We start from the raw sequence: 56976 nt of genomic DNA on the forward strand, positions 1-56976 counted from the left end.
CGCTCCGGGCCGCGGTCGCGGCCCGCGGCGGGCAAGCCGCCGGAGTGATCTTCCACGCGGACCGCGGATCGATACGTCCGCCGCGTTCGCCCAGGCCTGCGACCGGTACGGCATCCGCAGGAGCATGAGAAGGGTCGGCTCGAGCTACGACAATGCCCTCGCGGAGAGTTTCTGACAGGGTCTGAAGCGAGAGACGATGCACGGGAAGCTGTTCTCGACGATGCAACAGGCGAAACTGGAAATCTACCGGTGGCTCACCTACTACAACGCCCGCCGACGCCACAGCGCGCTCGACTACCTCTCCCCTATCGAGTTCGAACAGCAGCACCACACGACAGCTAGACTCCAACTCGCAGCATGAACCCCTGTGTCCACACTCCGGGGGTCACCTCACTCGCCGCCGTCCCCCATCCCGTAGACATCCCCAGGTGCTGAGGGTGGACGATCCGGCACGCCGGAGCAGACCGGTCGTCCACTCCCCGGCATCACGGCTGGTCAGCCTCCGAACAGCCCCGGACGAAAAGAGACCGTGCCGGGCGCGCAGCCAGCAGCGTGTACCGCACCGGTCCGGCTGCCGCCCGCAGGTCCGAGGTCGTCCTTCGACGTCCGCGCCCGCCACGCCGTCACCAGCTTCTCCGACACGTCCCCGAACAACTTCTGCGCCAGCTCCTGCGCACGCGCCCGCTGCAGCTTGTTCACCTCCGTCAGCAGACTGTCCAGGCGCAGCGCCCGGGCTCCGCCTTCAGCTCGGAGAAGAACGTCACCCCGCCGCCCGCCGAGTCCTCGACACCGCCGTCCTCAGCGACCAGGTTGTCCAGCCGGGACCGAGTCGCCGCCGAGAGCCGATCCACGGTGGCCGCGCAGAACCGTTCGTGGAAGGTAGTGACCGCCGAACTGAACAGGCGGGCGATGCGTCCCGGTGTCGGCGGCTCAGCGACCTGCCGGATCCTCGCCTCGGGCCGCGACTCGTACAGCGCGACCGCATCCGCCGTGAACTGCGGCGGACAGTTCATCACGACCGAGATGTCCGTTCCCAGATCCTCAGGATCCAGTGTCTCGTGTGTCCATGATCCGAGCTCAAGGCCGTGCCCGGTTCTGCCAGCCCTGCCCTACGACCGAGTGCCCAGCAGTACAGGAACGTCGAGCCGGCCATTGAGCATGAGGGAGGGGAAGGTCTGGAGGGCGGCGGCGGGTACGGCGATACGGATGCCCGGGAATCGTTCGAACAGTGCAGGCAGCGCTGTGGTGGCTTCGAGCCGGGCCAGCGGCGCACCGATGCACACATGGGGTCCGTGACCGAAGCCGGTGTGTCCGCCTTGCGGGCGTCGGGTGATGTCGAAGGTGGACGCCTCAGGACCGTAGCGTTCAGGGTCGCGGCCCATGGCCAGATAGTTGACCAGCAGAGGGTCTCCGCGCCGCACATCCGCGTCGCCGATCCGCACAGTCTGCGTGGCGTAGCGAGCGAAGAAAGAGGCGAGGGGAGCGTCGTAGCGCAGGATTTCCTCGACAGCACCGGCCCACAGTGCCGGGTCTCCCGTCGCCCGGCGCAGTTGCTCGGGGTGGGCGAGCAGCGCACGAAGACCATTGACCAGGACGTGCACGGTGGTTTCGTGGCCCGCCCCGATCACCACCAGGAGGGTGCCGATCAACTCCTCGTCGGAGTAGGGCTCGTCGACGCAAGCGGCCAGCAAACCGCTGACGAGATCATCCCCGGCCTCCATCCGGCGACGAGTAATCAGCTCGGTGATGAGCTCACGGATTCCCCGGACAGCAGCACTCTTCCGCTCGGCGGTCACGGCTTCACTGAAGAAGTCCTCGAACAGCACGCGCAACGTCTCATGCCAGCCCTCTGGGATCCCTAATAATGCGCCAATTACCTTCATCGGAACCTGGAACGCGAAAAGGGTGCGGTAGTCCACGATCCCTCCGTCGCTGGCCGCGGATGCCTCGGCAAGTCGGTCCAGTTGCTCCTCGACGATGGCGCTCACCCGCCCACGCAGAGCCTCCACTCGTGTCGGCGTGAGTGTCCGGGCGAGCGGGGCCCTCAGTCGGCGATGCTCCATGCCGTCCACGGTGATCATGATACGTGGCGTGTCCACGACAGCCCGCAAGGGCCAATCCGCCGGGACCTCTCCACGCTGCCAGGCGTGCCATACAGCGATGTCCTTCACGAAACGGGGGTCGACCAGCAGTGCCCGCCCCAACGCGTCGGACGTCACCACCCAGGCAGCCAAGCCGCCTGGGAGCTCGACGGGGACAAGCGGTCCGAAGTGCCGGAGACGAGCCGCTTGACGGTGCAGATCACCGTCGGAGGGGGCGATCCGGAGAGCGGGGCGGGACAAGGCCAGATCCACGGGCGGTACTCCGTTTACCTTGAGGGGCAGGAAGGGGTAGGACCCTGCTGTTTCCTCGCACCAGCATGACGGAAATCACACTCACGACGAAAGTTTCTCGGCTGAACTGCCGAGGCCAGCCTCAAGAAGATCAGGGAACCCTCGGGCGACAGAGCTCGGCACGTCGTGTTCTGAGCCCACACGGCATGTCTCGTGCTCAGAGATGGGTGTCAAGGCCCACGGTGCCCAGTGCCCGAAGCTGGTCAGGGCTGCGCCGGCGGTGGCGGCACCCGCACGAGACTGTCTCCCGCTCTCCTGGGTATGGGGCCATGGATGGCTCCGCTCGCAGGTGAGCTCAAGGCGCGTTCTCCGATTCTCCGTCGACAGCGGACGACCGACCCCGGCTCATGTCGGCACTGCACAGAGGGACCCCGGGCACCACTTCCGTTCTAGTGGTCGTCGCAACACCCCAGCTCAGGGGACGCGATGGACCATCAGATCCGTAAGGACCGGAGGCCGCAGGGGCGCAAGAAGCTGGTCGCCGAGAGGGCGGCATACTTCGAGCTCATGCGGCAGGGGTACAGCAACACAGAGGCATGCCGTCTGGTGGGGATCAACCGCCGGACCGGCAAGGCGTGGCGCTACGGGCGCAACGCTGGCAAGGGCCGACCGAAGGCGACGGTCAGGTGGGTGTTGTGCGGTGTCACCGCCACCTCCTCTACCGGTGCAAGGAAGGTCAGTGCCGGTCCTGTCTGCCGGTGGGTGGTCGGGTCCCATACGCGTACTGTTCCGTCGTCGCTGCCGGTGACCGCTATGGGACAGCCGTCCACCACCCCGTCGCCACCGACAGCACCCAGCTGGTATGGCCGGTGAGGCGTTCGCCGAACTGCTGTCCGGTGGTCAGGTCCCACACCCGCGCCGACTTGTCCAGCTGGCGGTGACGGTGATGGTGCGGCCGTCCACCACCCCCGTCGCCACCGCTGACACCTCGCGGTCGTGACCGGTGAACGCACGCCGGAACGGGGCATCGACATCGCTACCGGTCGCCCAGTCCACCCCCACCGGGCCGCGTCCAACGCCAGCAACTGCCGCCGCACCCCCGGTGCCGCTCCCCGATGCACATGCGCCGACGCCCGATACACCGCCGCCGCCAGCCGCGCCCCCGGACCCACCCCCGAATCCAGCAACCCCCACACAAGATCCGGATCACCGTTCACCAGCAACCCCGGATCCGACCACCACGCACCCGCCCCGGACAGAACCGCTGCCGAACCACCCTCACGCACACCATCACTCATGACCGGCACGTAGACGCCCCCACCGACACCCAACCCGAACCCGAAACCCGCTGCGTACATCTACTGACAACCACGACCCGACCAGGCCCCCCCAGCCCGGCCTGCCCCCGCAGGCTCCTGCCCTCCCGACCGTGCCGCATCCCACGGTGTGGAACTGTGTGGAACCGCCCGGGGCCATACGGACCCCGGCGCCGTCGATTCGCACGCAGGGCCACGAGCAGGACCAGGACGAACCGCCCCGGGCCAGCCCTACGGGTGCGGGGAAGGTCAGTGCCGGTCCTGTCCGCTGGTGGCCCGTGGCGGGGGCCGGTCAGCCGCAGCCACCGGCCCACCGAGACCACGATCACCTGCCACCGTTGGTGTGCAGTCATGGGCGGCGGTGCGGTCGTCCGTCCCAGCGGCGGGTCATCCACGCCCGGCGGATCACGCTGCGGACGGTGATGACGGTGCCGGCGAGGTCGAAGAACGCGTCGATGACGACGGCCCGGCGCTCATAACAGCGGGCGAGGCGCTGGAAGGCGTTCGGCCAGGCGTGGGTGCGCTCCACATGCCACCTCTGACATGCCTGGATGGGCGCCTTCTCGCCCTTGCGCGCGATCCGGCCGTGCAGGCCGCGTTCGGCAAGCAGGGCTCGGGTCCTGTCGGATTCGTAGCCTGCGTCCAGGTGCACGGTGATGTCGTCGGGCAGAGGTCCGAGGTCGTCCAGCAGGTCCAGGGTCGGGGCGAGCAGCGGGGAGTCGTGGCGATTGGCTCCGGCCAGGACGCGGCCCAGCGGAATTCGGAACGTTTCAGGCCGTCAGCTTCGTCGCGGAGGCGTTCGCGCAGGTTGAGGAGAAGGTGCAGGCCGACGGAGTCCATGTACGTGACGCCGGTCAGGTCGAGGTGCAGGGTGTAGCCGCGCTGGGTTAGGGCGTCGACGGCCTGGGTGAGGTCAGGCCGGGTGTCGAGGCGCAGCCGCCCAGTGCAGCTGGTGCCGATGAGACCTTCGGCGGATGGTGGGCAGAGGTGGCGTCGACCCGGGCGCGCCTGAGACCGGGGCGCCCACCTGGCACGAGCTGGCCGAGGACAGTCGACCAGGCACGCACGGCGGTTATGGGCAACGCGCCCGACGGGCAGACGAAAGACGCCCCGGTATTCCGCACAGGTGCGGAACAGCAGTCGGAGGCCGTATCGACGGCGAGGAAAGCGAAGGAACTAGTGCCACGAGTACGTGGAGAAGGAAGCCCCTTCATGGCCTCGCCACGGCCACGTTAACAGTCAGGCGGGGATCAGGTCACGCAGGTTTACCAGGGTGACGACCTTCGACTCCGGGTGCAGCCCGGCGGGCCGCTGCAAGCCGATGTAGGTGACGGGGCCGGCCGGAACTGTCGTGCCGTCCCAGAAAGTGATGGTCGTCGACGCACTGGTCATGAGCCCGGTGAGATGGCGCACGGTGAGCTGCTCGCGTTCGACGAAGGCGCGCAGCAGCGTTGCGAGCGTCACACGGTGGTACTCGACCCTGTTCGACGCCGGAGTTCCCTTCAGGTGGAGGTGCAGCCACTTGGCGCGCCATCGGCCGCCGGGGCCGCGCAGGAAGACCAGCGGAAGGGCGACCCGGCCGGGGCCTCGCAGTTCGGACTTCATGCGTACCGTGCGCGGCTCGAAGGGGCGTCCCTTCTGCTCGCCCTTGCGCAGCATGAAGCCGAAGAACGACTCCTCGACCTCGTCGAATCCCTCCCCGGAGAAGATGTTGACCTGCGGCACGATGTACGCCGCCCGCACCGCGCCCAGGCGGAGGTTGATGAACTCCGACGCACCGTCCGGGGCGTCTGTGATGTCGCCGGAGTGCTCGCCCCCGACACCGCGCAGGTTGGTGTACGACAGCCAGGAGGACGTGGAGTAGTCGGCGTTCAGGAGCGCCGCCGACAGGTCGTAGTCGGTTTTGTCCGTGCTCTGCTTCCAGTACACGAAGAAGCGCAGCAGCTTGCCGTTGACCGGGGAGACCGAGCCGCGCGGCAGCACGCCGAGACCGGACGCGGTGGCCTTGCCGCTGAGCGGCAGCGCCACGTCCAGGACCTCCGGGTCGATCAGCAGGTGGTCCGCGGCGGGCAGTCGTCGGCGCAGCTCGGCGTCGAGCGCGGCGTCGAGCCGCTGGCGCTCGGGCGCGGGCACCGGCCGACGGTTGTCGCCGGTGGCCCAGGCCCGGCCGAACCGGTTGACGAACACGCGTCGTCGGCCGGTCTCCCGCTGTCGGTTGTGCAGATGCTCGCGGACCGACAGCAGCACCCGGCCGGAGACCTCCGGGAGGGCCCGCTCGGCGGCGGCGACCACGGTGTCGCGCTCGCCCTGTGTGCAGGAGTCGCGCAGCAGCAGGTCGAGCGCACGCAGGAGCCGGCCCGGCGCGGCATTCAGCAGCTTGACGGCGGCGGTGATGTCGCCGCGGTCGAGGAGCTCCCCGACACGGCTGTCCAGCGAGCGTGCCGTCTTCTCGCCTCGGGCGACGGCGAACACGTCGGCGGCGTGCGGCCACTGCGGGTACTCGTGCGGGTGCAGCCGCTCGCCGAGCCGCTTCCACATCTCGCGGTGGGCGGCGACGTCCGCGAGTTTGGCGGGCGCCGCGGCAATGACCTTGTCGAGGCCCGCGAGGAGCGCCCGGCGGACCGGCCGGGGCAGGGTGCGCAGCCGCGTCGGTTCCTGCAGGGTGACATCGCCGCCGGCGAACGCGCAGGCAAGGCGGAGCACGTCGGTGACCGTGTCCAGCTGCAGGCCGGACCCGGCTGCCAGCCGGGCCTGGTTGACCACGGCCCGGTTCTCCCGTACCGGGATCTCCGCGGGCTGCGGGCCGTCCGTGCAGAGCACGGCGAGGTCCTGCAGATCGCGCAGGCCGTCCTCGCTGAGCGGCGTGGTGCTCCCGGCCAGCGCCAGGTAGAGGGCGCCGATCTCTTCGTCGAGGTCGTCGCCCAGGTGCAGGACCGTCACACGGTCTCCTGCCGAGGCGATCAGTTCGTCGTGGTGGGCGAGCATCTCGGCATACGCGTGGCGGTAGTTGCCGTAGGCGGGGAGCATGAGCAGATTCACGACGTCGGCGCTCAGCTGCTCCAGCGTGCCCGTGCGCACCTCGTCGTCGGCGAGCGCGCCAGCTATGCACTGCATCCAGAAGTCCAAGGTGTCTGGGACGTTCGCGGGGAAGTCGATGAAGTACACGTTGTGCCGGACGTGGTCGCCGACCATCTCCCGGACGGTTTCCAGCGTCTCCGTGGCGGTTTCGAGGACCGTGTCCCGGGAGAGGCCCGACAGATGCGCGAGGAGCTCGGCGGAGAGCTTGAAGCCCACGGACATCAGGGCGGCGTCGAGCTGCTGTGCCGTAGCGGTGCCCTCCCCGACGGGCCCTATGGGGCGGGGGACGCGGTGGGTGTGCCGGGTGACCAGGGAGCCGAGTCGGTGGACCATCCCGGGATGATCCCAGGACGGGTACGGCCGGCGCACCCGGATTTAGCGGTGCGCAAGGGCGGGGGCGGGCAGGCGGCAGGAATGGTCTGGCCACGGTCGGCAACCGTGGCCAGACCGGGCGCGTCCCGCATTCCGCGATGGCGTCGCCGAGGTCATCGTGGCCTCGAAGGGCACCAGCGAAACCGGACCGTGGACCAGGATTCGGCCGGACGGATCGATCGTGCGCGGATAGCGATTGGTTCATGGGCGGCGGTGCGGGCGTCCATCCCAGCGGTGAGTGGTCCATTCCTGGCGGATCGGGCTGCGGACGGTGATGACGGTGTCGGCGAGATCGAAGAACGCGTTGATCACGGTGGTCCGCCGCTCGTAGCGGCGGGCGAGGCGCTGGAAGGTGTTCTGCCAGGCGTGGGTACGCTCCACGTGCCACCTCTGACCTGCCTGGATCGGAGCCTTCTCGCCTTTGTGCGCGATTTTGCCGTGCAGGCCGCGTTCGGCGAGCAGGGCGCGGGTCTTGTCGGAGTCGTAGCCGGCGTCCGGGTGCACGGTGATGTCGTCGGGCAGAGGTCCGAGGTCGTCCAGCAGGTCCAGGGTCGAGGCGAGCAGCGGGGAGTCGTGGCGGTTGGCTCCGGCCAGGACGCGGCTCAACGGAATGCCGTAACCATCCGTCATGCCGGAGCGTTTCAGGCCCTGTTCGCCGCGGTCGACCGGCGAACGCCCGGCTGCTTCGCCGCCGCCGGGAGCCTTGGTGATGGCGCCGTCGACGGCGATCCGGTCGTAGGACTCCAGGGCGATCCTCTTGAACTCGGCGAAAACGCCCAGCCGTATCCACTCGTCGCGGCGGCTGCGGATCGTGGTGGCCGAGCAGGTCGGGTCGGCTATCGCCTCGTAAGAACAGCCGAAGCGCAGCAGTTGCAGCATCTTGTCGAAGACGATCCGGTCACTGATACGCCTGCGGTGGCAGCCCAGCGGATGGTCCGGCTGGTACTCCGGCCGCGCGGGCAGCAGGACCGCGAACTGGTCCCAGAGCGGTTCGGTCAGCCATGACGGCAGCGCGGGCACAGGTCTCCTCAGTGATCACAGAGCGTTGCAACTCCATGATCACCGGGACTGTTGCCCGATCTGCCGCCGGTATCCCCAACCGCGCCTATCCGCGTGACCTCTAAGTTCGACTCGTGGACGACGCTGAGATCACCATCAAGCTCACCCCCGACGAAGCCCTCGTCCTCTCGGACTGGCTGGAGCGAGTTCAGATGACGAACCTCAGCCGTCTGGTCGACGACCCAGCCGCGTGGGCCCCGATCCACAAGCTCGCGGGGACATTGGACAAGGCGCTTCCCGGGATCTTCGCTGCTGACTACGCGGAGCGGCTGGATGCGGCACGGCGCCGTCTGCGGGAGACCATGGGCAGCTTCTCCGAAGAGCAAGACGGCTGAGTCAGCTGTCCCGTCCGTCAGCGCGATTCCGTGAGAGCCATGTCAGTTGAGAACACTGAGGGCCAGCGTTCTCAATCAACATCGCACCCAACCAGGTCAACGGCTCGCCACCTGACAGACGCACTGCGACAGGACAGGCGCGATCGCGTGGTCGATCACCGCGACAGCGGAAGAGGCGCACGGCCTCGTCTCTCGCCTACTTCCTGCTGGGCGGTGCGTGTCTGCTGGTCGCCGTGGTGATGGCGACGGGCTTGGCGTCGAAGTGGGCCCGCGTGGGGGTGGAACATCTGGAATACCTGATTCCGGTCCTGATCCTCGGCGTGCCGGGTGTGGTGCTGACGTTCCGTGCGCCGGTGTTCGGCGTCTCCTACGGGTCGGCAGGGGTGAAGTACTCCGGGCTGCTCGGGGCGCACTCCTACGTCTGGGCCGACATCCGAAAGGTGCGGGTGGCCGTTCTGGAGGGCAAGGTCCACTCGTCCGACGTCCCGGAGGCCTCTTCCGCTCCGGCGAGCTTCCTACGCCTGGGCCATCACCCAACGCGGCATCACACGCCGACTCATGGGCCTCGGACGAGACCACGCTAACCTGGCGAGGAACCTACTAGGGCATAAGCGGCAATCCACCCACGCTAAATGCCCCCTGAGAGATGCCAGCCGCTCAAGGAATGTGCCCAGCGTCGGATCCGGAGGCGATTGATTGCGCCCTGCCGAAGTCAATCATTGATGACGAGAATGTCAATGGAGGTCGGCAGCGAAGTGGGCCAGTCGACGAAGACTCGTGTGAGAACGCCATTCTGCCGCGGCGCGAGGTTCAAGATGCTGATCTTTGCAGCACCTAGAAATTTCGGCCCGCCTCCCGGCGGAATTTCCGCGATGGACGCGAATGCTCGCGAATTTGGTCCTACAGGCGCCAATGGTCCTCCGAGCAGGTCAAGGTCAACAAGACCCTGGAGGCCGCCCAAAGGCAGTCGTATGGCGTAGGAACTCGGGCCGATCGCTGTGATCTGCGCCTCTTCCAGCGAGAACCTAAGGGTCGGAATTTCGTCCGGGACGTCTTGCATGGTCGCTCCCTGTCGCGATGGGTAAGACGCAACAACCTGTCACGTCCTGATTTCCAGCGTGCTTCCCCGCGCAGGAGAGCGCAACTTTCGTCACCTTCTCGAACATGTACTGAACTTGTCATTTAACCCTTGAGCTGCCCTTGCGTCGCCTCGTGGGCAGCGAGTTCCTCCGGAGTGCCGAGGAAGGCCGGCCCGCAGTCGGCGGGAAGGCGCTCCGAAACCATGGCGATGGCTTCCCCGACCGTCTCCGCAGGCCCCACGGTCTGCGAACGAAGAGGACCTGACACCCAGTAGCTGCCTCTGGCCGCGGGCTGGATGTAGGGGATGTCCCACGTCCACCGTTGTTCGGTGCACCGGCTGAAGTGCAGCTCGCCCATGCCGGTCCAAGGGAACAACTGCCGCAGGCGCGGTTCGGCATAAGCGGCTTCCAGCAGCTCAGGGCGCACGCGTCCGTCAGCGCGCACCTTCTGCCAGCCTGCTTCGACAGCGTCACCGCTCGATGTCCTCAGTGTCATTGGGACATCATGACCGGCACCACTCAGGCCCGCTGGGTGGGGGCGGCGCTTGCTCGTCGAGGTTTGGTCCCTGTCTTGTGGTGGGTCGGTCGCTGGTAGGACGTGCCGGTGGCGAGGATGCGTCCCACGTCGTGGAGGGTTGCGGGCCGCCGGTTCTTCGAGCCGGGTGGGCGGCAAGGATGAGCCAGGTCCAGCGGTCGGCGGCGGCCGAGTCGTGCATGCGGGGCCGCGTCCAGCCGAGGGTCTGCTTGAGCCTCCGGAAGGTGTGCTCGATGTCGAACCTTCGCAGGAACGCCTGCCAGCACCGGTCGACATCGGCCCGGGTGGCGCCGGTGCGTGACCACCACAGCCAGACCGGCTTGTTCACCCCGCCGGACGGCAGGTGCTCGACCGTCAGGCGGATGACCGTTCCCTCGATGACGGGCAGCGGCCCTTTGTGCTCCAGCCACGCGGCCCGCTGGGTCAACCGAGGGTGCAGCCGGTCCCACGCCTGGGCGGTGGCCTTGCCGTAAAGGCGGGTGTCGGTGACCGTGACGGCCTGCTCGGCGCCCCAGGTGGCGGGGTCGCCGAAGACGAACTCCCCGCCGTGCTTGGGCGGCCGTCCGCCCTTCGGGTGGGCCAGGAGAAACTCCTCCTGCGAGGGCGCCGGGCGGCGCATCACCCGGTCTGACCGGGTCCGGCCCAGTACCTCGACGGGCAGCCCGGACAGCAGATGGGCGATGCGCGGGGCGTCGTAGCCGGCGTCCAGCACGACAAGAATCTCCGGGTCTCCGTCGGCCCACTGGCCTGCGGCGACGAGCCGTTCGACCACCTCGCGGACCTGGTCGGCGGTGACAGCGGCCAGGTCCGTGCCAGGGGCCAGGCGAACCGCGTCCAGGAACGCGGAGCAAGAGGTGCGGCCGCTCTCCAGGGCGACGACGACCGAGTACGGCCAGCCGGGCATCATCTGATGCTTCGCGTTGCCGTGACCATAGGTGTGGCAGAACGAGCGGTCCGGCAGGGTCCCCGCGTCCGGGCGAAGCCACGGTGAGACGTCCACCGCCAACACCAACCGACCGTCCGCGGCCCTCGGCAGCGGCACTCCGGCCAGGGCCCGCCGCAGCCGGGCGACATCGACTCGCCCGCGGTTGAGACCGGCATAGAGCGCGCCGTGACCCCGGTGGTGCTCGGGCGCCAGCGCGAGATCGACCAGCGACCGCACCGGCCCGTCGGTGCACAGCACCGCGTCCGTCAGCTCGAACAACGCGTCCGCGCGGGCGGTCAAGCAGTCGTAGAACTCGGTCCGGAACCGGGACACCACGGTCAGCGACTCGACTCGGACAGCGTCGTGCAGCAGACTCACCCTCGCGGCCTTGGCATGATCAACAGCGTCTCGACAACGCACATGATCACACCAAGGCCGCACCGCTGTCACATCGCCCACCGGTGGCCAACTCACCTTTCAGCAGCGGACGTTAAAAAACAAGCTCAGCGAAACGGCCCGTCGTCGGCGAAGGCGTGCGCGGCGAAGCGTTTTCCCATCCGGCGGTAGGCGGCGGCGGTGGGGTGCAGGCCGTCGGCAAGGTCATCCACCTCGTGCGGGCCGAGCAGTTCGCGTCCGTCGAGATAGTGCAGGTGGGGATCGCGTGCTCGCCGGTCCGCCACGATTCGGGCCAGTTCGTCACGGACCACCGTCAGCGACAACGCCCCGCGGGCCACATCGGCCGGGTCGCCCAGGGCTGTGATCTTCCCGTCAGGACCCATCGCGGTCGGGCCAGGGGTCGTGTCGAGTGCCGGACAGCTCACCGGGGACATCAGCAGCAGCGGGGTGTCCGGGTGGCCGTCCCGGATCGTGTCCAGGAATCCGTGCACCGCCGGGCCGAACGTCCGCAGCCGGAATGTGGCCAGGCCCACGATGTTGACGCCCACCTTGAGGCTGATCAGGTCGGCGGGCATGTCGCGGATCGTCCGGGCGACATAGGGGTCCAGCATGGCGTTGCCAGCCTGGCTGAGGTTGATCACCTCCACTCCCCCGAGCGAAGCCGCCACCACCGGCCAGGTACCGGTCGGGCCATCGGCTTCGAGGCAGTGGCTGATGGAACTGCCGTGGTGCACCCAGCGGCGCCGACCGTCCGGCAACGGTGCCAGCACCTCGCCATCAGCACGCAGTGCCACCAGTTCCGTGGGGGTCTGCTGGGGCAGCCACAACTCGACGTTCTTCATACCCATCGGCAGCCCGGCGAACCGCACGGTCCCCGGCTCCCCTGGGACCAGTCGCTGCGCGGTCCCAGGGCCCGCCATCCGCACCACATTGCCCATCGGTGCTTGTCGGCGCCCGGCAGGGGCACCGTCCACCAGCAGTTCCAGCATCCCGGTCGGGCGAGGTCGGGGGTCGGTGTAGAGCTGTCCTGTGGAGGTGAGTACCTCGAACTCAAGCTCACGCGCATCGGTACGGAACACCAGCCGTACCCCTGAAGGCATCACCGTCACTCCGTAGACCGACGGGTCCTGGTACTGCTCCTTGGTCCACGCGGGCAACCGGCGAGGCATCACCCCCGCCTGCGTCCGCTCCAAGTCCAGCGCACCTCGTAACTCCACCGGCCCGCCCACCAGCGGAAATGCCCGCATTGCCACCGTCACGACTCCCCAACGTTCTCAGGTCCGGATGTGAGTACGCACCCGCGAGTTCTCTACCGCCACCCTGGCACACAAGCCGACACGCTCAACTGGCCAAGCACAACGCTCACTGGCCAGCTGAAACGCTCAGTCGCATCCGGGCTCGCGGGCTGTTCGGGGCGCGGCTGCTACAGGTCGAACTCGAGGTGTTCGACGTCGGTGAACCGGACCTCATCCAGGGAGCCGGCGCGGTGGCCGCCGTCCTGGAAGTAGACCTCTTTGAGGGCTTCGGCCGCGATCTCCTGGAGTTCGGTGTCGCTGGCGTCGGCCGCCTGCACGTCGAAGAGGCGGGCGGCGTAGCGGGGCGGCAGGGCGACGGTCAGGTGCCGGATGCGGTCCTGGTCGGAGGAGTGTGGCGCAATCTTTCGAACGTTCTTGCATGTCAGAGCCTTCCAGTTCGTTGAACGAGTGAAAGACCAGGGTTACTGAGATTGAACTCGTGGTGTCGTAGAGGCTGACGGCTGGCCGTCCGTGCGGTATCACCGGGGCATGCGGTATCCACAAGGGGGCGGGCTGACCGCCGAACGGCAGCAGTTCCGCGAGGAGTTACGGCTGAAGGCGGCCGAGCGGTTCGCCCGGGGCGAGGCGAGCTCGGTGATCGCCAAGGACCTGCGGGTCAGCGTGCGTTCGGTGCAGCGATGGCGGCAGATGTGGGACAAGGACGGTCCGCGGGCCCTGCGGTCGCAGGGCCCGGCGTCGCTGCCGAGATTGAGCGAGAAGCAGTTCGCCCAGCTGGAGGCGGAGCTGGCCAAGGGCCCGGCCGCGCACGGCTGGGAAGACCAACGCTGGACCCTGAGCCGCGTGAAGACGGTGATCGGCCGGCGCTTCCACCTGACCTACACGGTCCAGGGCGTGCGCAAGCTGCTGGTTCGTAACGGCTGGTCCTGCCGGGTCCCGGCCCGGCGCGCGATGGAGCGGGACGACGATGAGGTGGCCGGGTGGGTCAAGGAGGTGTGGCCCTGCGCGGAAGGCTCGCGGCGGCCCGTGGAGCCTGGCTGGTCTTCGAGGACGAAGCCGGCTTCGCCATGACGCCGCCGCACGCGAAGACGTGGTCCCGGCGCGGCCGGACCCCGGTGGTGAGGGTCCGCGGACGCTCCCGCAGACGAATATCGATCGCGGCGCTGACCTGCTACAGGCCCGGCCACCGGTCCCGCCTGATCTACCGGCCGCGCAGGGACGACGGCCAACGTGACGGCCGCAAGAGCTTCTCCTGGCGCGACTACCGGGACCTGCTGATCGCCGCCCACCAACAGCTCGGCGGCCCGATCGTGCTCGTCTGGGACAACCTCAACGTCCACAAGGCCGCCGGCCCGCGGGAGTTCGCCACCTCTCGGGACTGGCTGACCATCTACCACCTGCCGCCCTACGCACCTGACCCCAACCCCGTCGAAGGGATCTGGTCACCCCTGCGGCGCGGCTGGCTCTCCAACGTCGCCTTCAGCACCCCCGACCACCTCGTCCAGCGCATCCGACGCGGTCTACGCCACATCCAGTACCGCAGCGACCTCATAGACGGCTGCCTCACCGAGACCGGCCTGACCATCAAACCCACCTGAGTAACCCAGCGACATCACGAGTTCAACCTCAGTAGTTGGTAATCTGAGGAACATTTTCTGTCCACTGTCCTCCACTTCGTGTCCGCGCAGGTCAACAGCACTGAGAAACGACCGGAAGGTTCTGGACACGACGGACGGATCGACCGAAAGGCAGCATCAGTGCACGATGAAGACCGGCCTACCCACAGGCTGTCCGGCAACCTGCACGGAACCTACGAGACCAAAGCCCTTGCTCAATGGCTGCGTAAGCTTGTTGGCGACCGGAGCACGCACATGCTGCACGACGCCTTCCCCTACAGCCCCGGGGAAAGCCAGTGGAGCGACATCCTCAGCGGCCGCAAGTTGATCTCCCTTACCCAACTGACGGGTTTGGTCAACTACCTGGTCCCCGACCAGACCCGGCGGCAGGCGTATCTGCACGACGGGGCACAACTGATGGAAGCCGCAGAACGAGCCGAGGCCGCCCGCAGAGCAGCCAGGTCCAAATCTCGCACTGCTCCCGGCAACACCGGACCGACCGTCCGCAGAAGGGTCGTGTCCGCGCCGCCCCCGGACGGGGCGGACAACAACTCCGAAACCGCCGAGGAAGAGCCCCTCGCCGTTCCCGAAGGCAACAAGCCGCAGGACCACGGCGCCGCGCCCTCGGCGGGCGGGACGGGAACAAGTCCTGCCGTAGTCCAGCCCGGCGGGCACGGACGAGGCCCACGCATCGCACTGATCGGCACCGCCTGCCTCGCCCTTCTCGCCGGCGGAGGCTGGCTCACCTGGGACCATCTGAATGAAAACGGACAGAACTCCGGCACATCCGGCACCACTGCCACCAGCCCGGTTCCGGACGAATCCCTGAAGCGACTCAGCGAGGCACGGGAAGGAAAAAGAAAATTCAAGATCGGCGTAAAAAGAAAGCAGGGAGGCCTGAGTGAATACAAGAACGGCGACTGGGTGGGCATGGAAATTGAATACGCCGAAGCGGTCGTCCAAGCAATGGGCCTCGAGGAAGGAGAATACGAATTCAGGGATTCATCAACGGAGAATCGGGCCGCTTCCCTGAACGGGCCGGAGAGGGACAGTAGAGTGGATATTTTCGTCGGAACCTATGGAATCTCGAAGGACCGCGAGGCCGGAAAGGACGGGAACAACCCTCCCGTTCTTTTCGCCGGACCGTACTTCACAACTCCCCAGAGCGTCATGCTACAACGTTACAAGAAGTCCAAGAGTGCGCAAATCGGAGGGGAAAGCGTCAAGGACGTAAAAACCCTCAGAGACGCCCTCAATCATGGAGCCCAGGTATGTGTCGTCGCGGAGTCTAGGGCACAAAGATACATGGAGGAGAAGTACCCGAATACCATCCTCGAAAAAGAGAGCGACTACAATTCCTGCGTCACCAAACTTAAGGATGATTACGATGCGCTACTGGCAGATTCCACCATCCTGAATGAATTCCAGAAACGCAATACGGAAGATTACATCATCGCGTCGGATCAACTCCCCTACCTCCATGATGAGAACTACGGAATCGGGCTGGGTAAGGACAGTTTCAGCCTCCGGTATGAGGTTTGTAAAGCAATGAAGAAGGTGACGAAAAAAAGGAATGAGATTTATGGGAATCTGGCAAAAGAAGTAGACAGGAAACTGCCTTCCGTGAAGGGCTGCTGACCCTGCCCCACCCCACCGGACTCCCCTGATACTGGGAGCGGATGGCGGCCACCGCGGTGTACGGAGCGCCGCCGGCCGCCGGGGCCACGGTCCGGGGCCGACGATCCGCCAGCCGCCCCGGAATACGGAGCGAACCTCACACCCCAACCGGCCACCGCCGGGCTCGCGCTCGCCCCTCAGGACCTCACCGGGCTGGTCGTGCCGGATGTCACGCCGTGTCACACGTGACAGCGGGGCGGGCGGCCTGTGGCCCCCAGTGCTGGCCCGAGAGGGGAACCGGGTGTGACAGCGTGACAGCACCCGCGTGCGGCCCGGCTGGCAATGTGCTCCTTGTAGGCCACCACGACGATGGGGCCATCCCCGCGTGCGCGGGGACCACAGTTCGTGACCTGGGGGCTTTCCCGGCTCGGCCTGGCTGGGTCAGCCGTCAACGTGCACATCGACCAGGAGGTCTCCGGTCTCGCCCCCGTTTCTTCCAGCGCCTCCCATTCCTCTTACGAGCTGGTGCGTGATTGCATTGGAGGCGTGGGGGCCTCAACTGGGGTTTTTTGTCAGCCGGTGGTGTTGCGGTCGGAGACGAGGCCGGCGATGGCCCGGTAGATGGCGGGCAGGGTCTCCCGGCGGTGGGTCCAGCGGGTCAGTTGCTTCCAGCGTTTGTGGTCGGCGAGGGCGTGTTCGACGGTGATGCGTTTCGAGGAGTGCCGGTGTCGGGCTCGTAGGCGGGCTTCGAGGACCTCGGGCGGGCTGATCCTGTTTCCCTTCCTGGGTGGGGTCACCGCTTGGCCGGGGTGATCGCGGCGGAGCCCGAGGTAGCCGTCGTCCAGGAGGATCTCCACGTCGGGAAAGTGCCGGAAACAGGTACCGATGCCTTCGTTGCGTGCGGCGGTCGCGTCGTGCATCCGCCCTGGTCGCAGGGCGTCGGTCCAGAGCGTGCGGCCCTGGTGGTCGGCGACGACGGTGGCCTTCATCGTGTTCTGTTTCTTCTTGCCCGAGACGAACGCACGGCGCCCGCCGCGGCCGGACGGGGGCCGGCGGACCTGGACCTCGGTGGCGTCCAACCGCAGCTCGATGCCCTCGGCCTGGGCGTATGCGAACACATCCGCCAGGGTCCCAGCCGCAGGCCGGGCCGGTCCGGGACCGCGCATCCCCGTTCGACCAGCAGCCCTCGTATCTCGCCGACCGCACGGGTGATGGTGGAGCGGTCAACGCCGAACAACAGCCCCAACGCCGCATGCGGCACATCGTGCCGCAGGTGAATCAGCGTGGCCACGCCCGGTCGACGAACACCAGCCGATGCCGGGCACCGGCTCCTGCCTCGCGCTTCCTGGCCCCACCGCGAGCCTCGTGACGACGCCCCTCGACCACGGCCTGCCACGGTCCCGCCAACTCCTCGACCAGAGAGACGAGATGCCCCCGGGAGACCCCGGTGAACACCTGATGCGCGAGAACCGTCCGAATGAGCGTGATCGCCACATCCGGATCATGCCACCCACCAGCCAGAACACATCACCCTCTATCACGCACCAGCTCGTAAGACGGAAAGCGGCGCGCAGGAACTACGAGGAGATCCGCAAGTATGCGCTGCCCAACGCGTTGCGGAACCGGCCAGCCGGTCCCGACATCGTCGCGTGGCCGGGGCTTTCCTACGCCCTGCTCTTCCTGGAGTGGGAGGCAAGATATCCGCAGGAGTGGACACGGCATGCCAAGGCATGGGGAACGAAGCAGGACCTCATCCCAGACGTGGCTGTCGCCCACCACGATGAGACGGTCAGAACCAAGCTTGCCGACCTGATCGAGATCGTTGTCCAGCGGCCCTACCGGTGCAAGGACCGCGAGTACGTGCGCGCGGCCAGGGCTGTGGACAGTAACGACATGCGCACCAGGTTAAAAACGGCCGCCCGTTCGGGCAATCCATGGGCGCAGCGCCATGCCGGATACATTCTCTGGCTCCTGGACCGCCCCGAAGTGCCGAATACGCGTCACGTCTGACGGACCTGGCTGGCGGCGGCATCCAGAGAGTAAGCACTGATTGGCACCGCCCGGGGGGCAGGTCAGATCTCGCTCGCGTTGCCCGGCCGTGCCCACAACCTCACAGCGGCCCGCGCGCGCACCGGATCACCCGGATCTGCGAACGCCGGGGCATATCCCTCCTGACCGACCGCGCCTACCAGGGAACCGGACCATGGGTGACCACCGGGCACACACGGCCCCCGACGGTGCGCTGCCCCGACCCAGCGCAGGGTCAACTGAGCACTGGCCCAGGCCCGGACACCCGTCGAACGCGGGATAGCACGACTGAGGACCTGGCGCATCTTCCGCCGGTCCCGCATAAGCCCCAACCGCATGACGCCAATCGCCGCAGCAGTCCCTCACTCTGGAGAGGCAACGCTGAAAAGGCTCACTGACTGATCATCGTTTTCGTCCGCGGGAGGAGGGGCCTGCCCCCTGCTCGGCTCCAGCAGCTCGCAGGTGAGCCGCGAATCTCACTGACCCGGCGTCACCGGTGGAGTCCAGCACACCTTGCTCACAGCGGCAGCCCTGTGGGACGCTCCTCTCCGGATCTTCGGCTCCCTCATCAGAGGCACCCACGCAGAGCGGCGCAGAGGATGTCGGCTCGTTCGTCGGGGAAGCCGCGGGCTTTGGTGACGAGGTTGGCGGTCGGCAACTCGACCGGCAGAACTCCGCTTCGCCCGTGTACGCGGGCATGTTGGCGGCTTCGTATACCCCCGCCTAGGCTCACCGAGCGTTCGATCCTCGGATCGGCCCTCACCGCGACCAACATTCCCGCGATGGCCTCGTCGGTGATCGGCGGCGGGTCAAGCAGGGGCCAGTAGCCGAGGTCGGCCGGGTCGGTGCCGTAGGTCATGGCGATCTTCAGCAGACCAGCGATGTGCTGGTGCAACCATTAGCTCGGACGCAGTCCGGTCACCCGGCGCAGAACCTCTCCCACCAACCAACCGAAGATCAGCGCGTGGTAGCCATACGTGGCGCCCGGAGGCCACGGCAGTGTCTGCCGGGCCAACGCGTCCGATTCAGCAGGACGCAGTTGCCTGCCTCGCTCCGGTAGCCTCTGGCGGCTTCTCGCCCGCGTTGCCGATCCGAGCCTGTGGGCGAGGACTGACGACCCGCGCCTGGACCCGATCCGGGAGAGCGAGAACGTCACCGTCGTCAACTGCGCCTCAGCCGCCGGGGGACCACCGTCCGTCATCGAGACGATGGGCTTCAGGACGGAAGGCGAACTGCTCATCACGTACCGGAAGCAGTACCTGTTCGAGCACGAACAGGACGCCTTCATCAGCCCCTCTGTCTCCTGCGGCACCCGACCGTGAGGCTCCGCCTCTTGATCGAACCCGCCCGCCGGCGCCACTGCATTTGCAGCGGCGGCCTTGCATCGGCGTGGGGGTTCCTTTCACCTCTAACCGGCGACGTAGAAGCTGTTGGGGATCGTGTCCCGGCGGTCGGGGTCGAAGGGGCGGCGGGTGACCTCCGACACCAGGGCGTCGAGCCAGTCGGCGAAGGAGAGTGCGGCAGGGGTGGTGAAGGCGTTCCTTGTCCACTCCCCCGTGTCGACATACTTGGCGAGGTCGCACTCGTAGTCGTTGGACTCCCGCAGGATCGGCAGCTCCCCGCTCTGCCGGGGGAGATCACCGTCGGTGCAGAAGCACCACCGTGATGCCTCCATGCTGTAGCCCGCCGTGGCGAACGCCACCAGGAACGTCGTATGGATCTCACGGCCGTCGCCCAAAGTCGTTCCGCCGACCGTGAAGGACTGTCCACGGGCCACCTCCTGCGGCGAGAAGATGTTGACCGGTTCATAGACCGACCAGTCGCGGCCCTCCTCCTCCTGGTACTCGATCCGGGCGAACGAGCAGATCCGCAGAAACTCCCGGTACCCGGCGGGGACGGGGAAGTCGGCCGGCCGGAACGGCACCGTCAGCCACCACCCGTAGCCCTTCTCCAGCTCATCAGGCAGTGCGTCGATCCGGCGGTCGTCCAACGGCGGCCCGAGCACCAGCCGCACACCCTCCTGACCGGCACACCACACCCGCAGTCGCTCCAGACTGTCCCTGATCGTCATGTACGTGCATCCCTCGGATAGGTTCTGGGGTTCCGGCGTTCCGGTCACGCCATTGACGCTAGCTGCCGGTGAACCCGAACAGCCAGGCATGCGTACCGCATTGAGGGTTTCTACGAATGCCCACCCGGGACGGCATGTGTGAAGCTCATTCCAGAGCCACCGAGAGCGCAACCGGCCACCAGCCTGCCGTCCCGGCGATCCCTCGGACGACCTCGGCCGGCAATGGGCCGGAAGCCTGCGGTTCGTGTCTTCGCCGCTCGCACCACCGCGGGTACGGGTACCCCGACGGACTGGCCACACCGGCCCGTTCCCTGACCGCAGACAAAGGCGAACGCCATGGCACACAACGAGAGCGGCGGCCCCCGCTGCCCATCGAAACGCCGCGATCCGTCGGGACCGTCGAGGTGATGCGGCCGAACGGGCCACCATGTTGGAGGCCGACGACAGCGGCTGGCTCGCCGGTCTAGTGGAGTGTGACCTCGACAGCTACCAGGAGTTCGTCACCCAGCTGCGTGTCACCCTTGACCCCGACCTGCTCGGGTACGTCCCGGAGATGTGCGCCAAGGCTCTCGGCGGCACTGTAATGACCCGCACCCTGATCAGCGACCAGCAAGTGGACATCCGGTTCTTCCACCACGGCGACCTGGTGGTCAAGGGCGACCTGGGCGTGGGCGCGCCCTTCGTGGTCACCGGATCGATGACGGTCGATGGTGTGATGGGGGACTGCGCCCCCACTCGGTGGTGGCGATCGGCGGCGCGGTGAAGGCTCGGAGGGCCTCACCAGCGGCGAGATGCTGGTCATGGGCGACGTCGAGTGCGACGTCGTCTATGGCGACTGCAACGACAGCACTCTTCATGCGGGCACCATTCCGCGCCCGCCTGGTCACCGAGGACGACCATCAGACGATCGCGACCGGGGAGGCGGACCTCTACTTCGACGTGGACGACTACCAGGGGAGATACGGGGACGGCGCGCAGGAGCAGCTGCCCGCGTTCCTTCGGCTGCGCGAGGGCCTGCCCGTCTTCCGCGCCGACGCGGCTCCGGAGGGGCACTGAGGCCCGCTGGTCGAGCTCGTCCGCCGGCACGGACGCCCCGCCGAAATACGACAGCCGACCGCTTGGCAGCCGTCCGTCCCTTGCCCTACGGGCGGCCACGAACACCTGGAGTCCTGGTGAAGACCGTCCTCTCCTTCACCACGCCTCAACCTGAGGTGGGAAAGGCACAGTGGCCTGCACTGACAACCAGCCCGACCCGGTGACGGTGACCGTCTACTTTTCGCCGGGCGTATGCCGACGCGTGACCCGGCGGTACGCCAGGAATGCGATCACGATGAGCACCAGGTACAGCGGTACGAGCAGCACCGCGTCACCGGACGTCTGCTCCACCGTCACGCCCGCGTCGCGGTCCTCGCTCTGCAGCATGATGCGGTTCACGGTCAGGACGGTCAGGTGAGTGCCGATCGCTGCCCACAGCGGGGCGTGCCCCACGGCCGCACGGGCGGCGATCAGGGTCAGGCTGAAGACTGTCAGGAGGATGAGGTAGTCGACCGGGTGCTGCCCCTCCGGGGCGATGCCGATGTGGCCCGGCTCGTCACCGGCCAGCCGGGCGATGCCAACCGTCACCAGCGTCGAGGTGCCCGGTACGAGCAGGAAGACTGCCGTGGTGCCGAGCGCCGCCCGTGCGGGCCCGAACCGTCTGCGCAGCGATGTCCAGGTGTAGCCGCGCAGCGTCGTCTCCTCGGGCAGGGCTTCGAGCAGGAACGCGACGGCGGCGTTGGTGACGAGAAAGCCGACCAGGGTGACGAGGTCCAGCTGCTGCCAGACGAGTAGCCCGACGGCCGTGCCCGCGCCCAGGACCAGCGCCGCTGCCGCGGCCGTCACCCCAACCCCGGTGAGGAACGCCCGTAGGCTCGCGCCCGGACTGCCGAAGCCGACCGTCCGGGGGTGTGACAGGCGCAGGACGAACGGCACGGCCATGACGGTGACGAGGGTCGCAGCGATCAGCCGGGCGGCCAGGCCACGGGCTCCGGTGGCGTCCGCCAGTACGGGTCCGAGGCCGTTGCCGACACCGAGCGCCACCGCCATGATCAGGCCGCCGGCCAACGCGCGGCCCATGGCCCCGGCGGCCGTGGGTGAGGGTGCGGGTGGTCGTATGTGTAGCTCGGTCATGGCGCTCCTGGTGACGGTAGGGCCGACTCCTATCGACGACCCCGTGTGCCTTTTCAGGCTCGTCCGACCACCGGTCAGGGGCGTCGTGCGCGCGGACGACACCCCTGTACATCCTTCGGCGCAGTGGACGATAGGGGTCGACCGGTCGTTGGCCACCGGCCCCGGCCCCGGCTCCGGCTCCGGCTCCGGCTCCGGCTCCGGCTCCGGCTCCGGGAACACTCAGGGGCTGGGTGCCCACGTTCACGCGACCGCCGCTCCACCGCGTGGGCGATCGACGGGGCAATGCGGCTCGGAGGATGGTCCACGCTCTTCAACCCGCGGAACCGGCAACTCGTACATGAGGGCGGGGAGCGTGACGGCCCCGCACTCACCCCGTACGAGGCACTGACACTTCCCGTGGCAAAGCGACTGACGTCCTCGTGGCAGACGGCAGTCGTAGTCGCCGCCGGTCCGGCGGGCAGCGGGAAATCAGACCTGTGCGACCTCTTAGCCTTGATCCACCGATGAACAGCCGGTCCAGGGCTGGGACATGAAGGCGCGGATGCCCTCTGAGCTGGGACCATGGGACTTCCTACGGTTCCATATCCACAGAGCAAGAGAGCACCCGCGAGATGCAATCTTCCCATGCCGCTTCGGCGGTGTCGGCCGCGTTCGACGATCAGAATCTCATCGCGGATGCCGGGCTGGTCCCGGTGATGTGGCTGGCCGAACGGTGCGGGCTTTCGCGCCTGGTGTCGGAGAAGGTGATGCTGACCGGGGCGGCAAACGGTGCGGGTGCAGCAGCCGACGCCAGGGCATCGCTTCGCGGACCGGACTCGCGCACGACATGTCCAGGTCCACGCCCTGCTTGAAGCCGGCCACAGCCGAAGGTCGATCGCCCGCCAGCCAGTACTCCAGCAGGATTTTGCAGTCTGACCTGCGAATTTCGCTGGGCGGCTGGAGTGTAGCGGGCTGTGGAGTGGTCAGGGGCGGCTTCACGGTGGCCACCCCTCGATCGTGCGACAACGCCGCACGTCATGACAGCGGGTGGGAAAGCCTCCCCACGTGATCACCGAGCATGTTGCCGAGCAGTGGGACCTTGAACTGGACGACCTCTTCGTGACCATCGGTCATCGCTTCAGCCGTGTGGAACTTCGCCGCCGCATGCGTGACTACGTGCGCGGGCTGCTCGCCCCGGTGGCCCGGAAGAACAGCTGGCAGCTGGCTGAGCAGGCAGGCCACGCCACCCCCGACGGTCTGCAGCATCTGCTTGCCGGCGCGAAGTGGGAGCCCGACGACATCAGCAATGAACTGCAGGAATACGTCGCCCACAAGCTTGGCGAGGACGACGGAGTCCTCATCATCGACGACACCGGGTTCATCAAGAAGGGCACCACCTCCGCCGGGGTCCAGCGCCAATACTCCGGGACCGCAGGTCGCAGAGGGTGTCGGCTTCGCCCAGCGGGGCAGGGGGATCTCCCGGGCGGCTTCCCGCAGCAGTCGCGGGGGGTCACCGGACGCCCTGTCCCGGGGCCCCGGACGCGCGGCCGCTGGTGTCACGAGTCGAACCGTACGCTTCCGTGGATCCCGGGCTCCACGCCGCCCGCGGGGATGTCCGTCGCCGTGCCCCTGCACCCGGCGAGAGGGAAGGTGTGCGCGACGGCATCCGTGTCGTTGTGCGCGACGGAGATCTGTCCCGGAGCCACGTCGTAGCACCTCCCGGCCGTCGGGTTCTCGACGGCCGGCCCGCCGGTGAGGTCTCCGATGGGCTGCGCCCAGAAGACTCCGGTGGCTGCGTAAGCGGAGGCGGGGGCGGAGAGGACGAGCACGGCCGCGCTCAGGACTGCGGCGCGGGCGAGCGGGAAAGGCGCATGCGGGACTCCCGGGGAGACAGAAATGGGGACAATCACAACTCGGTTCGCACAACGGAGCGGGGGATTGCCCCGTACGCGGGCGTGGCCCGTGCTCAACCCCGGGCACGCGAAGGAAGGGGCGCGAGGGCTGAGCCCGGGGCTCCGTCGGCTCGTTCTTCCTAATCCAGGGCTTCGAGGACTTCGTCCAGCGGTCCGGGATAGACCGTCTTCTCCTCGCCGTCGCTGAAGCGGACCAGATAAGGCGGTTGGCCATCCTGGCCGCGCACCTCGACGATCTCGCCCGTCCTCTTCCCCACACGAATCCGGTCACCCACACTGGCCTGCATTGAACGGCTCCTCCTCCACAGACCGGGACGACAAGCCCGACCAAGATCAACGAATCTCATCGGCCTCGTGCCGTGACGTACAGCGGCCCAGCGCACAGCCCAGCGGCGTCATCCTAAGGACGCCTGCATGGTCCGCCTCGTCGATATCGCCCCAAACCGCGCCCGACATGAGTCAAACCGCCCTTCTGGGGGGCACCTGAGGCCATTTGCCCGCAAGACGTGCGAGCGGAGTCCGGACGAGCGAGGAACCGACGGTCAGCCCGGTGACCTTGCCGACGCCGTGTCATGGTGGCCGGGAAGGCATACCCACAGAGGTGCCAGAGGCGTGGGACCAGGCTGGCGCGCAGGAGGGAGGATTTGCCGCTGCCCGACGCTCCGACGACGGCGGTAATACCTCGGAGGGGGACCTTCGTGAGGGGGCCGTTGATGGTCCCCGCCCCGCGGGGACCGCCTGATCCCAGAATACCGAGCCGCCGGCCGCCAACCCGGATCCTGACCCCACCTCTTCCACGGCTATCGCGTGGAAGAGGTGTCCGCCCGCGCGACCGGCTTGCCCGCACCCTCTGACCTGGGTAAGAACTCTCGCTTTCGTGACAGTGCCTGACCTGCCTGCACATCTATCGTCCGGTGACAGCAGGCACCACACCATCTCTCACTCCCGAGACAGCGAACCGCATCCTGGAACCGCCGCTGTCCCGAAACCAAGAGATCGCATCCGGCAGCCCACGCCGCTTGCCCGGGGTCAGCGGCGGGTGACCGCGAGGACGACCGCCCGCGTGCCCGCGGCCTGCGGCACCGGCGGGCCAGGCCGGCTGTTCGGCCTCGGATGCCCGCAAGGACCTGCAACGCAGGTGAAACACAACGGGCCGCCCCGGCTTCCTTCGGGCGTTCCCACAGGTCAGATGTGCAACGCGGGGCCCGTTGCGCCCGTGTTGCGCGGTGGTGTTTCACCGGGTGTTGCGGCAAGAACGGGCGAAGGGGAACCGGTTCAGCCCCCGCCCGGTGCAATCCCCTCCGGGGCGGGCGCGGCCTCCAGGCGGTCCAGCCGCTCGTAGAGGGCGCGCACAAGACGGGCGCGGTTCTGGACGCAGCGCACCGTGCCCTCCAGCGGCGCGGACAGCCGCCCTTCCGCCTCGCGCAGGACGACGTCGGCGAGCGCGCCTGAGGGCCGCTGTCCTCGGGCAGCTGGCTCACGCGGCGCCGGACGTCGGAGGCCACGGCGCGGGCGTGGCCGGTCAGCTGAAGGCCGATCTGCTTGTAGTCGCGTTCCGCAAGCGTGTCCTCGCCGGTCCACGCGAGGACGGCCTTGACGAGGCACTCGTACGGTTCGCGATCCAGAGGGAGTTCCGCCTCGATCAGTCCGTCGGGGTCGTACAGGACCGTGTGCGTGCTGGTGTGCATGGCGGGCCTCGCTGCCGGGAGCCTCTCGTGCGGGTGGCTGGCGGTCACCGCTGGTGTCCTCACCGCCGCCGGCTCCGTCGTCCTGGTCCTCGTCGTGCTGGCCGAGGAACCGGGCGAAGCCGCGGTCCGCGCGGGCGAGCAGGGACGGTGAGGGGACGCCGTAGGCGGGCGACTGGAGGCCGCGGCCCTCCGGGGCAGGGGTGGTGGAATCGCTGTGCGCGCATGAGGCCCCGCCTCTCCGGCTGGTGGTCCGTCGGTGCCGTCGACGCTACGCACCTGTGGTCCGCGCGCTCAACGAAGTTGCGGGTAATTGCGGAGGTTCTCTCCAGGGCGTCGATCGCGGCCGTGATGAGGGGGCGGGCGGCGTCGCCGTAGACGGCCATTCGGCGAGGCCGGTGAACGCCTTCGCGTAGTCGGCGATCTCGCGCGGCTGGCTCACCTTGATCTCCGCCGTCAGCGTCTCCACCACGGCGCTGGTGTCGTCGTGGACGTAGAACGCCTCCAACGGCCACACGGTGCGCTGCGCGGTGAACGGGATGATCCCCAGCGAGGGGACGCCAGCGGCATCACTGTCAGCAGGTGGCCGCGCATGGCTGCGGGGTCGGCGGTGCGGAAGCACAGGACGGATTCCTCCATGAGGACGACGTAGCGGTGCCCGCCCTCGTAGAGGAACCGGGAGCGCGCCACCCGGGCCGCAACCGCTGCGGCGACGTCGTCCGGGGTGCCCTGGAAGCGGGTGATCTGGTTCATCAGGGCGGTCGCGAACGCCGGGGTCTGGAGGAATCCCGGCGGAACGTTGGAGAGGTAGACGCGGCAGACGCGGGTGGAGGGCGCACCAGTCCTGCTGGACCTGGCGCATGCCGTTGCGGTGCAGGCGGCGCCACTCCATGTACATCGAGTCGACGGCGCGGGCGGTGGCAATGAGGCCGTCGGCCTGGTCGTCCGCCGCAGGCCGCGCACCAGGTGCGGATGTCCGCGTCCGAGGGCAGGGCCCCGCCCTTCTGGATCCGGGTGGTCTTGGCGGGGTGCCGGCCGCACCGGGCGGAGAGGTCCTTCCCGGTGAGGCCGGCGTCCTTGCGCAGGTGCGAGAGCCGCACGGCGAGCACCTCGCGGGCCGACTGGGCGCTGGACGAGGGAGAGGTGGTCGTCATGAAGTGGCGGCCCTTGGAGTGCGCGTTTCGTCAGATGCGGTAGTCGGCGTGCGGAGTGGCCAGGTCCCACACCGATCGGAACGCTTCGGTGCACAGCTTGATGGCCTGCGGGTCTTCGGTGTGGTCTGGCTCCAGCCGCCTCGCCGTCACCGGAGAAGACGTTGAACCGCACGACCTGGTCGTCGATGAGCCAGAAGTCGTTGCCGGGCAGGGCGAGGGTGGAGGCGCGGCGGCGGGCAGCCCGCGGACCTGTTGGCCGGCGCGGAGGTTGGCGTCGGTGATGGCGTGCCCGAAGCGGATGTAGTCGGTGACGGGCTCGGACACGATCCGGGCCCGCCGGACCTTCACCCCGCGGGCCACGGTCCGCTCAAGGTCTGCCGGGACGAGGGTGGACAAACCGGCCCACCGGAGAGGGCCACTCGTCCACCCCTGGGAATCCACGCTGGTCAGCCCCCGAACGGACCGGGACGAGTACCGGTCCTCACAGCCGCTGGACCGACCGTCAGGCGCCGAGACGGCAGGAGCGCCAGCGACTGCCAATGCGGGTGATCAATCCGCGGGCTTCGAGTCGGCCGAGCTGGTAGGAGACGGAGCTGGTGCTGGAGAGGCCGACCCGCTCACCGATCTGCCGGATGGATGGGCTCTCGCCGGTCGCGGCGATGCAGTCCCGGATCGCCCGCAGGATCGCTTCCTGCCGGGCGGACATGACATCCGGCCGGGTCATGCCGCTCTCGTCCCGCGCCGCTCCTGGCGGTGGGCAAGCCGCCGCAGTTCGACCCGGGCGGCGGGGATCCGGCCGGGCGGGGTCAACCAGAACGGATGCCACAGGACCTGGCCCGACAGGTCCTGGAGGCGGCGGCGCAGGGCGATGGTGTGGCGGGGGCGGGGTAAGGCGAGCTGCCGGTAGACGGCGAGCCACTCACGCTGGGCCCGGACCAGGTCGCCGGGGAAGTGGAGGGGCATGCCCCGATTGGAGCGCGTGTTCGATTTCATGGGCGACTCGATTCACAGGACTCCGCCCGAACGGGGTGTGCCGGAGCGCGATGACTGTCACCGGGGCCGCCTATGGCCTGTCTCGGTCGGTGTGACTCAGCAAGCAAACTGTCGTGGTCAGCAAGACATCTGCCGTCACGGGCAAATGCCGGTCTCACGGACTGTGCCGAAGCGCGGCAGTCGTCACCAAGGTCGAAACCTGTCGCCGAGCCTGGCCAGCAACTGCTGCCGCGCCATCCGCTCCGGGCCAACCGTGGCCCAACACCGCCGGGGAGCCCGTCGGAGAACCGGTACCGTGCCGGTACCGTGCGCCGCCGGTGGGGTCAGGACGCGGCCGCGCGCGCCGCCTCCAACTCGGCCACCAGCCGTACGACCCGCCGGTTCCGGGCCCGGCCGAAACTGTGACCCGACACCATGTACAGCTGGTCCGTCCCGCCGGAGGCCAGCACCAGCTCCGGGACGTCGGACGAGTGGACCTTGCCCTCCAGAACGGCCACCCGCACCTTTCGGATGTCGGCCCACACGTAGGAGCGCGCCCCGAGCAGCCCGGAGTACTTCACCCCTGCCGACCCGTAGGAGACGCCGAACACCGGCGCACGGAACGTCAACACCACACCCGGCACGCCGAGGATCAGGACCGGAATCAGGTATTCCAGATGTTCCACCCCCACGCGGGCCCACTTCGACGCCAAGCCCGTCGCCATCACCACGGCGACCAGCAGACACGCACCGCCCAGCAGGAAGTAGGTGAGAGACGAGGCTGTACGCCTCTTCCGCTTCCGCATGTCCACGCCCCCTTTCCGCGGCGCGCGGCGCCGTCCCGAGTTCGGGGGTGCCGCCATCGCCCGCGCACAAGCATACGAACCGTGGCCGCGCCGTCGGGGGCAAGGCGCCGACGCGCTCCCCAACCCCGTCGTCGCCCTGCCCCGACCCTGTTTCTGCCCGCCACCTACGCCCTCGCGCCGGCCGCCGTCGTCGCTCAAACCCTCGCCGAGGTCATCGGCACGGTCGCCTTACGCCCCCCAGGATCTCCGGTTCCAGTGCTGCGCCTTCCTTGTCGCAGACCTCGCGCAGCCGGCCGACGACGTGCATGACGGCGCGCCAGGTGGCGTCGGCCGCTGGGCCGCGTCCCTCCGGTCACGAACACGCAGGGGCGCGGTGGGCGGGCCGAGCGGCCCAACCGCCTACCGGCCACCGGCCCGCGAGTGCAGCGCGGTGCGCCGTGGTCCCGGCCGGGGGTGGTGCGGGTGCCTGTGGACGCGCGGCATGGTCTCAGAGCGTGCGCAATGCCTCGGCGACCGACTCGTTCTGGCTCTGACTGGCTTTGATTCACGAGACCGGCTGACTACGGCGGATGGAATCGCCAGAGTGTTCTCGTGATCGAAGCCATCGGCATCATCGTCACCGCGCTGATCGCCTTCGGGGCGCTGACGGTCAGTTTCCTTGCCCACCGGCACCAAGTGCGTCTGGCCGCATTGCTCGAAGCGAAGGAGCGCCGTCTGGAAATCCTTGAGCGGCAGATGACCGCCCGCCAGGCGGACCTCGATCGAGCAGGCGTCCTTGCCCAAGCGTCAATGATCGATATCCGCGTCGTCATGAGGCCCTCCGCCCTCGCCGAGGGCCTGGCGTCTCCTGAACTCTTGGTGACCAACCGAAGCAACCAGCCTGTTCTGGACCTTGGTGCACAGATCGCCGACGACCCGGTCGTCGATATCTCGGGAAGCATCCCATCGTCCAGCTCCCGGTCCTTCCCTCTCCCCCAGCAGCAGGCGCAGACCGCCACCGGGTCGCCGATGCGGTTGCGTGTCGAGTTCACCGATGCCGGAGGTATCCGATGGTGCCGGGACGGCGGCGGAGGACTGCGGGAAGGCACCCGGCTGGAGACAGGAGAATGGACATGGGCTCCAAGGGAGGGCCCCCCGGTAACCATGAGCGCGGATAGCGTGGAGCCGCTGGCCATCCCATATCCCCCGACTGCCTCCGCCACCTCCGGCCGCCCTTTCCCCGGTCGGAGGCGCCGGGGTCTGTCCTTGATGGCTGCCGGAGTTCTCCTGGCCATCATCATTTGGGTGGTGTGGACCTTCTGGTGACGCCCCCGCCCGGACCGCGCGTACAGCGCCGCCTTGATCGGGAACTCCACACCCCGATCCTGCGGCCCCCAGCACACCGAGGCGCGACGGGCGGTCCGGGCGGCCTACTCCTCGCCTGTGCGGGGCCGGGGCACGCACGGCGGCTGTTCGGTGCAGCGGGGTGCGCAGGGTGGCCGGTGGGCCTGGTGGTGGGGGTGCTGCTGGAGGAGTGCGGTGGTTCCCCGGGTTCACAGAGTCAGGTAGAGCAGGCGCAGTCGGCGGGCGGCCACGTCAGCTCTCCCGGTCCGGTGTGTCGGACAGTTCCAGGGTAACGGGCGCGGTGCCGGCGTTGGCCGCGCTGACGCGGGTGGTGTGCCGGGTGGGGTGCAGGCCCATCGCGGCGAGGTCCTCGGTGTCGTAGCCCCCCCCGGCCGCGGCCGGGGGGGCTCGTGAGACGTTCGCCGACTCGGTTGCGAGAATCGCATGTATGGAACAACAAAGTGTGTCGGGCGCTGAACCGAGCCGCCGGGAGAATCACCTGGTCGTCGTGGCTGCGGCTGTCGTGGAGCAGGGGCGGCTACTGGTCGTGAGTAAGAAGGTGGCACCCGAGGTGTTCTACCTTCCCGGTGGGAAGCCTGAGCCGGGTGAGACGCCGGCCGAAGCGCTGGCGCGGGAACTGGACGAGGAACTCGGGGTTCGCCCGGTCGAGCCGCAGTTTCTGGCCGACATCGACGCCATCGCCGCACTGGAGATGGTGCCCATGCGCTTGACGGTGTTCACGGCAGGGATCAGCGGCCTCCCCCATCCAGCAGCCGAGCTGGCGGACATGCGGTGGACCAACGGCGACGAGCCGGATATCCGGCTCTCTCCGGCAGTGAGAGACCAGGTCATACCACTCCTCAAGCGCAGCGGTCTGCTGGCCGTGTAGAAGCCCGAACCGCATGGCCAATCGGCCCCGGCGAAGCCGGGGCCGATTCTTTCAACCCTCATGCGCCCCTGCACCCAGAGGTGTGGTGATGGCGGCCCTTCAGGAACAGAGGGCGACGTCCGGCATCCCCCGGGGCAGCGGGGCCGGGGCACGCACGGCATCTGTTCGGGACAGCGGGGTGCGGAAGGCGGCCGGTCGTTGAACCGGCAGGACAGACGTCACGTCACACAGAGACCCCGGACGCTGTCGCCCGAGGTCTCGTGCTGTCGGCGCCGTGCTCCTGGTCGCGCTCTACCGGCCGGAGGAGAAAGTGAGAACTCTCGCTTTCGTGACAGTTCCTGACCTGCGCATCTATCGCCCGGTGACAGCAGGCACCACACTATCCCTCACTCCCAAGACAGCGCATCCCGGCTCCGGGCCGGGCTGTTTTCCCATCAGATCTCCTCCGGCCGCAGGTCCCGGACCCATCGCCACCAGCCCGTGGCATCGGGTGCGTACAGGGACCGGCCACCGGGGTGCTCTCCGTAGTCGCTGATGACGGATCACTGGTGTCCAGTGGGACCACCCATCCGTCGAGCGGCCCGCCGTGCAGCTCGACCTCGGTCATCGTGTCGTCCATCAACTCACCGTACGAGGCAGAAACCCCTCAGTTGAGCAAATCCAGTCAGAAGGCGGGTCCGGAGCGGGTCGTCACCCCTGGAGTGCCGCCGCCGCTTCCGGAGACCCGCCACTCCGCTGGTGTGCCGCACAGGGGCCGCGGCTTGATAGAACCGAATGGCTGTGCTGGCATGGGGTGTTGGGATCGAATACAGGTATGCCTTCCACGCCTGCCCGTCGCCTGCGGTTACGCCGTACCGCCCGTCTCACTGCCCATACCTCCGTCGGCCCGGGAGCAGGCTCCACCCGGCCTCCAGACACTCCCACTCCCGTTGCCCCTGCTACTGCCGCGGAGGGTCTGGACTGGGCGCGGCGGATCGAGTTGTTCACGGTCGTGGTCGCGGCTGTCGTGGCGGTGGTGGGTCTCTGGTACTCGAACGTTCAGACCAGACAGGCCAATGAGCAGGCGCGGGATGACCGGGCGCTGGCCAAGGAGGGGCAGATCACCGACCGGCACACGGCGGCAGTGGGAAACCTCGGTGAGGACCAGGTAGACGTGCGGCTGGGCGGCGTCTATGCCCTGCAGCGGATCATGCAGGACTCCCACCGCGACCAGCCCACCATCGCCAACGTCCTCGCCACCTACGTCCGCACCCACACCGCCAAACCCCCGGCGAAGGGCCAGGACGTCGCGGCCGACGTCCACGCCGCCCTCACCCTCGGCGACTTCGAGGCAGCTCTTGACAAGGCAGACCTGAGCGCCGCAAACCTGAGCGCCGCGAGCCTGAACCGCGCGTAGCTGTTCGGCGCGGACCTGAACGGCGCGGACCTGCGCGCCGCAGACTTGACGATGGGGCAGACTGACTCATCCATTACTGACAGCGATACGCAGTTGCCTGCCTCGTCCCGGTAGCTCCTGGCAGCTTCCCGCCCGCGTTGCAGCGTTTCTCGGGCAGTTCGGGAGGTGTTGCCCGCGTCGAATGTCGACGGCTTCGGAGAGCAGCTCGGTGTCGACTGGCAGGACGCCGTCTGCCGCCCCTTCGGGCTCGGGATAAAAGCGCTGGCTACGGACGCAGGTGGCGGCCGTCGTCTCGCCGCTGCCGAGTGCCGGCGGGTGCCTCCCGTTCTCGTCGACATCGAGATCCGGGCCCAGCGAGCGCCTCACGAGACCACCGTCGACAAATGCTGTCGTGTGACATCGACGAAGCCAGCGAGAGCCTGGGACAGCTGACTGGGCGCCTGCGAATCCCATGTTCTCGCACAGGCTTCTCACCAGTTCGTGGTGCGCATTAGGACGCTCCGGGACCGTTCGGACACTCTTCCGCCTGAGGGCAGCGGCTGCACCTGGAATCCCCCGCACGGGGCATCCGTTAGGGCGAGGTCGAGCCGGGACCACTCCTAGGTATTGTCCAGGCAACGGGCTCGGACGCCGCCGGTCGCCGACGAGCCCACACCGTGGGCCCGTTGGTCCGCCACTCTCAAGGAGGATCCCATGTCCTCTCCCTCCGTCGGGAGACGAACAGTCGCGGCGGTCCACGCCGCACCGGTGTTCATGGACACTGAGGCGACGGTCGACAAGGCCGTCGCCCTCATCGAACAGGCCGGCCGGGAAGGCGTCGACCTGCTGGTGTTCCCGGAGACCTTCGTGCCCGGCTACCCGTACTGGATCGAGGCGTACGCCCCACTGGACCAGCAGGCGGCCAACGCCGCCTACGCCGGGGCGTCCGTCGAGGTGCCGGGACCTCAGATCGCCCGGATCCAGTCGGCCTGCAGGCGGGCCGGCGCCGGGGCGGTCCTCGGCGTCAGCGAACGCCTCAAAGGCACCCGCACCTGCTTCAACAGCCAGGTCTTCATCGACCCCGACGGGGCTCTGCTCGGAGTGCACCGCAAGCTCCAGCCCACCTACGCGGAACGGATCGTGTGGGCCCAGGGCGGCGGCGCCACGCTCCGGGTGTTCGACAGCTCGCTCGGCCGGATCGGCGGACTGGCCTGCTGGGAGCACACCATGAACCTGGCCCGACAGGCCCTGATCGTCCAGGGGGAGGAGATCCACGCGGCGGCCTGGCCCGGACTGTCCACCATGGCCGGCTTCGAGGCCGTCGCCGACGTACAGATCGACGCGATGATGAAGACCCACGCCCTCACCGCCCAGTCGTTCGTGGTGTCTGCGGGCAACCCGGTCGATCAGACGTGTCTGCACTGGATGGCGTCCGCCCTCGGCCCGCAGGAGCACATCACCGCGGGCGGCGGTTGGTCAGCGGTGATCCATCCCTTCACCCAATATCTCGCAGGCCCGCACACCGGCCCCGAGGAGCGGCTCGTCACTGCCACGATCAACCTCGACGACCTGAACACCGTCAAGGTCTGGGTCGACTCACGCGGCCACTACGCGCGGCCGGAGATCCTCGGCCTGCGGGTCGACGACCGGCCACTCTGGCACGACGAGGGTGAGCGCCGGTGGCCCGTCTCCCCGGTCGACGACGGGCCCGAGACCTCGGACGGGACGATCTGAGCCACGGGCCGCGGGGCGGACCGGTCCCGGTCGGACAGGCGGGCGGGCGTGTCACACTGCGGACGAGCCTGCGCATGCACGGATACGCCTGGGTGCCCACGGACCCAGGCGCAGGTCGAGTCCGTGAACACGACACCCGCTCCTTCACCGAGGACGGCTTCTGCCACTGTCTGCGCGTGCCTGTTCCCCGTGGCCGGACGCGGGGAACAGGCACCGGGGCCGTCAGCAGCACCCGGTCCGTCCCTCGGGCAACTGGCCGCCACGAGCAGGGGGCGCCGTCCTACGGGCGCGCGGCTACCGGTCGTCGCTCACCGCGGCGAGTCCGTCGAGCAGGGCCGTGACGGGGGGCGCCCGTCATCCGGTAGCGGTCGGCAGTCTCGGCGATCCGTCCCGAGGCGACACGGGAGTCCACCAGTCCTCGACAAAGCCGGGGGCGTATCCGCCGGTGTTGAAGTCGTAGGGATCGGCCACGAGACCGAAGACGATCATGAGCTCGTAGTCCGGCAGCACGTAGGAACGCTCGTGCCCCGCAGACTCCTTCAACTAGCGGTCGAAGGAGTCAACCCGGTTGAAGCTGGTGAACAGCCAGAACAGGCAGTCGTACATCAGCGTGGAGCGCTCGTCGGCGTGCAGGGCGAAGAACTCCTTGTCGTGCCCGATGGGAGACGGCACAGAGGCCGTGATCGAGTCGGCGCTGCTGCACTTCTCGACGCCGCGCGACCCGGCGACGATCGCCGCGTTCCTCCGGACCCGGGTATTCCGGCCGGAGTCACTGGTGTGGCTCGACAGATACCAAGCACTACGACGCTGGCGCGAGGAGCACGAGATCACCGGGGTGCATGCCGTGCCGTACGACGTTGAGCCCAAGGTCGGAGTTTCCCGGTTCCCGTTGGGCCGGTGCGTCCACCAGCAGCGGCGGGCACTTCGGGCCGGTGAGCTCGATGCCCACCGCAAAGACCTCCTTGACGAGGAGGGCATGGTGTGGGACCCGGGGATGAGGCATGGGAGGCGAAACTCGCCGCGCTGCGGTCCTTCCACCGGGCCCACGGACACCTCGCGCCACGGCAGGACGGGGTGTGGGGCGAGGCGGACGACGGCCTGGTAGCCATCGGGCAGCACATCACCAACCTGAGAAGGAAGGACGGCCTGGGCAAAGACCCGGAACGGGCCGGGACACACGGCGAGCAGTTGGCCGCCATTGATCAGGACTGGAACTGTCCGTGGCCACTCGGCTGGCAACCGCACTACCGGGTCCTCGCGGACCTTGCCGATACCGAGGCCGGCGGAACCCTGCCCGACCCCAGGCCGGTGTCCTCTTCGAGGGTGATGATCTGGGGAAGTTGCTGGGGCAGCAGCGGAAGGTGCGCACCTGGGCGCAGCTGAGCGGTGAGCAGCAGGGGCGGCTCGGCGGGCTCGGTTTAACACCCGACGAGCCGGAACCCGCCCCGGTGACAACACGCGCGGCGAAGGGCACGGGCGGACTGGCGGCACCCTTCCGACTGGGAGTCGCGGCCCTCGTCCAGTACCTCCAACGCAAAGGACACGAACGGCCCGTCCTGAGGAAACACGAAGAGCCGGTAGAGGTCGACTGCCAGGAACACGTCGCAGAACTCGGCGTATTCATCAGCAACACCAAAACCCGACGACACCGACTCACCCCCGAACAACGCCAGGCCCTCACCAAACTCGGCATCGAATGGACATAACACCGGCCTGGCCGATCGTTGAACCGGCGGAACGGCACAGCGCAGAGAGACGCCAGGCATCGCCCGGGGTCTCGTGCTGTCGGCAGCGCGATCAGAGCGCGTCGGGGTCAGCGGCCAGGGAGAGCCCGCGTGCCGCCTGGGTCCCGCGGCCTGGGCGGAATCCAGCTCCGCCACCACTTCCGCACGGACGCCCGGCCGCCAGGATCCCTGACCTTCCGCGGCCAGCCGGGAGAGGACTCGCACCGGCCCCCACGGCATGTCCACGGTGCCGCCGATACCGCGCAGAGCCTCGCGGAGATCAGCCGACACGTCAGCATCCTGGGCCAAGCGCGCGGCGGCCGCACGGAACTCAGCCAGCTCCCAAGAGTTCGAGATGACCGACAAGGTCGGCAGCGTCAGTGGGAACCGTCGCAGCGTCCGGGGTTTTGGCCAGGCAGTCCCCGATCTCTGCCACGGTCTGCCGGAGCGCGGTGTGCTCGCGGTGGAAGGTCAGCTGGGTCCTGATGCTGGCGAGGTTGTTCTCCAGGCCGGGGGCCATGGCGGCCTGTCCGGCCTGCTCCTGCTCCGGCTGCGGCTGCGGCTGATGCGCCCCGAGATCACCATCGTCTGGGCCGACTCCGCCTATGTCGGACAGCTCGTGACCTGGGCGAAGACCTACCTGAACCTGACGATCAAGACCGTCAGCCGCCCGAAGAACGCTTCCGGATTCGTCGTTCTGCCCCGGCGCTGGATCGTCGAACGCTCACACTCTGGGTCATGCACGCCCGCCGACACGCGCGACTACGAACGCCTCATCCAGCACTCGGAAACACTCATCGCCTGGGCCGTGATCACTCTCATGACCAGGCGAATCACCCGCCGAAACTCCCTCAGGAGTGGTCAGCCGGACTCTCGCGAAGACCGCCGGGACTGACCAGGCGACGGTCACCGTCACCGCCGCCGCCCAGAAGCCTCCCGACTCCCCGGGCCTGAGCCGCATCTTCCCACCACGGCCCTGTTCTCCCGAGGCTACGGCGAAGTGACAAGTAGCTCTCCATGGCAGATCTGGGGTGTGCTTGTCAGCGGTTTGGATCTTCTGGGCCCTGTCGGGGGCCGTGCTCGGTGAGGTTGGTCCGGTCATGACGACCGGAGGGGCTCGCTGGACGACACCGAGGCGGACCTGCGCGAGAATGAGCCCGACACGCACGGAGGGGTCAATATGGCGACGATCACGGTGGACGTGGCAGTTCCCGACGCGCTGCGGCCGGTCGTGGATGTGGCAGCGTTGCCAGCGTCCCTCGGTGACGCGGTGCCGGCGTGGCTGGTGCTGTCCGAGGGCGGACGGCTGGCGCGGTGGAAGCCGACGACCGGCGAGGTGCAGTACGTGGCCCGGTATCGGGAAGAGAGGCTGGCGTCCGAAGACGGTGGCGGCGTTCGACTGCGGCTTCATGTGTCTCGATGTGGCCGTTGGGCGGCGGTGGTTCAAGACCGCGGTCGGTACGGCACCGTCGTCGATCTCACCACCGGTTCGCCAGCTTTGAAGTTGGACGGCGGGGATTACTGCTGTGAAACCGTCCCGTTCGCGTTGGCGTTCGCCGAACACGGTGGCCGGCCGGTTGTCGTCCATCGCACTGACTGGAACCGGTTGGATGTCACCGATCTCGCGTCCGGCGAGGTGCTTACGGCGCGGGACAGCCCGGATAGAGATGAGGAAGATGCGGAGTACGACCTCGATTACTTCCACGGCGCGCTGTCGCTGAGTCCTGACGGGACTCGTGTCTACGACGGCGGTTGGGTGTGGCAGCCGTGGGGGATGCCGGCGGTGTGGAGCCTGACCACCTGGCTGCACGACAACCCGTATGAGTCCGAGGGCGGACCCAGCTATGCGGTGTATCCCGAGGTCTCGGAGTGGAACTGGCCGGTGGTGTGGATCGACGACGGACGGATCGCGGTGTATGACCGGGACGATGCCGGCAGCGGTACCGTCCACGTCCTCGACCCCACCTCGATCGAGGTGCGCTCGCCGGGCGTCCGATGGATCAAGGCGGTCGCGACGTTCCCCTGGCCGGTCGGCGACTTCGGCTTCTTCACCGACGGAGAGCATCTGCTGATCGCCGACGAAGCCGGTCTGCAGGGCGTCGACATCACCAGCGGACAGCAGGTGTTCGCGATCGACGGGTTCCGCCCGGCGCGTCAGGATCGACATTCCGGGACGCTGATCCAGGTCGGCAGCGCCACCGCCCGGTTGTGGACGCCGCCGGACTGGGCTGCACGCGCTGGCTGAGCTGCCGTTTCCCGCAGGGTGCCGAGCGGGAGAACATCCGCGATGTCCACACTGAAACGGCTCGACACCGCCTCTCGCAAGGGCAAGCGCGGCGGCCGACCGCCGGTCATCACCGGCGACATGCTGCACACCGTGCTGCGGCGCCGCGCGAACGGCGAGTCCGTCGATCAGGTCCAGCCTGACCTGATCATCCCCCACCGGCAAGCGCAAGGGGCACAACCCCTCGGTGGCCAGCATCTACCGGGCACTGGCCGAGCACGCCAAACGCAAGGCGTACCCCGAAGCTGCCGAGAAGACCCCCCGCCGACTTCGCCGCCCTCCAAGCCGGCAGAGTCCCCGGCCCCGCCTGCTACTTGTCACTTCGCCGTAGCTTCGGGAGAACAGGGCCATCACCACCGGAAGGCCGTCGGCGGACCCGCTGATGTCGCCGCCGGAGCAGCCCAAGCCCGCCCCGTTCGTATCCTGACCTGGGCAGACGAACACCATCCCCGTGCGCTCGTCTGATTCCAGTGTGAGACTCACTGCCGTGGCCTTCGCCGCCTCGGGACGGGGTTCCTGGGACGGGCCGCTTCACCACAGAACTGATCCCACGAGAGCGAAGCTCGTGTTCATGTGTGGCATGCCACTCCTTGAGCCACCGAGCGGTCTCTGACATTGCGCCCCCATGTGGGCCTCGAACGGCCCTCGAACTTGACCGTAAGCCCGACAATCACAAGACGCAGGAACGGCCTTCGTCTGATCATGTGCTCCGACCAAGGTGCACGTGATCACAACAAAGGTCGTGAGGGTGAGTCTGCTGCCCGATGCTGTCCGGAGGGAAGCGTCACGCTTCCGGGGTGAGTTCTACGAGTGTCTGACCGCTCGGCGCCATGCGCTGTTCGAGCTGGTGGACGCTGTGCTGTGTGCGGATGGTGCGGTGAAGTCCCCGGTGGGACTTGACGCTGTTGCCCGAGCATTGTCGTGGGCACGGCGCGATGTACGGCGGCCTGAATCACGGCCGCATCGACGTCGACCGGCTGCGGACGGTGTTGGTCGGCCTGCCGCTGCCGCGCTTCGACGGCGGGCGCCTGGTCCTGGCGGTCGATGTGTCGCCGTGGCTTCGCTCGGACACGCCGTGCTCGGCGGAGCGCCTGTTCTGCCACGTCTACGGCCGAGCGAAGACCGCGTCGCAGTTCATTCCGGGCTGGCCCTACTCCTTCGTCCCCGTGCTGGAGCCAGGCGCCACGTCTTGGACCGCAATCCTGGACGCGGTCCGGCTTGGGCCGACGGACGACGCGACCGCGGTCACCGCCGCCCAGCTGCGGGGTTTCGTCGAGCGGCTCATCACCGCAGGCCAGTGGCAGGCCGGGGACCCGCATATCGTGATCCTCAGCGACGTCGGCTACGACGTCATTCGCCTGGCGTGGGTCCTGCGTGACCTGCCGCCGGTCGAACTGGTCGGTCGGGTCCGCTCCGACACCGCGTGATGCGGCTGCCGAAGCCACCGCGGATGCACGGCGTCAACGGCCGGCCGCCCGAGCACGGCCCGGAATTCCGCTTCGCCAAGCCGGAGACCTGGCCCCAGCCCGCGATCACCACCGTCACCGACACCACCAACTATGGCAAGGCCGAGACCCAGGCATGGGTCCGGATCCACCCACGGATCACCCACCGCTCATCATGGCTCGACCACGACGGTGAACTTCCCCTGGCCGAAGGGACGTTGATGCGACTGAAGGTTGAGCACCAGTCGAAAGAGCGGGCTGCTCCGCCACTGTGGTCATGGTCCTCCCAGACCGGTGCCGCCCCGGAGGACGTGGACCGTTTCTGGCAGGTGTTTCTCCGCCGCTTCGACCTGGAGCACACCTTCCGCTTTGCGAAGCAGACCTCGGATGGACCAACCCGAAGCTCCGCACTTCCGAGGCAGCGGACCGTTGGACCTGGATCCTGATCGTCGCTCACACCCAGCTCCGGCTCGCCCGGTCCCTTGTCGCGGACCTCCGCCGGTCCCGGGAGAGACCGGCCGCCTACGACCGGCTCACCCCGGGTCCGGCTCGGAGGGCGCGGGTTGATCCTGCGGCCAACTTTCCACTGGCGGCACGACCCGCTCTTCCAGGACCTGCCCGACTGTCCGGTGGCGCTCGCCTACCCCGCCGCCCATGGCCGGCCGCTCAGACCCGACGGAGCCGACGTACCCGGCGAGGCCCCGGCAGGAATCCTCGGGCGCACTCGGCTCGCCCTCCTGTACTCCCTGGACACAGCACGGACAACCACGGAGCTGGCGCGCCGTACCGGCATCAGCAACGCGCCCGTTTCCGCCCACACCTCGGCCCGGCGATCCGCCGGTCTCCTCACCACCACCCTCACGGGCCGCTCCTTCCACCACACCCGCACGGCCCTGGCGGAGCTGCTGCTCAATCAGCGCCGCACCATCCACCGTGCACAGCAGCACCGTGCTCCTCTACAAGACGGCGCCTGTTTGTTCGACATTCCGTGGCTTGCTCTGAGCCTCCCCGCGTCTTCAACCTCGTGGCCAGGGCGTTCGTCCTCTCTCCGGCAGCGGTTCGCGGGCTGGGGTCGCTTCGGGATCCTGCAGCGTTCTCACTCTGTCTGATCGGTTCACGATCGGGCCGAAGGTGAGGGTCTCGGGTTGGCGCTGGCTGTCGTACGGGACCTGCGCGATGTCCGGCCGCCGGGCACGGCGGAGAAGCTGAAGCAGTTCGAGACCGATGTGCTGGCGGGGTTCGTGCTGGCGCGGACCTCGTCCGGGTTGGCGGAAGGCACGATCTGTGGGGACATCGGGCACCATGGATCAGACGCGGTCCTGGTTGGGAGATGGAGCCGCTCAGACGTTTTCACCGGCGAGCAGCGCCAGGACGTCGGCGCCCCGACCGGCCAGGCCGGCGCGCACGACGGCATCCCCACATTGGCCACGGAGAACGGATCAGAATCAGCGTCCAGTCCGTATCCGTCCACTTCCTCGCCGATACCCCGAGGCTGCACCGGCCTCCAGGTCCTCCGTGCACGGCGAAGGGACCTGTCCGCCATGGATGGGGCCACGGTTGTCCAGGCACGCATGATCCCCCGCGCGTCTCGCTCCCCGTCCCGCCGCCGCATTCGCCGGCACCGTACTCGGCCCTCGGCTGCCTCACCGCCATCGCACCCGCCGCTCACGCGGACACCGACCCGTATGCCCGGACCGCCACGACCGCCAGCGCCGGCCGCGACTCCGGCGAAGCCGCTGTGCAGCCGCGCCCGAAGGCAGTATCACCGGACGTCTCCAGATCCTGGGCAAAGGGGGCGTCGACGGTAACCACGCTGTCGGAGCCTGTGTCCGCTCGGCACCCAGAACGGGAACAACCCTCCGTCGCCACACGCCCCCACCCGGAGCGAACGAGGACACCTCTCCCCCGGTGGAGGGGGAGGTGCGGGCGCCATTCCGTCGGGAGGGGACGCGGCGCTCGCGCGGTACCCCCAACAAAAAGGCGCCGGAACGGCCGGTCTCCGAGGAAGCACGAGGAACCGGCCGAGGTCGACGGCCAGGAACACCTGGCGAATCCCGGTGTGTTCGTCAGCAACACCACAAGCCCGACGAGAACGCCTCATCCCGAGCTCCGCGAGGTCCTCACCAGGCCCGGGGTGGATTGGGCACAACACCAACTGCGGCCGGTCGTTGAACCGGTGGGAAATTCGGTGGCGGGTGTACCGGACGGGTCCTATGGTCTCGATCATGCACTCGGTCCTCAACAACTGGCATTCCCTGCGCATCCGTTCGGTGTCTCCGACTCGGTGCTGACCGAGCATTCCGTCGGCACCTGGTCATCCGTGCACTGTTCACCGTTCGCCTCAGGATGACGAGGATTCCTTCATGCGCTCCATCGCACACCCCACCTTCGTGTTCGTTCCCGGTGGGTCCAGCAACGCCCGTGCCTGGGGGCCGTTGCAGAACGAGCTGGCCCTTCACGGGCACCGTTCGTACGCCGTCGACCTGCCCGGTCACGGCGACCGCGCCGACCACCCGGCCGCCTACTACCGGCAGCCACAGGACCTGACGGCACTGGCCGCCGCCCCCTCCCCGATGCGAGGCATCACGTTGCAGGACAACGTCCGTCACGTGGTGGACATCCTGCACCGGCTCGCCCCGTCGGGGCCCCTGGTCCTGGTGGCCAACAGCTTCGGCGGCCTGACCGTCACCGCCGTCGCGAACGCCGTACCCGAACTCCTCGACCGCGTCGTCTACCTCTCCGCGGTCTGCCTCAGCGACCCGGCGATGGCCACCGAGGAGTGGGACGTCCTCGACGACAACTTGCTGGACGCCGCAGCGGCACGCATCACCGTGCCGAACACGGCAGACCACGGGGTGGTACGGCTGAACTGGCGTGCCGCGCACGCCGACCCCGCACTGTTCGCGCAGCTCAAGACTGCCGTCATGGCCGACTCCAGCGACCACCAGTTCCGGATGCTGCTCGACTCCATGGACCCGGACGAGAACTACTCGGTACTGGAGAAGGGCGCGGTGGCCCAGGCCGCGCGATGGGGTGCAGTCCCGCACACCTTCGTACGCCTCACCGAAGACCTGAGTATCCCTCCGGCCGTCCAGGACTACATGATCCGCAAGGCGGACGAACTGACCCCGGAGAACCCGTTCGACGTCCGTACGCTGCCCGCGTCACACGTCGGATACTTCAGCCGCCCGCACCTCTTCGCCGCGCTCCTGGCCAGCCTGGTCCAAGCAGCGTCGATGTAGCAGGGCCTCCCGTCCCGGTCACCGGGAGGTGTAGCAGTCGGCCTGCCCGTCCCCGGCATCGCGACAGAGTTCGCCGGGGGCGAGCAGGCCGGAGCCAAACCGGGTCATAGAGCCCTCCTGTCCAGCGCTCGCGCCCTCGACTGAAGACCTCCGTCAGGGAAGACCTCCGTTAGGAACTTCGTTCGATTAATGCGTTCCATGAACGGTTGAAGTACGGCTTCTCACCAGTACTCCAGCCGCAGTTGTGGATCCTGGCGGGCTGTCGCCGACAAGCAGCCAGGGAAGGAAAGGTAGCGGAGTGAGGACTCACTCCGTAGACTGGTGGCCATGACAGCACCCAAGGAGAACCAGACCACCCGCCGCCGCGCCCCCGCGATGACGCCGGAGGAGCGCCGCGCGATGGTCATCCAGACCGCGATTCCGCTGATCGCCGAGTACGGGGCGGCGGTGACGACCGCGAAGATCGCCCGTGCCGCGGGCATCGGTGAGGGCACGATCTTCCGGGTCTTCGCCGACAAGGACGAGTTGCTGCAGGCTTGCATCGCCGAGGCGCTCTCCCCCGAGCACGCGGTCCGCGAGCTCGACGCGATCGACGTGTCCATGCCGCTGCCCGACCGGCTCGCGGAGGCCGCCGAGGCCCTGCAGGCGCATATGTCCAGGATGGGAGCCATCCTCGGCTCGCTGGGGCATCGCGGCGGCAAGCACCCCGGCACGGTGCGCGGCGCGGGCCGCGACGAGTCGACGACTCGTATCCGCGCGGCCCTCGCGGAGCTGCTGGTGCCCGACAAGGCCGCCCTGCGCCGGCCGCCGGAGCAGATCGCGGCCCTCTTCTTCGGGCTGCTCTTCACCCAGCCTCGTACGGAGGGCGAGCCCGACCTGACCCCGCGAGAGCTGGTGGAGGTCTTCCTGCACGGGGCGCTCTCAGGGGGCGCCAAGTGAGCGCGCGGAGATGGCGCCTGGGGGTGAGCGCCCTGACCGCCCTGGCCCCCGTCCTGGTGTGGCTGGTCGCGGATCCCCTGCTGGGGCACGGACTGCGGATCACCGACGGCGAGCAGACACTCGACATCGGCGCCGTGCCCGTGGTGGTCGTCGCACTGCTCGCGTCGTTTGCCGGCTGGGGACTGCTGGCCACCCTGGAGAGGTTCGGGGCGCGGCGCGCCCGCACCATCTGGACCGGAGCGGCCGGCGCCGTACTGGCCGTGTCTTTCCTGCCGTTCATCGGTGACGGCATGGACGGCGGAACCCGGGTCTCCCTCGCTCTGATGCACCTGGCGGTGGCGGCAGTGCTGGTCCCGGGGCTGGGCGGCAGCTCGCCCGGTCCGGGAACCGGTGCCGCCAGGGGGTGACCGCCGGCACCAGGTACGCAGCGAAGAGCACCGGGTGGAGACAGCCCCGCCAGAGCGTCGCGCGGCCGGGGATGACCGTCAGAGTGCCCACCACCATCGAGATGAAGGGATACCGGAGGGGGCGGGCCAAGACCCAGCAGGAGCCGCCCCTCGTGTCAGACCGCCACGATGGCCACGGCCGGGATGGTCAGGCCGATGCCGGCGATGTCGGAGCCGTAGGCGAAGCCGGGGGAGGTCTGAGGTGGAGTCGGAGACGGGTGCGGCCACCGGTGATCAGTCGGCCATTCCAGGTCCTGCACGCCGAGCGCATCACCGCTGTGCTGACCACCCACATCACCGACCGGCGATCAGGGCCGCCCTGCCGGTCATTGGCGCGGCCGATCAATTCATCGACAGCAAAGACACCCTCGGGCACCGCGAGATGACCCGCACCATGACCCGGGCCCTGATCACCGCAACCAGAACGCACTGATCTCCTGGAACTGGCTGCCCCCGCGCTTGCACTCAGACGCGCGCACGGGCAGCCCTCCGTTCCCACCTCGGGGGTGCCGGATCCGATCAGATCGATTGGTCCGCGAACGTCAGGATCGGCGCGGAACATCGTCATCTTCACGGCCGGGACGACGGGGTGGCGGACACCGACCACGCGTATCGCGTACGCGTGCGCTCCGGGGCGGATTCCGGGCGAGAATCACCAGGTGATAACCCGCCGCCCGCTGGGCACAGGACCCGACGCCCCCGCCACCGACAACCCGGAGCTGTCGCCCGCCGTGCTCCGGGCGGTGCTCGCCGCCGAGCGTCTGGCCGACGCCGCCGCCCTGCCACCCGTGGTCCGGCCGGCCGGACGCCGCACCCTCAACACCGGCCCCGCCACCGCGACCCCCTGACCGGCCCGGCCGACTCCCCCGCCCCGGACCGGCTTCAGACCACCGGCGGAGGCAAGGCGCGCAACCCCCGCCGGTGATCCATGCCTACACGTAGTCGAACCCGATGTAGTCGATGTCGGTGAAACTCCATCTGAAGGCCCGGGTCGGCGACCTCCCTTGAGCGGGGGCACATACTTGTTGATGAGGTTTGTCCCCCGGCCAAGAGAAGTGACAGCGGGCTCAGCGGGCGGTCTTCTTTTGCAGGACCCATACGTAGTGCCACTTTCCATGTGCGCGTTTGGGTTTGATGTCGGCAAATGCCTGGATGGTGGGCCACAGGCCGGTTGCGCCGGCTGCGATTGTCGCGCTGGTGGCGAGCGCGCCTTGGAGGGCTTCGGGGCGGACTGCGGCGAGGACAGCGCTCGTCGAACCCAGTACGGCACCGGACCGGATCAGGGCCCGGGACCGGGCCGCCTTGTTGATCTCAGCGGTGGCGGCGCGCAGCTCGTCGCGGATGGTGAGCGCGATCCGTTCCAGGGCGACCTGGGAGTCGACCGCTTCCAGTGCGTCGTCGAGTTCGAGGAGTCGAGAGCGCATGAAGTCGCGGTACTGGGTGTAGGAGTCGAACTCCTCGCTGGTGACCTGCGCGAAGTCGCTGACGCTGAGCCCGTCGATGAAGGGCAGATCGATCTCCAGGATCGGCCGGACTACCCGGCTGGCCAGCGGCTTGGTCCTCGACAGATCCACGGCACGGCCGTGTTCCACCACGAAGTCGATCGACCGGTCGCTGAGTGAAGGAAGTGGGCCGGGCTCTGTGGTGGAAGATCTAAGGTCCGATTCCACCCCCGTGCTCCCTTCCATGAAGACAGGCCCATACCAGACCAGACCACTGCGCAGCAGAGGTTCGGCGTCCAGGAGCCACTGACCTAACTCGACAGGATCCTTGGTCACCATCCCGTAATGCCACGTCCTGACTGTGGTGGTGAGATCGCCTACATCGCCGCCCATTACCCTGTGCGTAGAGGACTGTTCGTGCACCCCGAGTTCGTGCACCGCTCCGACACCGTGATCGGACAGCAGCATGGTGTCCGTTACCAGAACAACCCGCCTGGTGACATGGGTGAAGCTTCCCAGCTCTGAAGACAGCCCGACGTAGTACGGGGACGTCGAAGCGACCTTCGTGCTCAGGAGACGCTCGTAGCCGCCATAAAGTTCGCGCGCGTACTTGAGGGCGACGTCCTGGGCTGAACCCCTCTCCGGCTCAGTGAGCGAGTCGTAGAACTCATTCATCCGGACCGCCACACCACGGTTCTGCCAAGCCCGGTGGGCCTGCCATGCTCGCCACCCGCGTCGGAACATCCAGACAGCATGACGGGCAGCCGAAAAGTCTGTCCAGCAGGTGCCCCGGCGACCCGGGACGCGGCGGCCGCGGCCGGTGGAGTACTGGTCCTGGAGGCCGGCGGCGACGACGGCCTGGAGCTCCGTGTGGTGGCGCCGGCGGCCTGGGCGTCGAAGAGTCGGGCGGCGCAAACGGGCGGGAGTCGACCCTTGAGTGCGCGAGGTGACCCGGCTCAGCATTCTGGGTGGCCCACAGATCACGCGGAGTCCTTGGCGGGGTCCACTGTCACTGGCTCCGCTTATGGTCCGGGCATGATTGATGAGCAGTGGAGCGGAGTCCGTCAGCGTGTGGGCGCCTTGAGTGCCCTACCGGCGAGCAGCAAGGTGTTCGGCTCGCACGGGCACAGGTGGACTCTGGAAGACCCCCTGACCGACGACGGGCTCGCCGAACTCGAAGCACAGATAGGCGTGCGGTTGCCGGACGAGTACCGAAGCTTCCTCACCAGCGTCGGTGCCGGCGGCGCTGGTCCTGCGTACGGCCTCTTTCCCGTTCGCCGCGTCCAAGGCCGCTGGCGCTGGGAAGGAGACGGCGCCGAACTGGCCGACCTGTCCATGCTCGCCCGGCCCTTTCCCGGCCACGGACCGGATCCCAGAGAACGCGACGCACTTCTCGCCGTACGCCCTGAAGAAGAGAACTTCGACGAGACCGAGTACTTCGACGACGCCATCGAATCATGGGACGAACGCTGGGAAGCCCTGGTGTTCGCCCCCGAGCACACCGCCGGCGCCATCGTGATCTCCCACCTCGGCTGCGCCCAGAGGGAGTGGCTGATCATCAGTGGCATCCACCGGGGCGCCATCTGGTCCGACTGGCGGGCAGACGACGGCGACCTAGTCCCCCTCCGCGACCAGGCCGGCAAGCCGGTCACATTCACTCGCTGGTACATCGACTGGCTGCAACAGGCCGAACTCACCGCCCACCAACCACCTTCGAACGCCTGACCCCAGCATGGGGTGCGGAGCACAGCCGTAGACACGACTCCGCTGACCTGGCCGCCCTGCGGTCTCCCACGCGGCCAGGTCCCCGAAGCCGCGCCAGAAGATGCGCAGGGAAGTGCTGTGTGATCACGGGTCGATCATCGGGCAAGCGACCGGAGGCCGAGCGGCTCCAGCGCTGCAACTGTGCTTGAGGTGACGAGATCATGTCCCTGAACCCGGAGCACCATGGAGACCCCGAGACCGGCGCCCAGCGCCATCCGCGGGCGCACGCCGGGTCAGGAGCCGTCGATGATGGCGTACAAGAAGATCTTCTTGGCCAGCTCCGCTCCCTTCGCATCGGTGAGCATCGCGGTGCCGTCATGCTGCGTGCCCTCCTCCGCGCCGTCCTGGGGAACGAGAGCCAGGTTGTAGCACAGGAACTCGCCGTGGTTTTCGTCGCTGTTCAGCAGCACGTCACGCGTGAACGTCAGCTTCTTTCCCTCGATTTTGATCGTACCGGGGTCGATGGTGCCCGATCCGACGACCTGCTGCTTCTTGCTGTTGTAGTAGTAATAGGCCGCATACTTGTTCCAGCCCCAGCCCGCGGGGGCCTCGAACGTATGCACTACGCCCTTCTCGTCGATCTTTGCGCCGGTATCCGGGATGGCGTGCAGATCGACGGTGAAGCTGTAGAGGCCTCCGTCGCCGTAGTGGCCTACTGCGGCGTTCTCCTGGAGCAGCTTCAGCTTGTGCGTTGAGTTCGGCATTGTTCTTTCCTCTCGGACGTTTCTGGACCGGGCCGGCGCCGCCGCCACGGAGCGGGGACGGCACCGGGGCCTCGTACAGCCACCGTACGCATTCCCGGCGTGCCCGGCCGGGACGACAGGGCCGGGTGAGGGCAATGCGGGAAAGTGTGCCCACTTGGTGGGATGATGAGTTTCACCGAAAACCCCTATGCATCCCGGTTTCCCAGGAAACGGAAAGCCCGTGGCCCTTTCCGATATCCGTTACCCCTACGCCTTCCATATCGCCCTCGACGGAAACGGCCTGAACGGCCTGGAGGGCGCCGCCGGTGTCTGTGTGTTTCGCTACGACCCGGTCAGCGGTGCCTATGCGTACCGGGTGCGGTATTACGACGGCGTGGCCGGCGGTCACGCCGTCAGCATCACGCCCGACCGGAAATTCGGTTTCCTCGGGAACGCAGGCCAGCAGCTCCTCTTCTACGACACCACCTCACTGGACGAGTCCCAGCGGGTCTCCACGCTGCAGTTCGAGGTGCCCGACGCGGCCATCAAGAGCAGCACCCATCTGGTGTGGCTGGACGAGACGCGCGGGGTGACCGCGATCGGCGACGGGCTGTGGCTGCTGGACCTCGACCGGCCCACCCGGGCCGAGCGCGTCGGCGACCATCTGCTCAAGCTCCCGCACGCCATGAAGCGCACCGCGTCCGGCCGGTACCTCGTCTATGGCGGCATGGATCACCCGGGTCGGGGGGAGGCCGCGGAGGTCGGCGTCTTCGATCTGGAGAAGCGCGTCGCACGCCGGATCCCGCTGCCGACCACCTGCTGGCACGTGGCCTGCCATCCCCATGAGGACCGGTTCTACGCCCTCTCGTTCCGGGTGCGGCCCCAGGAGGGCTGGGACTGGCACGAGTGGGCCATGGCGTACTTCAAGGAGTACGTGTTCGAGATCGACGCCGCGTCCGGGCGGATCCTGCGGCACTGGACCGGTGGCCAGCACGTGCCCGCGCACATCAACTCCGACGTCTGTGTCTCCGACCGTGAGCTGATCTACTGCAACGGCGGCAGTGGCACCATCGTCATGATCGACCTGGAGGATTTCGCCTCCTATCGCGTCATCGACGAACGTCCGCGCCTTTCGGTGCAGGTCCGCTCCGCCCGCCAGGCCGCCCGACAGGTCGCCGACGCCTTCACCCGAGGATCGCCGGTGCCGAGCAGTAAACACTTTGTCGGGGCGCTCCGGGTCACCCGCGGCACCCTGATCGACTCGGTGTACGCCTGCCAGCTCTCCACCGATCAGAGCCTGCTGTTCACCGCCAACCGGGGCCTCAACACCATCACCGTGTACGACTATCCGGCGAACACCGTTCGGCTGCGCGCACGGATGCCCGAACTGCGGGACTACGTTCCCGAACTGCCTGTCTGGACCGATCCCCGGCTCGGGTTCCACCACAGCACCCTGCTCAGCCCGCCGCCGGAGCCGACAACGACCACGGCCTGACCCGAACCCGTTCCGAGGAGGACGAACGCCCATGAGCGCCACCAGCCCCGAGCAGCAGAACGCCGAGATCAAGGATGCGTGGGAGAACTTCCGGACCGCAGCGACCCAGGTCGCGGAGCTTCAGGCCGCCCTGTGGAGCGATGAGCTGGAGCTCGGTGCGGGGCTGCTCACCGGCCGCCCTCACTGGGCCGATGCCTTCACCACGTACTACCGGTTCGTCAGCGAGGAGGGCGCGAGGTTCGCCATGGCACAGGCCGAGCTGGGCATCGACTACGCGCGGAGCGTGACGGAGCTGACCCGGGAGTACGAGCGGCGGCTCGCGGAGCGGTTCCACGCCGTCGTGGAGAAGACCGCAGAGGCGGAGAAGACCACAGAGGCGAAGGGGACTCGGGAGGAGGCGACGGGAAAGAGCGGTTGAACGGCCGGGCGGAGCCGGGCGCGCGGAACGAACCAGTGATCACGAGCAAGAGCCCGCGCCCGCGCTCGCCATCCGCTCAGCCCGGAGTCCCGGCTTCCCCGTCCAGCGGGCGGGGGACGAGTTCACGGCTGTCGATCACCTCGGGGTGGAGCCGTAGCCCGGCCCGGATCCGGTCCGGCAGATGCTCACTGGTCACCAGCCAGCCGAGCGCCTCGGCGAGGGCCCGGCGCGCGGGTCTCGGCGCGTACCCGAGGGCGGCTGCCCTGTCGTGCCCGTACCAGTAGTAGCGCCCCATCGTCCGGGCCTCCGCACGGGTCGTCGCGGGCGGGCGGGCGCTCAGCAGCGCGCGGACCTCTGCCGCCGTCGCCGCCAGATACGCGCCGGTGTGCGAGGCGTTCGTCCAGGGCCCGTAGGTGCCGCACAGCTCGGACACCGTCTGGTGGATGGTCCGCCACGCCCAGTTCTCGCCACCCAGTAGATAGCGTTCCCCGGCGGTGCCGCGCTCCGCGAGGAGCACATGGCCCCGGGCGACGTCCTGGACGGAGACGATGTTGCAGCCCCCCGGGTAGCTGGTGCGCAGCCGATCCGTCAGATAGCGGACAAGGAGCGCGTTGCTCGGGACGAGCCGCCGGTCGGGCCCGCCGACGACGATGGTCGGGCAGGCCGCGACCACGTCCAGGCCCAGTTCGGCGCCGCAGGAGAGGGCCGCCCGTTCCTGCTCGGTCTTGCTGATGAAGTAGTCCGGGAGATACTCGTCACCGGGTACGGAATCCTCGTCCCGGGCGATCGGGCCGCCCGAGGAGCCGCAGGTGACGGATGAGGAGGTCACCACTACCCGGTGAACCCCGGCCGCTGCGGCGGCCCGCAGGACCGCACGGGTGCCTTCTACGTTGTCCCGGGTCAGTTCCTCCAGGGTGATGTCCCAGTACGCGTACACGGCGGCGCAGTGGAACACCGTGTCGCAGCCATCGAACGCGACCCGCAGGGCGTCCCGGTCGCTCAGCCCTGCATGCGCCATGGGAACGCCGAGTGCCCGCAACTGGCGGGTGTCGCTGCCGCGCCGGACCAGCGCCCGTGCCTCGTGGCCCGCCTCGCGCAGGGCCTGGACCACCCGGGCCCCGACGAGCCCGGTCGCACCGGTCACACAGGCTCTCACAGTGGCTGCCTCGGGTTCCGGTCGCGGCCCAGCGCCTCCCACAGCCCCGTTCCGAAGCCGCTGACCGCTGGGCGCAGGGTCTCGCGCACCTCCTCAAGGAGCCGGAAGCGGGACGGTACGTCCCCCGGGGCGACGTGCCGGTAACCGTCCGGGCCCGGCGTGCCGTGGAGCCGCCCGGCGGTCAGGGCCTCCCGGGTGGCGCCCCGTACTAGCCGGACGGCGTCCGTGAGCCGCTGGGTGGGCAGTTCGGCCGCCTGGTCGTCGTCACACCCGTCCCAGGGGCGGCCGATCCGGTAGGGGCGGCCCTCGTAGTGGGCCTCGAAGTTGTCGAGGGAACGGGTGAAGAACCTCCGGTACGAGTCCCGCACCAGCGGGTCGCGTACCGATGGCCGGGTCTCGGGGCGGAAGACCTGCCAGCTCAGAGGGAGGGTGAACTTCTGACGGACCCGGATCACGATCCGGGTCCTGCGGCCCTGGTCGACATCTGTGCAGGTCACCGAGCCGTCGTCGTACTCCGCCGAGCGGTTCGGGCTGTGTACCGTCCGCCAGGAGATCCGCTGCGAGCGCTCCCCGTAGGCGATCGTCTCCAGTTTGCAGACGTCGATGGGGGGACCACCGTAGAACGCCAGGTAGTTGGGTTGCGCGAGATAGATGTTGCGTTCGATCTGCCGCGTCGGGCGGCCGTGGGTGTCCCGGGACACCACGTGGACCCGGCCACCGAGATAGTCGGTCATGTAGCTGATGGAGCGGCAGATGTCCACCCGTCGGACGAACTCCGCGTACGGGGCGTTGACGGTGCGTTCGCACCCGAAGAGGATCGCGTGGCCCACATGCTGCCACCGCATCCGCCAGGCGTCTGCGGGGAGGGCATCGACGATGCCCTCCACCGGGCGCAGGATCTCGATGATCCGGTCGAAGTCGCGATCGGTGTAGGCGCGCGGATCCACGGCGAGGGAGACCTCCCTGCGGCGGATCCGCTCCTTCGCGTAGCCGTTCCGCCACGCCTGGACCGTGGCCGAGCCGGCGGCGGCGGCCCCCATTGTCGTGCAGAGCATCGCCAAGGCGACCGGGTTCTCGTCCGCACCCCGGAGCAGTGTGGTGAGGCCCCGGGAAAGTCGGCCGAGCGCCTTGTCGGTCACCTCCGCCTCGCCGGGCTCCACCCGCCAGGACGCGGCGCTGAACAGCCGGTGCGCCCGCCCGTCCGGGTGGAGCCGGCGAATCGACTCCATCAGGAACCTCGGGGGGTTGCGCCAGCCCTGGTACGGCGTGAGATCGCCGTCGACGAGGTAGTCGGTGGGCAGGCCGCGGAGTTGGAGGACCCGCGCGGTGAGCGAGGAGGAGACGGGGTCGACGCCCATGAGCAGGGCCCCGGCCAGGTCGGCGAGGACCGCGTCGGGGGCGGCGACCACCGTGCCGGTCTCCAGGGGCCTGCCCACCTGGGCCCCGGCGCAGCCGTGGCTGCTGACCACCGCGTCGATGATGTGGAAGTCCGGCGGACAGACGTCGAGGATGGCCGCGACGACCTCGGCCCCGTCGCGCCGCGCCCGGTAGTGGTGGTGCGTGTCGGTCTGCGGCAGCACACCCAGCAGATTGGCCAGGCACAGGGCGTACCCGAACTCGGGATGGGTGCTGTTCTTGGCGATGTTGACGCGGAAGTCTGCTTCCGGCCAGGGGCGGGACATCCCGCTGCCGTGGAGGACGCTGGCGGCGGGGAATCCGACGGGGACGACGTCCCGCGCCAGGTCCACCAGCCGGTAGGGGTTTCCCCGCGGGGTGCGTTCTCGATAGCCGAGACGGTGACAGGGGTCGCCCTGGCCCGCCAGCCAGATGTCCGGGCCGCAGCGGGCGCCCCCGACGGCGATGTTCCGGTATCCCCGGTCGCACAGCAGGTCGATGAGCTCCTCGACCAGAGGCCTGCTGACCGCGGTTGCCGCGTCGCCGTAGGTGGAGACCCCGGGGGTCAGCAGGACCGAGGGCTCCCCGGAGCATCCCTCCGCGCGTTCGGCGAGCCGCTCCCAGAGTCCCGCCCGGGTGACAGCGTCCGAGAGCAACTGCGACGGGGAACGCGGCTGGGTCCGCGTGGAGCGTGCCACGGCGGCGACGGCGGTCGTCGCGCCGGGTCCCGGGAGAGTCTCCATGGCCTCCACCTCTGGGTATATAACGCCCCAAATCGGTACGGCGATGCTACTGCACGCGAGGGCGGCCGGTGGGTGGTGGACGGGTCGTGTCCTGATGGACTGTAAATCGCCGGAAGACCTCGCGGCGAGTGGCCGGGCCACGGCAGCCCGCCCGAGAAAACGCACCAGAGGTGCGGCCGGCCCGATCCAGCCGTGGTTGCGGGTCGTGCGCGCTCGTTGCCATGGGAGAGCGGAAGCCCACGGAGCCGGCAGCGATGTGAGTCTGGTGCGGGTGGTGCTGATGGTCGTTTGCTGCCTGGCCGCCGTCCCGTTCTCCCGGACCGCGGGGGCGGCGACGCCCCGATCGCGGACGTGACCTCCGCAACGTCCTCGCGCCTTCACTCTCCGATGTCTACTTTTCCGGGCGATAGTCCTTCTGGACCTTCTCGTACTCGTAGCCGGTGGCAGCGTTGTTCGTGTTCCAGCCCGAGATGCGGCCGATGCTGTTGTCGTCCGCGAACTTCCTCAGCTTCTTGTGGTCGTCCAGCGTCCACGTGCTGCCGCCTTCGGTGCCGTACATCGGGCATGCCCCGATATGCCGCCAGGCCTGTTCGGAAGTGAGCCCGAAGATGTCGCCCATGTTCTTGTGAGCCGACTCCAGCGCTTCTTCGCGGACTCCCATGGAGTGCCGGGGAGGTACTCGATCAGCACGTTCACCGGGGCGGGGACGATCCCCTTGCCGTGCAGACCCTTCAGGAGGTTGAGCGCGAAGCCGGCCACAGTGCCCGTCTACTGGGCCAGGGGGTGGGGCGACGATGAGAGGCTCGGTTCCGCCGGTGGTCGTTCTGCGTTCCCGTTCCGTGAGCAGGTCGGTGATCACCTGCGCGCAGACCTGGACATTCTCTGGTCCCTCATCGGGCGGTCCCTCGAAAAGCGCGGCGAGCTCGCGGAACGTGTCCCGCTCAGCTGGCGCCAGGGTGTACGGGGCCAGGGCCGCCGCCGAAGGAGAGACAGGCCGCGACCGGCGACCGACCCGAGGCGGTCTCCTCCAGGAACGTGCAGACACCGGGACGGATGGCCTGCTGACGTTCGTCGACCAGGTCCTCCGCATCGTCGGACACCAGATCCGGCAGGAGCTCCAGGGAGCACTCACACGCGTGGCGCAGTAGGGCAGCGCCGCCATCAGGATCTACGCGACCGCGGGCGGCGCGCGGCGGGCGGTACCGGAGCTCCCCTCTGACGGCCGGGCGCTGGTCACAGGGGCCGGCTGTCAGGATCCGTGGCCAGCGCCTCGAAGGACCCGTCGAACACATGGAGCGCGTTCTTCGGCATCTCCCGTCCTGCCTCGGGGGATGCGGTCACCACGCCCGGCCATGCGGTGGCACGTAGAACGAGCGGACCGAGCGCCGGCTTTCTACCATGGAACTAGGCGACCCCTGTCTCGACATGGCCGCCCGCACTCCCTCGGAGCGGAGCACGCACCTCTCGGAAGAGCTCTGCCTCCCTGGCTCTGCCTCCTCACCTCGACGGGGCCCGGCATGCGGCGCGACAACCAGGACTCCGGTGGCCAGGGGGCCGATCTCCGCAGAACGGAAGGCCGACCATCATGCGTACCGCGGTGCGCGACAACTTCTCCGCCTTCTCCACACGGTTGGAGGGGCGGGTCAGACACATGTATCGGGACAGCCTCGGCAACGTGACCATCGGCATCGGCAACAAGATCGACCCCGTGGCTGATGCCCTGGCGCTCGCTTCCCTCGGCGCGCCGTTGCTCCGGGACAGTGACAACACGAGGGCCTCCGACTTCGAGATCACCGCCGAGTGGGCTGTCGTCAAGGCCGGCGGGACAGTGACGACTCTGCATCTCAGCGACGCGGGGATCGACACCCTGGTGACGAAGCGGCTGGACCAGAACGAGGCCGTGATCCGCACCCTCTTCGCAGGGTTCGACACATGGCCGGCCGACGCCCAGCTCGGCGTCCTCAGCATGGCCTGGGGCCTGGGGCCGAACGGCCTGGGCCCGTCCCAGTTCCCGAAGTTCCATTTGGCCGTCGGCGCCAGAAAGTGGTTCGCCGCCGCGCTGCAGTGCAACATGGGCGGATCGGGCCTGGGGAAGCGCAACGCGGTCGACCGGGGCCTGTTCCGGAACGCGGGCGTTTCGGAGGAGCCGCCGGCCAGCGACCCTGACATTCTCTTCCTTCCCGTCCCCGGCAATCGCCCCAATCGCCAGCTCGGGGACGTCGACCAAGCGGGCGCGGACGATATCGGTGTCATACAAAGGATGTTCGGCCCGGCACGCCTGAATCTCCTGGTCCCGGGCACCTTCACCCCGGGAACCTTCGACGCTGCCACGCTCGTCGCGGTCACCGCCTTCCAGACCGCCGAGGCGGCTCTGCCCAACTCGGGCCCCTTCCCCGTCACGGGCGTGGTGGCCCAGCTCACCTGGGCATGCTTGGGCGAGCACGTCCCACAGGCCTTAGACACGGGACGGCCTGCGACCGGGCGGGCCTGGATGCCGCCGAATGGACACGCGTACCGCCCGCCGTCCCGGCAGCGTCTGCCCGTTCGCCATGGCCACCTGATCCGCCGGGATGCAGGCGTGCCCCGTGGTGCCCGCCACCGCGGGGCAAAGGCACAGCATCCCCTGACGGCGCGGGTCGGACACTGATACTCGTAGCGGGTTCCGTGGCCGTGGCTCAGGGGCTGACCGACGTCCTGCTGGGCTGTCCTACGACTGTTCTGTCCGGCTGCCGGGACCCGTTCTCCATGGCTCCGGCCAGGTGGAACACGACCTGGCAGGAGCCTGGCCAGAGGCACCCTCAATGACCTGTCTGAACCACCCGGCCGGCGTCACCGCGGATCCGGGAGGGCAGCTGACAGGATGACAGTGACGATCACGCCCACCACCGAACTGGATACGGTGTTCGGCGGAGTGGACTCCCACGCGGATACGATCCACGTCGCTGTCGTCACCGACCGGGCCGCCACGTCGCCGACGCCGAGTTGCCCACGACGGCCGCCGGATACGCCGCGTCGATCGCGTTCCTGGACGCCCACGGCACGGTGACCGCCGTCGGCGTCGAAGGGACCTCCTCCCACGGCCTCGGGTTCACCCGTACCGCCCGACACTCGGGCCTCACCGGCCCGACAAGGCCGAGCGGCGCCGGATCGGCAAATCCGATCCCATCGACGCCTACGCAGCAGCCCGCGCCGCGCTGTCCGGCCGGGCATCGGTCATACCCAAGGACGACACCGTCAGCGGCATAAGCGCCCTCCACAACGCCGCGCGGTCCGCCGTCAAAGCCCGTACCGCCACGTTGAAGCCGATCACGCACATCCTCATCACCGCCCCGGACGGCATCCGCGTCAAATACACAGCCCTGCGCGGCAAGACGCAGGTCGACGCGATCTCTCGACTCCGTCCCACGGGCGATGGACCGCGTGTCGCCCTCCTGGCCGCCCTGAAGTCCCTCGCCCGCCCGGGCCCAGGCCCTGACCGCAGCACACGACACCCTCAGCACTGCCCCGGACGCTGCCGCCGGCGAGCACAACCAAACGGTCTGCGCGCCGCGTTCGGTCTCGGCCCCGACACCGCGGCCCAGCCTCCTGGTCACCGTCGGCGGCAACCCCTACCGCCTTCGCACGGAGGCATCCTTCACGGCCCTATGCGGCGTTGCACCCGTCCCCGCCTCCAGCGGAAGGACCAACCGCCACCGTCTCTCCCGGGGCGGCGGCCGCGGAGCGAACTCGGCCCTCTGCCGCATCGCTCCCGTCCGCATGTCCAGCGACGCCCGCACCCGCGAATGCGT

The 56976-nt window shown here is 68.4% G+C and carries 52 protein-coding genes and 13 pseudogenes (1 of these 65 only partly in view); 34 read left to right on the forward strand and 31 right to left on the reverse strand.

Going from position 1 to position 56976, the window contains the following annotated elements:
- The first annotated feature begins 181 nt into the window (after positions 1-181).
- Entirely contained in the window at positions 182-361 is a 180-nt protein-coding gene (locus ABT170_RS31395; RefSeq protein ID WP_351873181.1) for an IS3 family transposase, read from the forward strand.
- A gap of 134 nt (positions 362-495) precedes the next feature.
- Here ABT170_RS31395 and ABT170_RS31400 read toward each other — a convergent pair whose 3' ends face one another.
- From ABT170_RS31400 to ABT170_RS31410, 3 genes are all read right to left on the reverse strand, one after another.
- Complete coding sequence (locus ABT170_RS31400) at positions 496-699, reverse strand: hypothetical protein (RefSeq protein ID WP_351872996.1); 204 nt, start codon at positions 697-699, stop codon at positions 496-498.
- Positions 700-704: 5 nt separating this feature from the next.
- On the reverse strand, positions 705-1013 hold the full coding sequence (locus ABT170_RS31405; protein WP_351872998.1) for a hypothetical protein: 309 nt from the start codon (positions 1011-1013) through the stop codon (positions 705-707).
- A gap of 96 nt (positions 1014-1109) precedes the next feature.
- The gene (locus ABT170_RS31410) at positions 1110-2222 is read right to left on the reverse strand and encodes a cytochrome P450 (RefSeq protein WP_351873001.1); all 1113 of its coding nucleotides are present in this window, start codon (positions 2220-2222) and stop codon (positions 1110-1112) included.
- Between the two features lie 597 nt (positions 2223-2819).
- Between ABT170_RS31410 and ABT170_RS40670 the strand changes: the two are divergent.
- Positions 2820-3011, forward strand: a pseudogene (locus tag ABT170_RS40670) (IS30 family transposase); the annotation flags it as partial.
- Positions 3012-3195: 184 nt separating this feature from the next.
- A complete protein-coding gene (locus tag ABT170_RS31415) occupies positions 3196-3333 on the forward strand; it encodes a hypothetical protein (protein WP_351873004.1) in 138 nt (45 codons plus the stop codon).
- Positions 3334-3998: 665 nt separating this feature from the next.
- Here ABT170_RS31415 and ABT170_RS31420 read toward each other — a convergent pair.
- The 4 genes and pseudogenes from ABT170_RS31420 to ABT170_RS31435 all read right to left on the reverse strand — a co-directional run.
- Positions 3999-4415: pseudogene (locus ABT170_RS31420) on the reverse strand (transposase); the annotation flags it as partial.
- Positions 4416-4438: 23 nt separating this feature from the next.
- Positions 4439-4789: pseudogene (locus ABT170_RS31425) on the reverse strand (STAS domain-containing protein); the annotation flags it as partial.
- Positions 4790-4888: 99 nt separating this feature from the next.
- On the reverse strand, positions 4889-7060 hold the full coding sequence (locus ABT170_RS31430; protein WP_351873007.1) for a TerD family protein: 2172 nt from the start codon (positions 7058-7060) through the stop codon (positions 4889-4891).
- Between the two features lie 240 nt (positions 7061-7300).
- The gene (locus tag ABT170_RS31435; RefSeq protein WP_351873010.1) at positions 7301-8119 is read right to left on the reverse strand and encodes an IS5 family transposase; all 819 of its coding nucleotides are present in this window, start codon (positions 8117-8119) and stop codon (positions 7301-7303) included.
- A gap of 113 nt (positions 8120-8232) precedes the next feature.
- Here ABT170_RS31435 and ABT170_RS31440 point away from each other — a divergent pair, with 113 nt between their 5' ends.
- Together ABT170_RS31440 and ABT170_RS31445 are read left to right on the forward strand one after the other, a co-directional pair.
- Complete coding sequence (locus ABT170_RS31440; RefSeq protein ID WP_351873012.1) at positions 8233-8493, forward strand: hypothetical protein; 261 nt, start codon at positions 8233-8235, stop codon at positions 8491-8493.
- Positions 8494-8726: 233 nt separating this feature from the next.
- Positions 8727-9077 carry a hypothetical protein gene (locus ABT170_RS31445; RefSeq protein ID WP_351873014.1) on the forward strand — a complete coding sequence of 117 codons (351 nt, stop codon included), beginning with the start codon at positions 8727-8729 and terminating at the stop codon, positions 9075-9077.
- A 128-nt stretch (positions 9078-9205) separates the two neighbouring features.
- On the opposite strand, the gene ABT170_RS31450 is transcribed toward ABT170_RS31445, so the two are convergent.
- From ABT170_RS31450 to tpg, 5 genes and pseudogenes are all read right to left on the reverse strand, one after another.
- Positions 9206-9553, reverse strand: a complete 348-nt coding sequence (locus tag ABT170_RS31450; protein WP_329940273.1) for a hypothetical protein — start codon at positions 9551-9553, stop codon at positions 9206-9208.
- Positions 9554-9675: 122 nt separating this feature from the next.
- Positions 9676-10068, reverse strand: coding sequence for a DUF6193 family natural product biosynthesis protein (locus ABT170_RS31455; RefSeq protein WP_329940272.1), 393 nt, complete (start codon positions 10066-10068; stop codon positions 9676-9678).
- A 7-nt stretch (positions 10069-10075) separates the two neighbouring features.
- Positions 10076-11410, reverse strand: a complete 1335-nt coding sequence (locus tag ABT170_RS31460; protein ID WP_351873018.1) for an NF041680 family putative transposase — start codon at positions 11408-11410, stop codon at positions 10076-10078.
- 125 nt (positions 11411-11535) lie between these two features.
- On the reverse strand, positions 11536-12675 hold the full coding sequence (locus tag ABT170_RS31465; protein WP_351873184.1) for a GDSL-type esterase/lipase family protein: 1140 nt from the start codon (positions 12673-12675) through the stop codon (positions 11536-11538).
- Between the two features lie 176 nt (positions 12676-12851).
- Positions 12852-13073 (reverse strand): annotated as a pseudogene (tpg, locus tag ABT170_RS31470) (telomere-protecting terminal protein Tpg); the annotation flags it as partial.
- A gap of 139 nt (positions 13074-13212) precedes the next feature.
- Here tpg and ABT170_RS40675 point away from each other — a divergent pair.
- Together ABT170_RS40675 and ABT170_RS31485 are read left to right on the forward strand one after the other, a co-directional pair.
- Positions 13213-14279 (forward strand): IS630 family transposase gene (locus tag ABT170_RS40675; protein WP_502970588.1). Its coding sequence is split into 2 segments (ribosomal slippage): positions 13213-13656 and positions 13659-14279, totalling 1065 coding nucleotides; the frame shifts between segments, so codons are not numbered across the junction.
- A 78-nt stretch (positions 14280-14357) separates the two neighbouring features.
- Entirely contained in the window at positions 14358-15935 is a 1578-nt protein-coding gene (locus ABT170_RS31485; RefSeq protein ID WP_351873024.1) for a type 2 periplasmic-binding domain-containing protein, read from the forward strand.
- Between the two features lie 551 nt (positions 15936-16486).
- Here the strand turns inward: ABT170_RS31485 and ABT170_RS31490 are convergent.
- Positions 16487-17408, reverse strand: a pseudogene (locus ABT170_RS31490) (transposase).
- Here ABT170_RS31490 and ABT170_RS31495 point away from each other — a divergent pair.
- Entirely contained in the window at positions 17343-17924 is a 582-nt protein-coding gene (locus ABT170_RS31495; RefSeq protein WP_351873027.1) for a hypothetical protein, read from the forward strand. The pseudogene ABT170_RS31490 and the gene ABT170_RS31495 overlap by 66 nt on opposite strands.
- Positions 17925-17990: 66 nt before the next feature.
- Positions 17991-18327: pseudogene (locus ABT170_RS31500) on the forward strand (transposase family protein); the annotation flags it as partial.
- 183 nt (positions 18328-18510) lie between these two features.
- Here ABT170_RS31500 and ABT170_RS31505 read toward each other — a convergent pair.
- Positions 18511-18837: a hypothetical protein gene (locus ABT170_RS31505; RefSeq protein ID WP_351873030.1), complete on the reverse strand. Its 327-nt coding sequence runs from the start codon at positions 18835-18837 to the stop codon at positions 18511-18513.
- 82 nt (positions 18838-18919) lie between these two features.
- Here ABT170_RS31505 and ABT170_RS31510 point away from each other — a divergent pair, with 82 nt between their 5' ends.
- Positions 18920-19264 (forward strand): hypothetical protein, encoded by a 345-nt coding sequence (locus ABT170_RS31510; RefSeq protein WP_351873033.1) that lies wholly within the window; start codon positions 18920-18922, stop codon positions 19262-19264.
- An 86-nt stretch (positions 19265-19350) separates the two neighbouring features.
- Here the strand turns inward: ABT170_RS31510 and ABT170_RS31515 are convergent, their stop codons facing one another.
- On the reverse strand, positions 19351-20013 hold the full coding sequence (locus ABT170_RS31515; protein ID WP_329940227.1) for a hypothetical protein: 663 nt from the start codon (positions 20011-20013) through the stop codon (positions 19351-19353).
- A 427-nt stretch (positions 20014-20440) separates the two neighbouring features.
- On the opposite strand from ABT170_RS31515, the gene ABT170_RS31520 reads away from it, so the two are divergent.
- Complete coding sequence (locus ABT170_RS31520) at positions 20441-20776, forward strand: hypothetical protein (RefSeq protein WP_351873036.1); 336 nt, start codon at positions 20441-20443, stop codon at positions 20774-20776.
- Between the two features lie 92 nt (positions 20777-20868).
- Positions 20869-21069: a hypothetical protein gene (locus ABT170_RS31525; protein ID WP_329940229.1), complete on the forward strand. Its 201-nt coding sequence runs from the start codon at positions 20869-20871 to the stop codon at positions 21067-21069.
- Positions 21070-21282: 213 nt separating this feature from the next.
- Here the strand turns inward: ABT170_RS31525 and ABT170_RS31530 are convergent, their stop codons facing one another.
- Positions 21283-22182 (reverse strand): CPBP family glutamic-type intramembrane protease, encoded by a 900-nt coding sequence (locus ABT170_RS31530; protein ID WP_351873039.1) that lies wholly within the window; start codon positions 22180-22182, stop codon positions 21283-21285.
- A gap of 1044 nt (positions 22183-23226) precedes the next feature.
- Between ABT170_RS31530 and ABT170_RS40680 the strand changes: the two are divergent.
- Positions 23227-23601: pseudogene (locus ABT170_RS40680) on the forward strand (transposase); the annotation flags it as partial.
- A 592-nt stretch (positions 23602-24193) separates the two neighbouring features.
- Here ABT170_RS40680 and ABT170_RS31540 read toward each other — a convergent pair.
- The 3 genes and pseudogenes from ABT170_RS31540 to ABT170_RS31550 all read right to left on the reverse strand — a co-directional run bounded on the left by ABT170_RS31540 (position 24194) and on the right by ABT170_RS31550 (position 25762).
- On the reverse strand, positions 24194-24361 hold the full coding sequence (locus ABT170_RS31540; RefSeq protein ID WP_329940231.1) for a DUF1918 domain-containing protein: 168 nt from the start codon (positions 24359-24361) through the stop codon (positions 24194-24196).
- 113 nt (positions 24362-24474) lie between these two features.
- On the reverse strand, positions 24475-24978 hold the full coding sequence (locus tag ABT170_RS31545) for an nSTAND1 domain-containing NTPase (RefSeq protein WP_351873045.1): 504 nt from the start codon (positions 24976-24978) through the stop codon (positions 24475-24477).
- 371 nt (positions 24979-25349) lie between these two features.
- A pseudogene (locus tag ABT170_RS31550) lies at positions 25350-25762 on the reverse strand (DUF6415 family natural product biosynthesis protein).
- Between ABT170_RS31550 and ABT170_RS31555 the strand changes: the two are divergent.
- On the forward strand, positions 25749-25913 hold the full coding sequence (locus ABT170_RS31555) for a hypothetical protein (protein WP_351873196.1): 165 nt from the start codon (positions 25749-25751) through the stop codon (positions 25911-25913). The pseudogene ABT170_RS31550 and the gene ABT170_RS31555 sit on opposite strands and share 14 nt — an antisense overlap.
- A gap of 172 nt (positions 25914-26085) precedes the next feature.
- Here the strand turns inward: ABT170_RS31555 and ABT170_RS31560 are convergent.
- From ABT170_RS31560 to ABT170_RS31580, 5 genes and pseudogenes are all read right to left on the reverse strand, one after another.
- A pseudogene (locus tag ABT170_RS31560) lies at positions 26086-26913 on the reverse strand (Scr1 family TA system antitoxin-like transcriptional regulator); the annotation flags it as partial.
- Positions 26914-26943: 30 nt separating this feature from the next.
- Positions 26944-27354 (reverse strand): DUF6879 family protein, encoded by a 411-nt coding sequence (locus ABT170_RS31565; RefSeq protein WP_351873048.1) that lies wholly within the window; start codon positions 27352-27354, stop codon positions 26944-26946.
- A gap of 61 nt (positions 27355-27415) precedes the next feature.
- Positions 27416-27637 (reverse strand): LexA family protein, encoded by a 222-nt coding sequence (locus ABT170_RS31570; protein ID WP_329940233.1) that lies wholly within the window; start codon positions 27635-27637, stop codon positions 27416-27418.
- Positions 27634-27876 (reverse strand): DUF8825 domain-containing protein, encoded by a 243-nt coding sequence (locus ABT170_RS31575; RefSeq protein WP_351873051.1) that lies wholly within the window; start codon positions 27874-27876, stop codon positions 27634-27636. Before ABT170_RS31575 ends, ABT170_RS31570 begins: the two co-directional genes overlap by 4 nt.
- A 353-nt stretch (positions 27877-28229) precedes the next feature.
- Positions 28230-28691, reverse strand: a complete 462-nt coding sequence (locus tag ABT170_RS31580) for a hypothetical protein (protein WP_351873054.1) — start codon at positions 28689-28691, stop codon at positions 28230-28232.
- Between the two features lie 591 nt (positions 28692-29282).
- On the opposite strand from ABT170_RS31580, the gene ABT170_RS31585 reads away from it, so the two are divergent.
- The 4 genes from ABT170_RS31585 to ABT170_RS31600 all read left to right on the forward strand — a co-directional run bounded on the left by ABT170_RS31585 (position 29283) and on the right by ABT170_RS31600 (position 34012).
- Positions 29283-29996: a hypothetical protein gene (locus ABT170_RS31585; RefSeq protein ID WP_351873057.1), complete on the forward strand. Its 714-nt coding sequence runs from the start codon at positions 29283-29285 to the stop codon at positions 29994-29996.
- Positions 29997-30462: 466 nt separating this feature from the next.
- Complete coding sequence (locus tag ABT170_RS31590) at positions 30463-30903, forward strand: NUDIX hydrolase (protein ID WP_351873060.1); 441 nt, start codon at positions 30463-30465, stop codon at positions 30901-30903.
- A gap of 814 nt (positions 30904-31717) precedes the next feature.
- Positions 31718-32299 (forward strand): hypothetical protein, encoded by a 582-nt coding sequence (locus ABT170_RS31595; RefSeq protein ID WP_351873063.1) that lies wholly within the window; start codon positions 31718-31720, stop codon positions 32297-32299.
- Positions 32300-32992: 693 nt separating this feature from the next.
- Positions 32993-34012, forward strand: a complete 1020-nt coding sequence (locus ABT170_RS31600; RefSeq protein WP_329941116.1) for a carbon-nitrogen hydrolase family protein — start codon at positions 32993-32995, stop codon at positions 34010-34012.
- A 354-nt stretch (positions 34013-34366) separates the two neighbouring features.
- Here ABT170_RS31600 and ABT170_RS31605 read toward each other — a convergent pair whose 3' ends face one another.
- Positions 34367-34555, reverse strand: a complete 189-nt coding sequence (locus ABT170_RS31605) for a hypothetical protein (protein ID WP_351873066.1) — start codon at positions 34553-34555, stop codon at positions 34367-34369.
- Entirely contained in the window at positions 34556-34684 is a 129-nt protein-coding gene (locus ABT170_RS31610) for a hypothetical protein (protein ID WP_329941118.1), read from the reverse strand.
- On the opposite strand from ABT170_RS31610, the pseudogene ABT170_RS40685 reads away from it, so the two are divergent.
- The 10 genes and pseudogenes from ABT170_RS40685 to ABT170_RS31650 form a co-directional block, all read left to right on the forward strand.
- Positions 34671-34940, forward strand: a pseudogene (locus tag ABT170_RS40685) (helicase associated domain-containing protein); the annotation flags it as partial. The gene ABT170_RS31610 and the pseudogene ABT170_RS40685 sit on opposite strands and share 14 nt — an antisense overlap.
- 53 nt (positions 34941-34993) lie before the next feature.
- Positions 34994-35395: a helicase associated domain-containing protein gene (locus tag ABT170_RS40690; RefSeq protein WP_443034228.1), complete on the forward strand. Its 402-nt coding sequence runs from the start codon at positions 34994-34996 to the stop codon at positions 35393-35395.
- Positions 35396-35460: 65 nt separating this feature from the next.
- Positions 35461-35718, forward strand: coding sequence for a Helicase associated domain protein (locus tag ABT170_RS40695; protein ID WP_502970592.1), 258 nt, complete (start codon positions 35461-35463; stop codon positions 35716-35718).
- Between the two features lie 571 nt (positions 35719-36289).
- Positions 36290-36577 (forward strand): annotated as a pseudogene (locus tag ABT170_RS31620) (transposase); the annotation flags it as partial.
- A 339-nt stretch (positions 36578-36916) separates the two neighbouring features.
- Complete coding sequence (locus ABT170_RS31625) at positions 36917-37981, forward strand: hypothetical protein (RefSeq protein WP_351873069.1); 1065 nt, start codon at positions 36917-36919, stop codon at positions 37979-37981.
- Between the two features lie 787 nt (positions 37982-38768).
- Positions 38769-40186 (forward strand): annotated as a pseudogene (locus ABT170_RS31630) (NF041680 family putative transposase); the annotation flags it as partial.
- Positions 40187-41828: 1642 nt separating this feature from the next.
- Positions 41829-42707, forward strand: a complete 879-nt coding sequence (locus ABT170_RS31635; protein WP_351873072.1) for an alpha/beta hydrolase — start codon at positions 41829-41831, stop codon at positions 42705-42707.
- Between the two features lie 327 nt (positions 42708-43034).
- The gene (locus tag ABT170_RS31640; protein WP_351873074.1) at positions 43035-43646 is read left to right on the forward strand and encodes a TetR/AcrR family transcriptional regulator; all 612 of its coding nucleotides are present in this window, start codon (positions 43035-43037) and stop codon (positions 43644-43646) included.
- Positions 43643-44053: a DUF6069 family protein gene (locus ABT170_RS31645; RefSeq protein WP_351873077.1), complete on the forward strand. Its 411-nt coding sequence runs from the start codon at positions 43643-43645 to the stop codon at positions 44051-44053. Before ABT170_RS31640 ends, ABT170_RS31645 begins: the two co-directional genes overlap by 4 nt.
- A gap of 698 nt (positions 44054-44751) precedes the next feature.
- Positions 44752-44940, forward strand: coding sequence for a hypothetical protein (locus ABT170_RS31650; RefSeq protein ID WP_351873080.1), 189 nt, complete (start codon positions 44752-44754; stop codon positions 44938-44940).
- A gap of 219 nt (positions 44941-45159) precedes the next feature.
- Here the strand turns inward: ABT170_RS31650 and ABT170_RS31655 are convergent, their stop codons facing one another.
- Positions 45160-46209 carry a hypothetical protein gene (locus ABT170_RS31655; protein WP_351873083.1) on the reverse strand — a complete coding sequence of 350 codons (1050 nt, stop codon included), beginning with the start codon at positions 46207-46209 and terminating at the stop codon, positions 45160-45162.
- Positions 46210-46569: 360 nt separating this feature from the next.
- Here ABT170_RS31655 and ABT170_RS31660 point away from each other — a divergent pair, with 360 nt between their 5' ends.
- Positions 46570-47259, forward strand: a complete 690-nt coding sequence (locus ABT170_RS31660) for an SMI1/KNR4 family protein (RefSeq protein WP_329941125.1) — start codon at positions 46570-46572, stop codon at positions 47257-47259.
- A gap of 272 nt (positions 47260-47531) precedes the next feature.
- On the opposite strand, the gene ABT170_RS31665 is transcribed toward ABT170_RS31660, so the two are convergent.
- Complete coding sequence (locus tag ABT170_RS31665) at positions 47532-48002, reverse strand: hypothetical protein (RefSeq protein WP_351873087.1); 471 nt, start codon at positions 48000-48002, stop codon at positions 47532-47534.
- 220 nt (positions 48003-48222) lie between these two features.
- Here ABT170_RS31665 and ABT170_RS31670 point away from each other — a divergent pair, with 220 nt between their 5' ends.
- Positions 48223-49476, forward strand: a complete 1254-nt coding sequence (locus ABT170_RS31670; protein WP_329941127.1) for a YncE family protein — start codon at positions 48223-48225, stop codon at positions 49474-49476.
- Between the two features lie 31 nt (positions 49477-49507).
- The gene (locus ABT170_RS31675) at positions 49508-49894 is read left to right on the forward strand and encodes a hypothetical protein (RefSeq protein ID WP_351873090.1); all 387 of its coding nucleotides are present in this window, start codon (positions 49508-49510) and stop codon (positions 49892-49894) included.
- A gap of 76 nt (positions 49895-49970) precedes the next feature.
- On the opposite strand, the gene ABT170_RS31680 is transcribed toward ABT170_RS31675, so the two are convergent.
- The 3 genes from ABT170_RS31680 to ABT170_RS31690 all read right to left on the reverse strand — a co-directional run bounded on the left by ABT170_RS31680 (position 49971) and on the right by ABT170_RS31690 (position 53849).
- Entirely contained in the window at positions 49971-51038 is a 1068-nt protein-coding gene (locus tag ABT170_RS31680; RefSeq protein WP_329941129.1) for an NAD-dependent epimerase/dehydratase family protein, read from the reverse strand.
- 8 nt (positions 51039-51046) lie between these two features.
- Positions 51047-53188: a DUF362 domain-containing protein gene (locus tag ABT170_RS31685; RefSeq protein WP_351873093.1), complete on the reverse strand. Its 2142-nt coding sequence runs from the start codon at positions 53186-53188 to the stop codon at positions 51047-51049.
- A gap of 391 nt (positions 53189-53579) precedes the next feature.
- Entirely contained in the window at positions 53580-53849 is a 270-nt protein-coding gene (locus ABT170_RS31690) for a glycoside hydrolase family 18 protein (protein ID WP_351873096.1), read from the reverse strand.
- A gap of 1014 nt (positions 53850-54863) precedes the next feature.
- Here ABT170_RS31690 and ABT170_RS31695 point away from each other — a divergent pair.
- The 3 genes and pseudogenes from ABT170_RS31695 to ABT170_RS40705 all read left to right on the forward strand — a co-directional run.
- Positions 54864-55835 carry a hypothetical protein gene (locus ABT170_RS31695; protein WP_351873099.1) on the forward strand — a complete coding sequence of 324 codons (972 nt, stop codon included), beginning with the start codon at positions 54864-54866 and terminating at the stop codon, positions 55833-55835.
- Between the two features lie 938 nt (positions 55836-56773).
- Positions 56774-56911: pseudogene (locus tag ABT170_RS40700) on the forward strand (transposase); the annotation flags it as partial.
- 33 nt (positions 56912-56944) lie between these two features.
- Positions 56945-56976, forward strand: the 5' end (the start) of a protein-coding gene (locus ABT170_RS40705) for a helix-turn-helix domain-containing protein (RefSeq protein ID WP_502970590.1). The gene runs 724 nt beyond the window's last position; the window shows 32 of its 756 coding nt (coding positions 1-32); the start codon lies at positions 56945-56947; its stop codon lies beyond the right edge, outside the window.

This window comes from Streptomyces sp. NPDC001787 (genome assembly GCF_040297465.1).
In the GTDB taxonomy this organism is placed as follows: Bacteria; Actinomycetota; Actinomycetes; order Streptomycetales; family Streptomycetaceae; genus Streptomyces.

Coding starts and splice junctions, on each gene's coding strand:
- ABT170_RS31515 (WP_329940227.1), bottom strand. CDS start 20,013: ATGACGATCAGGGACAGTCTGGAGCGACTGCGGGTGTGGTGTGCCGGT.
- ABT170_RS31455 (WP_329940272.1), bottom strand. CDS start 10,068: ATGACACTGAGGACATCGAGCGGTGACGCTGTCGAAGCAGGCTGGCAG.
- ABT170_RS31545 (WP_351873045.1), bottom strand. CDS start 24,978: ATGTGCAGGCAGGTCAGGCACTGTCACGAAAGCGAGAGTTCTTACCCA.
- ABT170_RS31675 (WP_351873090.1), top strand. CDS start 49,508: ATGAGCGCCACCAGCCCCGAGCAGCAGAACGCCGAGATCAAGGATGCG.
- ABT170_RS31495 (WP_351873027.1), top strand. CDS start 17,343: ATGCCCCCGGGAGACCCCGGTGAACACCTGATGCGCGAGAACCGTCCG.
- ABT170_RS31465 (WP_351873184.1), bottom strand. CDS start 12,675: ATGCGGGCATTTCCGCTGGTGGGCGGGCCGGTGGAGTTACGAGGTGCG.
- ABT170_RS31530 (WP_351873039.1), bottom strand. CDS start 22,182: ATGACCGAGCTACACATACGACCACCCGCACCCTCACCCACGGCCGCC.
- ABT170_RS31450 (WP_329940273.1), bottom strand. CDS start 9,553: ATGCAAGACGTCCCGGACGAAATTCCGACCCTTAGGTTCTCGCTGGAA.
- ABT170_RS31640 (WP_351873074.1), top strand. CDS start 43,035: ATGACAGCACCCAAGGAGAACCAGACCACCCGCCGCCGCGCCCCCGCG.
- ABT170_RS31580 (WP_351873054.1), bottom strand. CDS start 28,691: ATGCGGAAGCGGAAGAGGCGTACAGCCTCGTCTCTCACCTACTTCCTG.
- ABT170_RS31405 (WP_351872998.1), bottom strand. CDS start 1,013: ATGAACTGTCCGCCGCAGTTCACGGCGGATGCGGTCGCGCTGTACGAG.
- ABT170_RS31660 (WP_329941125.1), top strand. CDS start 46,570: ATGATTGATGAGCAGTGGAGCGGAGTCCGTCAGCGTGTGGGCGCCTTG.
- ABT170_RS31635 (WP_351873072.1), top strand. CDS start 41,829: ATGCGCTCCATCGCACACCCCACCTTCGTGTTCGTTCCCGGTGGGTCC.
- ABT170_RS31625 (WP_351873069.1), top strand. CDS start 36,917: ATGGCGACGATCACGGTGGACGTGGCAGTTCCCGACGCGCTGCGGCCG.
- ABT170_RS31525 (WP_329940229.1), top strand. CDS start 20,869: ATGCGGGCACCATTCCGCGCCCGCCTGGTCACCGAGGACGACCATCAG.
- ABT170_RS31430 (WP_351873007.1), bottom strand. CDS start 7,060: ATGGTCCACCGACTCGGCTCCCTGGTCACCCGGCACACCCACCGCGTC.
- ABT170_RS31540 (WP_329940231.1), bottom strand. CDS start 24,361: ATGCAGGCCAGTGTGGGTGACCGGATTCGTGTGGGGAAGAGGACGGGC.
- ABT170_RS31685 (WP_351873093.1), bottom strand. CDS start 53,188: ATGGAGACTCTCCCGGGACCCGGCGCGACGACCGCCGTCGCCGCCGTG.
- ABT170_RS31590 (WP_351873060.1), top strand. CDS start 30,463: ATGGAACAACAAAGTGTGTCGGGCGCTGAACCGAGCCGCCGGGAGAAT.
- ABT170_RS31665 (WP_351873087.1), bottom strand. CDS start 48,002: ATGCCGAACTCAACGCACAAGCTGAAGCTGCTCCAGGAGAACGCCGCA.
- ABT170_RS31570 (WP_329940233.1), bottom strand. CDS start 27,637: ATGACCCGGCCGGATGTCATGTCCGCCCGGCAGGAAGCGATCCTGCGG.
- ABT170_RS31655 (WP_351873083.1), bottom strand. CDS start 46,209: ATGAATGAGTTCTACGACTCGCTCACTGAGCCGGAGAGGGGTTCAGCC.
- ABT170_RS31575 (WP_351873051.1), bottom strand. CDS start 27,876: ATGCCCCTCCACTTCCCCGGCGACCTGGTCCGGGCCCAGCGTGAGTGG.
- ABT170_RS31600 (WP_329941116.1), top strand. CDS start 32,993: ATGTCCTCTCCCTCCGTCGGGAGACGAACAGTCGCGGCGGTCCACGCC.
- ABT170_RS31595 (WP_351873063.1), top strand. CDS start 31,718: ATGCCTTCCACGCCTGCCCGTCGCCTGCGGTTACGCCGTACCGCCCGT.
- ABT170_RS31690 (WP_351873096.1), bottom strand. CDS start 53,849: ATGGGAGTCCGCGAAGAAGCGCTGGAGTCGGCTCACAAGAACATGGGC.
- ABT170_RS31520 (WP_351873036.1), top strand. CDS start 20,441: ATGTTGGAGGCCGACGACAGCGGCTGGCTCGCCGGTCTAGTGGAGTGT.
- ABT170_RS31415 (WP_351873004.1), top strand. CDS start 3,196: ATGGCCGGTGAGGCGTTCGCCGAACTGCTGTCCGGTGGTCAGGTCCCA.